The sequence below is a fragment of the Massilia sp. BSC265 genome, from assembly GCF_000740675.1.
Taxonomy (GTDB): domain Bacteria; phylum Pseudomonadota; class Gammaproteobacteria; order Burkholderiales; family Burkholderiaceae_D; genus Telluria.
Genome location: NZ_JPXI01000031.1, coordinates 1 through 55,793 on the forward strand (window position 1 = coordinate 1; position 55,793 = coordinate 55,793).

A 55,793-nucleotide genomic window follows, 5' to 3' on the forward strand; every position below is an offset into this window, starting at 1 on the left:
CCCCCGACGCTATCTCGCCAACCCGGCGCAACCTGCTCAAAGGCCTGGCCGGCTCCACCGCGCTGCCCGCATTGCCCTTCCTCGGCGCATTCGCCGCACTGCAGGCCCAGCAGGCCCTTGCCGCCAACGGCGCCACCACCCTGGTCGACAGCCCCTACGGCCCGATCGCCCCGGTCAAGGACCTGGCGACCGGCCTGCCGCTGCTGCAGCTGCCGGCCGGCTTCACCTATAAAAGCTTCGGCTGGCGCGGCGACCTGATGACCGACGGGAAGACCTGCCCGGGCGGCCATGACGGCATGGGCGTGGTCCTGTCGCGCAAGGTGGGGCGCAGCACCGAGCTGGTGCTGGTGCGTAACCACGAAATCGGCGGCACTTCCCCAAGCAACTTCCTGGATGCGCCCGCCGTCTACGACGGCGGCACGGTCAGCACCACCACGACCAACAGGTTCGGCGGCGGCACCACCAACCTGCTGTTCCGCGACGGCAACTGGGTCAGCATGACCCCGAGCCTGGGCGGCACCGCAACCAACTGCGCGGGCGGCATTACCCCCTGGGGCACCTGGCTCACCTGCGAGGAAGTCGGTTCGGACGCCGTCAGCACCGCGGGCAAGAAGCACGGCTACGTGTTCGAAGTCCATTCGGATCCGGCGCTTACCACCGGCCAGCCGATCAAGGGCATGGGCCGTTTCGCGCACGAAGCCGCCGCCGTCGACCCGGCCACCGGCATCGTCTACCAGACCGAGGATTCGTCGGGCAAGTCGGGTTTCTACCGCTACATTCCCGACGTCAAGAACGGCGCTCCCGGCACGCTGGCCATGGGCGGGGTGTTGCAGATGGCCAAGGTCAAGGGCATCAACAACGTCAACCTGGCCACCATGCCGGTCGACGCGAAATACGAGCTGGAGTGGGTGACCATCGCCGCCCCGGACGCCAACCGCGGCGACGCCGTCGGGCTGAGCGGCGTGCGCATCACCAATGCCGCCGGCCCCTTCGTGCAAGGCTGGGTGCAGGGCGCCGCGCGCATGAACCGCGGCGAAGGCATCTGGTATGCCGAGGGCAAGATGTACGTGATGGACACCGCCGGCGGCGCGGTGCAGCGCGGCACCATCTGGGAGCTCGACCTGGCTTCCCAGGTTCTCAAGTGCATCTACTCCAGCCCGAGTGCGCTGGTGGGCAACATGGGCGACAACCTGACCGTCAGCCCGCGCAACGCCATCCTGATCTGCGAAGACGCATCGACCGCGGCCACCGACGCCTTTGGCTTCGGCCAGCGCCTGATGGGCCTGACCGGTCTGGGCGACGCCTATATCTTCGCCAAGAACAACATCAACCTGACCGCCGCCCAGCTCGTCGGCGCGGGGAAACTGGCCTCGCTCGCAGGTGATGGCCGCGGCAACGAGTTCTGCGGCGCCTGCTTCGACCCGACCGGCCGCTACCTGTTCGTCAACATCCAGACCCCCGGCGTGACTTTCGCGATCACCGGTCCTTGGGCCAAGGGCCCGCTGTAAGCCGCCGTAGACCATAGGAGAATTTATGAAACTGAGCAAACTGTTTGGCTTTGTTGCCGCATTGTCGCTGTCCTGCGCCGCCAAGGCCGTCGTCCTGACCGACAGCACCGGTTCGAACACCGTGACCGATTACAGCGAAACGGGCAAGCTGTCGTTCGACCTCGGACTGCAGAACCTTAACCCCACCACCATGCATTTCGCGCTGGAGGCGGGTGACCTGCAGGGACCGCTGAACTTCAGTGCGCTGGTGCTGAACTTCACCGGGCTCGACGTGCATCGCTTCACCTTCAGCCTGCAGGGCATCCGTTTCGCCGCGACCGGTTCCGTGACCCCGGTGTTCACCACCGTGCGCGCGCTCACCGCAAGCGACACGGCCGCCGTCATCGACTTCAGCACTCCCCTGCATACCGAGTTCCAGTTCGGCGACGCACTGGGCTACGCTGGCCAAACCGACTGGTTGCTGGACACGTCCGGCCTGCAGGCAGGCGACAGCTTCAGCATCACCGCCACCGTGCCGGAACCGTCGTCGGCAGCACTGGTGCTGCCGATGCTGTGCATGGGCCTGCTGGCGGCCGCCCGCCGCCGCAAGAAGGACTGAGCATGCAGGGGGCTTGCCGGTACAATCGGTCCGGTTACCGTCAAGCCTTCCATTCATCATGCACATCTGGGTCGATGCCGACGCCTGTCCTGCCGTCGTCAAGGACATCCTCTTCCGCGTGGCCGAGCGCCTGCAGCTGGAGGTCACGCTCGTGGCCAACCAGCTGATCCGGGTGCCGGGCTCGCGCTTCATCCGCGCCCTGCAAGTGCCGGCCGGCCCGGACGTGGCCGACGCCGAGATCGTTGCCCGCGTGAGGAGCGGCGACATCGTCGTGACCGGCGACATCCCGCTGGCAGCGCAGGTACTGGAGAAGGGCGGGCTGCCGCTCAATCCGCGCGGCGAGTGGTACACCAAGGATACGATCGCCCAGCAGCTGACCATGCGCGCCTTCATGGAGGAACTGCGCGGCAGCGGCGTCGATACCGGCGGCCCGGCCGCCTTCAGCCAGGCGGATAGCCGGAATTTTGCGAATGCGCTGGACCGTCAGCTGGCGCGCTCGAACACCCGCAGGGTGGGCGGCGCCACCGGAGAGCCTGGATAATCCGCGTCGTTCATGCCGCCCACCCGACGAACATCAAGCCGCGGCTTCGAGCGCCACCATGTCCACGCCGGGCAGCTTGCACTCGCCGACCGCCTGCGCCACCGCATCGATCGCGGCGCGGCGCGTAAAACTCTTGCGCCAGACCAGCACCACGCGGCGCGACGGCGCCGGTGAAGCGAAGGGCACGTAGGTCAGCATGCCGTTCTGGTCGTGCATGTCGGCCACCGAGGCGCGCGGCAGCACGGTCAGGCCGATGCCGCTCGCCACCATGTGGCGGATGGTCTCCAGCGAGGAACCCTCGAAGGTGCGCTGCATGCCCCCATGTCCCATCGCGGGCGCCGAGTAGCGCGCCATCTCCGGGCACACTTCCAGCACCTGGTCGCGGAAGCAGTGGCCCGCGCCCAGCAGCAGCATGGTTTCCAGCTTCAGGTCGTCGGCCGGGATTTCCTTGCGCCTGGCCCAGGGATGCGAGCGCGGCATCGCCACCACGAAGGGCTCGTCGTACAGGGTCTGCATCGACATGCCGTGCTCGGGCAGGGGCAAGGCCACGATGGCGGCGTCGAGCTCGCCCTGGCGCAGCAGTTCGAGCAGCTTGTGGGTGTAGTTCTCCTGCAGGATCAGCGGCATCTGCGGCACGGTGTCGATCAGGCGCTTCACCAGGGGAGGCAGGAGATAGGGTCCGATGGTGTAGATCACGCCCAGGCGCAGCGGCCCGGCCAGCGGATCCTTGTTCTGTTTCGCCAGTTCCTTGATGGCGGCGGTCTGTTCCAGCACGCGTTCGGCCTGGGCCACGATCTGCGCGCCCAGCGGCGTCACGGAGACTTCGGAGCCGCCGCGCTCGAACAGCGTCACCCCGAGCTCGTCTTCGAGCTTCTTGATGGCGACGGAGAGGGTGGGCTGGGCGACGAAGCAGGCTTCGGCGGCATGGCCGAAGTGTTTGGCGCGCGCGACGGCGACGATGTATTTCAGCTCGGTCAGTGTCATAGGCTTTCCATCCCAGGATGTCACGGAGGTCACCCCGTTAAACCTGCTGCGCGTTGCACTGGCGGTCTGCGATGCTCGCTGTACTGCTCGTACAGCTGCGTTTCTCGACCGCCATTGCCGCCGCTCGCGACGGTTTTCCGGCGTGACCGGTTTTTGCTGTCCATCCTGACATAATGTTGGCATTTAGTCAGCCAAGATTTCATATTCTCTCGAATCATAGTCGATATAATTGCCTTGCAGGATTTTCGCCTGCGTTCACGCGAGGTACCCATGTCGTCGACTTTCGGCCCGGCGGAAGCCCAGGCCTATATCCACAAGCTGCTGACGGTGATGCACCACCAGGGCGGCTCCGACCTGTTCATTTCCAGCGATTTCCCGCCCAGCATGAAGCACCAGGGCGCGATGAAGCCCCTGAGCCAGCAGCGCCTGTCCGGCGAGGTCACGCGGGCGCTGGCGATGTCCTTGATGAACGAGCGCCAGCGCACCGAGTTCGAGGCCGAGATGGAGTGCAATTTCGCGATCTCGCTCCCTGGCGTGTGCCGCTTCCGCGTCAACGTCTTCGTGCAGCAGCAGAGCGTGGGCATGGTGGTGCGCACGATCGCTTCCGAGATTCCGAACTTCGAGAAGCTCGACCTGCCGGAGGTACTGAAGGATGTCGTCATGACCAAGCGCGGCCTGGTGCTGGTGGTCGGCGGCACCGGCTCCGGCAAGTCCACCACGCTGGCGGCGATGATCGACTACCGCAACAGCAATTCGGCCGGCCACATCATCACGGTCGAAGACCCGGTCGAGTACGTCCACAAGAACAAGAACTGCCTGGTCACCCACCGCGAGGTGGGCGTCGACACGCATTCCTGGCACAACGCGCTGAAGAACACGCTGCGCCAGGCGCCGGACGTGATCCTGATCGGCGAGATCCGCGACACCGAGACCATGGAGCACGCGATCGCCTTTGCCGAGACCGGCCACCTGTGCCTGGGCACACTGCATGCGAACAATGCCAACCAGACCCTGGACCGCATCATCAACTTCTTCCCCGAAGAGCGGCGCAATCAACTGCTGATGGACCTGTCCTCGAACCTGCGCGCGGTGGTCTCGCAGCGCCTGATCCGCACGGAAGATGGAAAAGGCCGCAAGGCGGCCATCGAGATCCTGCTGAACACGCCGACCATCGGCGAGATGATCCTGAAGGGGAACTTCCAGAACATCAAGGAGATCATGCACAAGTCGCGCGAGCTCGGCATGTGCACCTTCGACCAGGCCTTGTACGAGCTCTATAACAAGGGTTATATCGGCTACGACGAAGCGATCCGCAACGCCGACTCGGCCAACGGCCTGCGCCTGCAGATCAAGCTCTCGGGCGAACGCAAGGGGCCGGACGGCGGAGCTGCCCGCGCCACCGAGCTGTCGATGGCGATCGAGGAAGAACCGGAAGACGACGCACCTACCCCCACCACCTGATTTCACCACCACCCATGCCTGCATTCGAAAACAAGATCTGCACGCGCGCCGAGCTGGCGCAGCGTATCGCCCAACTCCCCAAGCCGGTGGTGCTGACCAACGGCGTGTTCGACATCCTTCACCGCGGCCACGTGACCTACCTGGCGCAGGCGCGCGAACTGGGCGGCTCGCTGGTGGTGGCGGCCAACACCGACGCCTCGGTCAAGCGCCTCGGCAAGGGCGACGACCGCCCGCACAACACCCTGGCCGACCGCATGGCGGTGCTGGCGGCGCTGGAGTCGGTGAGCCTGGTGGTGGACTTCGACGAGGACACCGCGCTCGAGGTGGTGCTGGAAGCTCGCCCCGACATCTATGCCAAGGGCGGCGACTACGACATGACGAAGATCCCGGAAGGGCAGGCGGTGCTGGCCTATGGCGGGCGCGCGGTGGCGATCGACTTCGAGCATGACCGCTCGACGACCAGGCTGGTGGCCAAGATTCGGGGATAGATGGCCGTGCCGCCCGCTTGCGGGCGGGCCGTGGACACGGCAAGCCAGCGCCAGGCCGGCCGCCTTCACAACAGGGCACGCCCCGGCGTGCCCTGGTCCTTATGCCTTGCGCTTGCGACGACGCAGCGCTGCGATGCCTGCGGCGCCCAGTCCGAGCAGCGCGACACTGCCCGGCTCGGGCACGTCGTTGCCGGGACCTTCGCCTTCCAGGACGATGCCGAAGAAGTTATCGGGGCTGCCTTGCGCACCCAGGAGGGAAGCTGACAGGCCGATGCGGTTATCGGCACTGTAAACCCCATTGACGCCTGCGATACCAGCGAGGTCCAGGACGAAACCATAGCCGGCATTGCCGTTGCCAGTCTGGGTCGACGGGAACATGATCGACTCAAGGAGACTGGTGGAATACAGCACGCCACCGGTAACCGAATAGACCGACAAGGTCAGCGCGCTGAGAGTAATGCCATTGGTGGCGGTATTGCCCGGCTCATTTGCATTGAAAATCAGCAGCAGATTGCTTGCATCCGTAAGGCCGAGCTGGCTGAACGAATAAGTTGCATTCTTATTCCCTCCATCCGCGGAAACATTGCCGCTAGTAAGGTCTTCCGTCCCCGACCAGGCGACGCCGCCTGTGGCGCTTGTGTTATTCCCCTGAGGGGTCAAGGACAGGAAGGAATTGACGTTGCCATATCCTGTACCCGAAAGGTCCACGACGTTGTTCGGCACAGAAGCAGGAATGATTCCAGCCTGGCTGGAAATGCATACCCCGGATAAGGCGATGGTGGCAATAAGTTTGCTTAATTTATTTCGGTTCATCAATATTCCTTTCAGTGCCAGGAAATTCCCAGCTGAAACCAGTTTTAAAACTGATGAAAAATTTTCCATCCGTAAGCTAGTTGATCTGATAAGTAGTTGATTAATCAAAACTTTTTTCAGAATCATAATTGATATAGGCAGGATTCATACCATGCTTAATATTCATAGTAAATTCAATTGCCTAGAATAATAGAGCCAAAGACGATCACTGGAAGTGTCAATTATTCCGACAATATTTATATAAATGTAAATTCTTCATATAAACAGATAAGTGTTTATTTAAATGAATTGAATATTACTTTTAGACAACATATTTAGTTTGTTGTCAATCGTCTTGTTGTTTAGATAAATCTCTAAAGGATTTCTCTAAATCAAAAAAACAACATTTGTATGTTGCCTTAAGGAATTAAAGCGACTAATATTTACGACTGAAAAAGGCAAACCGTGCGAAAGCACGGGACGCAAAGTCACGGTCTACCGGGTTGATGCCCCATGACGGCGGGACTGCCAGACGCAAGTACGCTTCCCGGACTCCGCCGTGCAGTCCGTGTGGAGGCGTGTGTTCATGCGGCAGTCCTGTTGAGAACACTTAACAGGAAAATGTAATGAACCTCATTCACACCCCATCCGCACTGCGCACCCTGGCGCTGGCCGTGCTCGGCGCCAGCGCCGTCATCCCTGCCGCAGCCGCACAGCAAAACGATGAACTGCTGGTCAAGGGCCGCATGCTGGTTGAAGTCCGCGACGGCGTGACAACCGATGCGCTCGGCAAGATGATCGAGACACCGGGGCACAAACGCTACAAGCTCGGCCAGAGCGGTATCTACATCGTCGACCTGCCGGCCAACGCTTCCGAGCGTGCGGTGCTGGCGCGCCTGAAGAACAACCGGCACGTGAAATCGGCAGAACAGGATCGCCTGGTGCCGAGCACGCTCGCGGTGAACGACCCCTACATCGGCAGCGCCTGGCACGTCGGCAAGATCGGCGCCAACGCGGCCTGGGACCTGGCCCAGGGCAGCGGCGTAACGATCGCGATCCTCGATTCGGGCATCGACGCCACCCATCCGGACCTGGCGCCGAACCTCGTCGGCGGCTACAACGTCTACGATGCGAACACCAACCTGGAGGACGTCTGCGGCCACGGCACCTCGGTCGCAGGCGCCGCCGCGGCGGTCAACAACAACGCCATCGGCGTGGCCGGGATCGCAGGGCGCGCGCGTATCATGCCGGTGCGCGTCGCCTACAAGAAGGCGACCGACGGCGGCTGCTATGCTGCCTACAGCACCGTCGCCAGTGGCCTGATCCATGCCGCCGACAACGGCGCCCGCATCGCCAACGTCAGCTACGGCGGCGTGACCACCAGCTCCTCGGTGACCAGCGCGGCGAACTACATGAAGTCGAAGGGCGGCCTGGTGTTCGTTTCGTCCGGTAACACCGGTACCGACCAGGGCTATGCCCCCAACAGCGCCATGATCGTGGTCGGCGCCACTGACAGCAACGACAACCGCGCCAGCTGGTCGAGCCACGGCAGCTTCGTGACGCTGACGGCACCCGGCAGCGGCATCTGGACCACCCGCATGGGCAACGGCTATGCCGCCGTGAACGGCACCTCGTATGCGAGCCCGGTGGCTGCGGGCGTGGCCGCGCTGATGATGGCCGCCGCGCCGACCCTGACCAACACCCGCATCGAAAGCTTGCTGACCTCGACGGCGGTGGACCTCGGCGCCGTCGGCCGCGACAATTACTTCGGCCATGGCCGGGTCAATGCCGCCGCCGCGGTGCAGGCCGCGCTCGCCGCCGCCCCGACCGTGGACACCAGCGCGCCGAGCGTCGCCATCCAAGCCCCGCTCGGCAGCAGCACGGTCTCCGGCCTGGTCGCCGTCGACGCCGGCGCCAGCGACAATGTCGGCGTGACACGGGTGGACCTGCAGGTCAACGGCACCACGGTGGCCAGCGACACGACTGCGCCGTACGGCTTCAGCTGGAATTCGGCCGGCGTGCCGAACGGGATGGCAAACCTGGTCGCCGTCGCCTACGACGCCGCCGGCAACGTGGGCCGCTCGGCCACCGTGGCCGTCAACGTCGCCAACGCCGCTACGGTCCCGGCCAAGACGCCGGATACCACTGCCCCGCTGGTCAGCATCGTCAATCCGGTGGGCGGCGCAGTCTCGGGCAACGTCAAGGTCAGCGTGAGCGCGAGCGACAACCTGGGCGCCGCGGCACTGTCGCAACAGCTTCTGGTAAATAATGTCGTGGTAGCGCAGGGCAGCGGCGGCAGCCTGGCCTACACCTGGAATACGCGCAAGCTCGCGGCCGGGACCCATACGATCAAGGCGGTGGTGCGTGACGCCGCCGGCAACATCGGCAGCGCGAGCGTAAGCGTGACGATCCGCTGAGCTTCTTCCGCCGTTCGACCTGCCAGCGCCCGGTACATCGTACCGGGCGTTGTGCATCTCGCCTGCGCTGCGCTTCGTGGCAAGCTGGCGGGGGCAGCAAGTGGCGACCTGCCTGTCCTCGGACCTGCGCCTGTGCTTCGCACCCATGCAGGCTGGGCAGGCGGACGGCAGTCCGCTGGTGGAGCAGGGGAAGCCGGCCTTCGCCCTGCACCGCTGGAACGACGGCGGCCGGGCGATGCTCTTCGGCCGCTGTCCGCAGCGGGTGCTGGCGCGCTGGGATGCTGCGACCCAGCCGATGGTGGCCGAGATGCTGGGCGAAGGGGCCAAGCCTCAGTTGAGCAATTCCTAGATCGGCCGTGCCGCGCGGCTGTCGGCGAATGACCGCGGCAGGGCGCTGATCTGCTGCAGCACGCCCAGGCGGTCCACCTGCAGCCATGCGCGCACGATCAGGCCGTCCGCACTTGGTAGATGGCATTGCCCTTCTAGTCACGAGCGCATGTGTCGGCGGCAGCCCGGCGAAGCGGCCTTCGTGCAACGCGCGGAAGGTCCAGCGCACCGCCACCCGGTCGCCTTCGCCAAACACTACATCCAGTTCGGGGCGCAGGCCGGGGAAATCCTTCAGCACGGTCGCGATCTCGGCGCTGAACTCGGCCGGCCCGTGTTCGCCGCCCGGGCCGATGAAATCGGGCGCCACGAGCGCCTGCATCTCGTCCAGATCCTCGTGTTGATACAGTCTTACAAGGTGCCGACCGGTTACTTTGTGCTTCACGGCCGCCTTTGCCATACTCATCGTTCTATCCAAGGGCTCGTCAATCGATACGGCGCAGTGTAAAAACGATCGAAACTCCGCCATCGAAGGCTGGCCCCTGAAACAGCATCGACTTGTCGAAAAACTTTACAGCGGACCGCATGGCCCGTGAGGAAAGACGAGAGGATATGATGTTTCGGCGAGGTAACAACCATGGTTAAAGGTAAATTGATGCGAGTTTTTCTACAATGAACCATGAATTGTCAAATGGAAAAGTTAGTTATTAACTTTTCGTGTCGAAATTCTTTACAGAAAAATTTATTTTCTGAAATAAACTAAATAAGTATTTGATTTTTATGAAATTTTTTACATGGCACGGAACCTGCTTATTGCAATTCGTCTCCATCATCCAAGGGCTGTCCTATGAAAACTTTAAAGAACTTCGTTGCCGCATTGACCTGCACCTTCGCGTTCGCTGCGTCGGCACATGCCGGCTTGATTCCCGTTGATAGCGGTGTAACGAACTACCAGCTCGACGCAAATGTTGCCGGCAAGAAATCAATTACCCTTAATTTCGATGTGAATGCCCAGTTGGCTGCTGCACATCAATCGCTGCAAGACATCTTTTCCGCGACGTTGAAAGTCGTGTTCAGCGACCCGAACGATGGCCAGGAAAAGTACACGGTGCTGATTGGTATGAGTGGTGCAGATCCTGTCGGCGGCAGTGGCAATAATCAGATCAATAATGGCAATAGCCCGAACGTATTTTTCGAACTGAACATGGCTTCCCTCGATTACCTGAAGCTCGACGGCAAGATCAATGCACTGGTGACCGCCACTGCCGGCGAATTCTTTATCGATAGCGCTGTCCTCAATGTGAGCACGAATAAAGACGCTCCAGCGGCAGGCGTCCCCGAACCAGCCAGCCTGGCCCTGCTGGGCATGGGCTTGCTGGGCTTCGGCGCAGTCCGCCGCCGTCGCTCGTAATACAGGCCTGCAATCAGAGAAGCTCGGTCTACGACCGAGCTTTTTTTTCGCCGTCGCTTTTAGCTATGAATGAGGCTGGAACCGATTTGCCGCTAGGCCTCTGCTTTCTGCGCTCCTTCGAAGCAGGGTGTACCGGCCGGTCGTCAGTTCGCGCTGTTATCCGTCTGGCCGCTAGCGTCGCATGCTTCCGCGCGTGAAAATAATCGCCAGGAAGCTCCTCTTGCTTGCTACACGTACGTCAGCACACTAGACATTCGTCACGAACGCCCTGGGCCAAACGCGAACAGTTCTTCCAAATATAGCGAGTGCTTAACTTAACGGACGTATTGATCGAAGATGCTGGAAGTCGACCAGATGAGGAGGGTCCGCAAGTAAGCCGGCTGCTCAGGCCTGCGCCGCGTCGCCCGCCCCCGGCTTGGCCCGCAGCAGCCGGATCTCCGGATTGGCGAGGTGCAGGGTCTGGGTCGGGTAGGCGAAGCCGATGCCTTCCTGCTCGAAGCGTTCGAACAGGGCGATGTTGATGGCCTGCTGGATGTCCATGTAGACGCCGTAGTCCGCGGTCTGCACGATGTAGACCACCTCGAAGTCGAGCGATGAGGCGCCATAGGCCTTGAAGTGGGCACGGTCGAACTTCGCCTGCGGCTGGGCTTCTACAACATCGCGCAGGATGTCCGGGATCGTCCGCAGCTGTTCCTTCGTGATCTCGTAGACCACGCCGATGCCGAACACAATGCGGCGGGTCTGCATGCGCTTGAAGTTGCGGATCCGGCTTCCCAGCATGTCGCTGTTGGAGAACACGATCTGTTCGCCGCCGAGGCCGCGGATGCGGGTGGTCTTCAGGCCGACGTATTCCACCGTGCCGACCAGGTCGTCTACGCCGATGAAATCGCCGACCTCGAAGGGCTTGTCGAGCACGATCGACAGCGACGAGAACAGGTCGCCCAGGACGTTCTGCAAGGCCAGGGCGACGGCCACGCCGCCGATGCCGAGACTTGCCACCAGGGTCGTGATGTTGACCCCGAAGTTGTCCAGGATCATCAGGATGATCACGGCCCAGATGAAGGTGCGTGCCACGAAGCCGAGCGCCGCGGTCGACGTGGTGGCGGCCGCATCCTGCCCGGTGCGGCGGGCGCGGTAGATCTGCAGCCAGCCGTGCACGCCGACGTCGCCCCAGCGCGCCATCTGCAACAGCAGGGCCGTCACCACCAGGTGCGACATCAGGGTGACGGTCTTGGGCGGCAACGTGAGCCATTGCGAGCCGGCGTACAGGGCGACTGCGAGCATGAACAGTGGATGGGTGGCGGCGAGAACGCGCGCGGCCAGGTCGTCCACCCAGGTGCTGGTATGGGCGGCAAACGCCTCGATGCGCCGTACCAGCAAGACGCGGGCTCCGTGCAGCACGAGGTAGGTGGTAACGGCAATGCCGAGGGCAATCGACCAGATGAGTAGAGAATTGTTCCAGATTGAGTAATCCATCGTCTTCCTTCTTTTGCGTCTTACACCTCATCAGGCTGCCACGAGCGTTGGCAGCGTGACGCACGGCTTGGTTTCGAATTCATTGTTACAAATGTAGATTCCTTCCTATAAATCAAGGAATGAATTCGCCCAAATGCATTTTTTTGGTGGAAACACGCTGGTATGATCCCGGCTTGCCGGGCGCAGGTCGCGCCCACCGGGAACACATCCATGAGCGAAACCGAAAAATTCTTTGCACCCCAGAGCGAGGGGCCCATCGCCAACCGTTTCAGTCTGCTGCTCGACAAGGCCGACGACGACGTGATCGATTCGAGCCTGCGTTCCGGCATCGAGCTGCGCGGGGCCACGCCCTGGATCCTGATGTTCGCGATCCTGGTGGCGTCGATCGGACTGAACATCAATTCTCCCGCCGTCATCATCGGCGCGATGCTGATTTCGCCGCTGATGGGGCCGATCGTGGGAATCGGCTACGGGATCGGCATCTACGACTTCACGCTGATCCGCCGTTCGCTCGCCAACCTGCGCATCGCGGCCGCGATCAGTTTGGCGACCTCGAACCTGTACTTCCTCGTCACCCCGCACGACGAGGCCCAGTCGGAACTGCTGGCGCGCACCACGCCGACCCTGTGGGACGTCCTGATCGCGCTGGCCGGCGGCCTGGCCGGCATCATCGGCATGACCCGGCGCGAGAAATCGAACGTGATCCCCGGCGTGGCGATCGCCACCGCCCTGATGCCGCCGCTGTGCACGGCCGGCTACGGCCTGGCCAACGCCAACTGGGCGGTGTTTGGCGGGGCGTTCTACCTGTTTTCGATCAATTGCGTGTTCATCGCCGTCTCGACCGTGATCGTGATCGAATACCTGCGCCTGCCGCACCGCAAGTTCGTCGACGGCCGCGTCGAGCGGCGCGTCAAGCGCACCCTGCTCACGGTGGTGCTCCTGACCGCACTGCCCAGCATCTACCTGGCGATCCAGCTGGTGGACAACGAGGTGTTCGGCCACCGTGCGCGCGCCTTCGTGCGCGCGGAATTCAGCGGCGGCACCGCGCACGTGGTCGATACCCAGCTCAATCCCCTGCAGCGCCGCATCGAGCTGACCCTGATCGGCGCGCGGATGCCGGCGGCGGCGATCGCCGCGATCGAGAAGAAGCTGCCCCAGGCGGGACTCGAGGGAGCGACCCTGGTGGTCAACCAGGCCGAGGACAGCCGCGTCGACGTGGGCGTGCTGAAGGCCGACATCCTGGCCGAGATCTACCGCGACACCCAGCAGGGACTGCGCGAACGCGACGCCATCATCGCCCAGTTGCGCGAAGAGCTGGCCAAGCGCAACGCGCAACGCGACGCCTGGCGCGAGACCTCGGTCGATATCCGCGCCGAATTCGTGGCCCAGTATCCGGACTGCGCCGACCTGCTGATGGGCGTTGCCCTGGTTCCCGCCGCCGGCGACAGGCCCGCCAGCGAGGTCCCGACCCTCACCGCCCGCTGCAAGCGCGCGCTGGCGCCGGCCGATGTCCAGCGCGTCCAGGCCTGGCTGGTGGCGCGTACCAAGTCGGCCGATGCGCGCCTGTTGCTGCTCACGCCGGAGCGCCGGCGCTGATCAGCGCTTCTTCTTCTCGCCGGCCGCGAACAGCTCGATCTTCTTGGTGGGGCCGGAGACGATCAGGAGGTCGGCCGGCAGGATGCGGGTCTCGGGCAGGGCATGCTGGAAGTCTTCGTTGGCGCGCTTGACGCCGACGATGGTGACGCCATAGCGCGAGCGCACATGCGATTCGGCCAGGGTCTGGTGGTGGGTGCCGGGCGGGGCGTGGATCTTGGCGATGGCGAAGCCGTCCTCGAACTCGATGAAGTCCATCATGCGCCCGGTGATCAGGTGCGCCACGCGCGCGCCCATGTCGGCTTCCGGGAAGATTACGTGGTGGGCGCCGATGCGCTGGGCGATCTGGCCGTGCTCGGGCGTCTGGGCCTTGATCCAGATGTCCTTGATGCCGAGCTCGGTCAGCACCATCAGTGTCATCAGGCTGGCGGAGAGGTTCGAGCCGATCGCGACGATGGCATGCGAAAAATCGGCCACGCCCAGCTGCAGCATGATGTTCTCGTTGGTGGAGTCGGCCTGCACCGCATGGGTGAGGCGGTCGCCCCAGAACTGGACCAGGTCTTCCTTCTGGTCGATGCCCATCACGTCGTGCCCAAGGCGCATCAGGGACTGGGCGACGGCGCCGCCGAAGCGCCCCAAACCGATGACGACCACGCTGTCGCTCGCCGAAAAGGCGAACTGCTCTGTAAAAATCCTACCCAACAATTGGATGTTCCTCCGGATAACGATAAGGCATGCGCCGCTCTCCCAGCACGAGCGAGGTGGCGAGCGTGATGGTGCCGACCCGGCCGATGAACATCAAGAGGGCGAGCAAGAGCTGGCCGCTCGGGGGCAGGTCGGCGGTGATGCCGGTCGACAGTCCCGTGCTGCCGAAGGCGGCGATCACCTCGAAGATGATCTGGTCGGTCGGAAGGTGCGTGATGCGCAGCAGGATCACCGTGCCGACCGCGACGATGATGCTGCCGAGGACCAGCACCGTGATGGCCTGGCGCTGGGCCGAGGCGCCGACCCGGCGTCCAAAGGCTTCGGTATCGGTATGCCCCTTGGCTTCGGCAATCACCAGCAGGGCAAGGATGGCGATGGTGCCGACCTTGACGCCGCCCGCGGTGCCGCCGCTGCCGCCGCCGATGAACATCAAGAAGTAGTGCACGGCCCAGGTTTCCGGCGTCAATGCACCGATGTCCACCGCATTGAAGCCGGCAGTGCGGGATGCAACCGACATGAACATACCGTTCAATAGTTTATCGAACAGGGAAAATTGCCCGATGGTGCGCGCATTATTCCATTCGAGCACAACAATGGCCAGGAAGCCGCCGAGCAGCAGGATGAGCGAGCCGGTCAGGGTCAGCTTGGTATGCAGGGACCAGTGGCGCGGGTCGCGCCAGCGGTAGCGCAGGTCGTGCAGCACGGGGAAACCGATGCCGCCGATGACGATGGCAACCATGATCGGCGCCAATACCAGGGCATCGCCGGCGTAGCGCACCAGGCTGTCCGCATGGGTCGAGAAGCCGGCATTGTTGAACGCGGAGGCGGCATGGAACAGCCCGCTCCAGACGGCATCGCTCCAGCCGAGGCCGTGGCCGAGGTGCAGCCGCAGCGTGAGGACGACGAACAGGATCAGCTGGCACAGCACGGCGACCTTGAACACGATCTTCGCCACGCTCGAGATATCCCCGAGGCCGAGCAGGCGGGTTTCGGTCTGGGTGATCATGCGGGTGCGCAGCCTGGGGGAACGGTTGACCATCAGCCCGAGCAGCGTGGCGGCAGTCATCAGGCCGAAGCCGCCGAGCTGGAACAGGAACATGATGATGGCCTGGCCGGCACCGGACCAGTAGGTGCCGGTATCCACGACGGCCATGCCGGTCACGCACACGGCCGACACGGACGTGAACAGCGCAACGATGAAGGGCGCCGCCAGGCCTTCGCTGCGTGCCGCGGGCAGCATGAGCAGCAGCGTGCCGACCACGATGGCCAGCAGGAAGCCCAGGGCGACCGCCCGTGCGGGATGGATGAGTGTCTTCATGCGCGCGTCCGTTTCGGCGCGCGCGGTGCCGCGGTAGTGGTTCGAAAGTCCATGTGTTGGGGGGCTCGGCCGGCTGCGGCCGGCACGCATTGCCTTGAATCACCCGAACCCTAACACATGGAGCGGGGCCGATGCTGCAAAAACGCTATAGCGGCATCGGCATCGGCATCGGCACGGTGGCGTTGCGCTAGCGCCGGCGCCGTGCGCGCCAGGTCAGGCCGGCCAGGCCGGCGCCCAGCATCGCCCAGGTCGACGGTTCCGGCGCCTGCGACATCATGGTCAGCCGGGTGTCGCTGGTCCAGTACAGGTGGCGCTCGCTGGTCATGCCGGGGTTGAACTCGTAGGCGTAGTGTTGGTCGCCGGTGGTGATCAGGCGGCCGCCGCCGACCCAGCCTTCGGGATCCTGGCCGTAGCTGCCGACGCTGAAGTGCAGGCCGGCGTCCTGGGAGAACGAAAAGCTGGTCGCCCCGCACTGGTAATACGCGTTGCTGGTGGGAGCGCAGGCGATGTAGTCGAGTTCGCCAACGACCAGGGTCAGCAGCTCGTCCTTTTCCAGCAGGCCGTTGCTGTTCAGGTCATTGCCCTTGAACGAGCCGGTGATGACTTCCTCGGGCAGGAAGCTGTTCGACACGCTGTCGTAGAAACCGTTGAAGGAAAAACCCCAGGAAATGGTGCTGGCGGGGTCGGCGCGGGCGACGTCCGCGTGGGCGGCGCAGCACAGGAGCAGGGCGCCGGTGGAAAGAAACTTCTTCATGTGTTACCTCAAGCAAAAACAGGGGGCGCCGATCAACAACGTCACGTGATCAGCGTACTCCTGTTCGCCAGATACTGTCGCGCTTCCTTGTAGATATTTCCACATTGTGTCGTCACTTTGCGACAACAAAGTAACATTGCTGTCAGGAATGCTTGATGGGCGGTACGAAGACAAGGGCGGCTCAAGCGCCGCCGGCGAAACCGTTCTGGCGCCAGGCCTCGTAGACGACCACCGCCACCGTGTTGGACAGGTTGAGGCTGCGGTTGTCCGGCCGCATCGGCAGGCGGATGCGCTGGGCCGGCGGGAAGGTTTCGCGCAGGGCCGGGTCGAGGCCGCGCGATTCGGCGCCGAACACGAACACGTCGCCCGGCTGGAAGCTGGCATCGGCGAAGGGCGAGGAGCCGTGGGTCGTCAGCGCGAACATGCGCGAAGGAGTCGGTTTTGCATCCAGCAGGAAGGCGTCCCAGTTCTTGTGCACCTTCATGGTCGCGTAGTCGTGGTAGTCCAGGCCCGCGCGGCGCATCTTGGCATCGTCGAGCGGAAAGCCGAGCGGCTCGACCAGGTGCAGCTGGACGCCGGTATTGGCGCACAGGCGGATGACGTTGCCGGTATTCGGCGGGATTTCTGGTTCGACCAGGACGACGTGGAACAAAATGTTCTCCTTCAATTTCTATAGGTGGGGCGGCGTGCGCGCGAACACGAGATTCGTCACGCGCGCCACGCCGGCGCGCTTGAGCACGCCGGCCAGTTCATCGAGTGTATGGCCGCTGGTCATGACATCGTCGACAACGCCGACGTGCCGACCCTGCAGCATGGCCGAGTCGTCGGCCAGGGCGAAGGCGTCCTGTACGTTGCGGCGGCGCTGGCCCGGCGCCACGCCCGATTGCGCGGCCGTCTCCACCCGCCGCTCGAGCAGCCGCGGGGCCAACGGGATCCCGAGTGCGGCGGACAGCGGCCGGGCCATCTCGAGCGCCTGGTTGTAGCCGCGCTCGACCAGGCGGCGCGGCCCGAGCGGCACCGGGCACAGCAGGTCCGGCAAGTCCCGCGGGTCCGGACTGCGTGCCAGGACGGCCTCGCGCAGCCGGCCTGCCATCCATGGCGCCAGGGCCAGCCGGCTGCCGAACTTCAGCCCCAGTACCAGCCGGTCGACCGGCGCGCCATAGTCGCAGGCAGCCACGGTGGCGTCAAAAGCCGGCGGATCGGCGAGGCAGGCCCCGCAGCGACGGCCGCCGTCCTCGCTGCCGACCGGGTTGGCGCAGCAGGGGCAGCGTGGGTGAACGTCAAGCGCATAGTCCCGCGAACAGGCCGCGCACACCGCTTGCTGGCCCAAGGCGCCACACAGCACGCAGCTGGATGGCAACAAGACACTCAGCAGCTTGCCGGGCCAGCGCAAGAGAGGGGAAAGCGAGGGCATCTACGCGAAACCACGCAAGCATGTACACTCCGCCATTATCTCACCAAGTTATCGCACTGAGCGCTTCACCACCATGGCTTCATCGCAACCTTCCCGCATGAGCGCGCCGATCGACATCGAGCGCGTCCGCACCCTGTTCGCCCAGCCCGGCCGCATCGGGGGCTCCGACTTCCTGCGCCGCGAGATCGCCCAGCGCATGCACGAGCGCCTGCAGCTCGTGAAGATGGTGCCGAAACAGGTGCTCGATGCCGGCTGCGGCGCAGGCAGCGACCTGGCCCTGCTGCAGAAGACCTATCCGGCCGCCCAAATCCTCGGCATCGACGCCGCGCCCGCCATGGCCAGCGCCGCCAGGGCACCGGCGCCGGCCACCCGCACGCTGAACCAGATGCTCAGCCGTTTGCTGCCGGCCAAGGCCGGCGTCGACATCGTTTGCGGTGACTTCGGGAACCTGCCTTTCGGGACGAACTCGCTCGATCTCCTGTGGTCGAACCTGGCGCTGCACTGGCATCCGCAGCCGGACCGCGTGTTCGCGGAATGGCGGCGCGTGCTGCGGGTGGATGGCCTGCTGATGTTCTCGAACTTCGGTCCGGACACCTTCACCGAGCTGCGCACAGCCTTTGCCGCCATGGACGAGACGCCGCATACGCTGCCTTTCGTCGACATGCACGATTTCGGCGACCAGCTGGTGGAGGCGGGGTTTTCGACCCCGGTCATGGACATGGAGCGCATCACCGTTACTTACGACAGCGCGGAGGGCCTGCTGCTCGACGTGCGCGCATTCGGCGGCAACCCGCTGGATACGCGCCGGCGCGGGCTCATCGGGCGAGCGGCGTGGCGGCGCATGCTCGATGCCTTCGAGGCTCAGCGCCGCCCCGACGGCAAGCTTGGGCTGACGTTCGAGGTCATCTATGGACACGCCTTCCGTCCTGCCCCGAGGACCACCGCTGCAGGAGAGGCGATCGTGCGTTTCCAGCCACGCAAGCCTTAATTTCCTATAGCAAAACAGCGCCCCGATTTTCCTTGAATAAAAATTACTGATTTGTTTATAATCAGTAGCTATTTTTGTCGTCTGTACGAGGAAAAATGCTGAAAAAAGCAGCAGTCCGGGCGCAAGAATAGAAAAATCGAGAATGAATTGCAGCATCAGCAGAGCCGTTGAAGGCGGGTAGCGCGAAGCGACCGGCCCCAGCGTGTAGGTTCCCCACCGTTTCCGCAGCGCAATTTCGCGGTACTGGTATGAACCGTTCTGCGAAACACGTTTCGGAGCGGCGGCAGTTCGTTCATGGAGCTGCCGACCGTTAAAAATATTTTATTTTGGGTGGTTGGGGACAACATGACATACGCATCGCGACTTGGGGCCTGGATGTTCGGCCTCGCAGCAACGGCCGGCATCCCAGCGTGGGCGGCTCCGGAAATCACGGGCCGGCCGGTGGAACACCAGTTGAACATGCAGCCCCCCGTGACCGGCATCGGCGCCGACATCTACAGCCTGCACAACTGGATGATGATCGTCTGCCTGGTGATCTTCGTCGGCGTGTTCGGTGTCATGTTCTATTCGGTGTTCAAGCACCGCAAGTCGCTCGGCCACAAGCCCGCCACCTTCCACGAATCGACCGCCGTCGAGATCGCCTGGACCATCGTTCCCTTCCTGATCGTCATCGGCATGGCCCTGCCGGCCACCAAGACCGTGGTCGCCCTGAAGGACACCTCGAACGCCGACATCACCATCAAGGCCACCGGCATGCAGTGGAAATGGGGCTATGACTACCTGAACGGCGAAGGCGCGGGCATTTCCTTCCTGTCCAACCTGGCGACCCCGCGTGCCCAGATCGGCCTGCCGGGCGAAGCCGCCACCGAGAAGAAGGGCGAAAACTACCTGCTGGAAGTGGACAACGAGATGGTCGTCCCGGTCGGCAAGAAGATCCGCATGGTGTTCACCGCCAACGACGTGATCCACGCCTGGACCATCCCGGCCTTCGCCATCAAGCAGGACGCCATCCCGGGCTTCGTGCGCGACGGCTGGTTCAAGGCCGACAAGATCGGCGTCTACCGCGGCAACTGCGTCGAACTGTGCGGCAAGGACCACGCTTTCATGCCGATCGTGGTGCGCGTGGTCTCGGCCGAGGATTACACTGCCTGGGTCGCCGGCGAGAAGAAGAAAATGGCCGCCCTGGCCGACGACCCGAACAAGGTCTGGACCATCGACGAACTGAAGACCCGCGGCGAGCAGGTCTACGCCGCCAACTGCGTGGCATGCCACCAGGCCAACGGCAAGGGCGTGCCGAACGCCTTCGCCCCGCTGGACGGCTCGCAGGTCGTGAACGGTGCCAAGGTCCACAACATCGAGGTGCTGCTCAACGGCCAGGACACCCCGGCCTACCCGGCGGCCATGCCGGCCTGGAAGCAGCTGTCGGACACGGAGATCGCCGCCGTGATCACCTATACCCGCAACACCTGGTCGAACAAGGCTGCGGAAAACATCGTGCAACCGGCGGAAGTGCTGGCTGCCCGCAGCAAATAACGTAGCAACGAGCTAGCTATCCAGCTTCAGGGAATCGACATGACTACCAGCACCATCGATCACGCACACGACCACGATCACGACCACGCGCACGACCACCCACACGGCTGGCGCCGCTGGCTGTTCGCCACCAACCACAAGGACATCGGTACCCTGTACCTGTGGTTCTCCTTCATCATGCTGCTCTCGGGCGGCGTGCTGGCGCTGATGATCCGTACCGAACTGTTCGAGCCGGGCCTACAGTTCTTCCGTCCCGAGTTCTTCAACCAGTTGACCACCATGCACGGCCTGGTGATGGTGTTCGGCGCGATCATGCCGGCCTTCGTGGGCTTCGCCAACTGGATGCTGCCGCTGCAGGTGGGCGCTTCCGACATGGCCTTCGCGCGCATGAACAACTTCTCGTTCTGGCTGCTGCCGCCGGCGGCGATCCTGCTGGCCGGGTCCTTCTTCTCGCCGGGCGGGGCGACCGCGGCGGGTTGGACTCTTTATGCGCCGCTGTCGACCCAGATGGGCCCGGGCATGGACATGGCGATCTTCGCCATGCACATCATGGGCGCCTCGTCGATCATGGGCTCGATCAACATCATCGTCACCATCCTGAACATGCGCGCTCCGGGCATGACGCTGATGAAGATGCCGATGTTCGCCTGGACCTGGCTGATCACCGCCTACCTGCTCATCGCCGTGATGCCGGTGCTGGCGGGGGCGATTACCATGACCCTGACCGACCGCCACTTCGGCACCTCGTTCTTCAACGCGGCCGGCGGCGGCGACCCGGTGATGTACCAGCACATCTTCTGGTTCTTCGGCCATCCCGAGGTCTACATCATGATCCTGCCGGCCTTCGGCATCGTTTCGCAGATCATTCCGGCTTTTGCCCGCAAGCCGCTGTTCGGCTACGCCTCGATGGTGTACGCGACCGCCTCGATCGCGATCCTGTCCTTCATCGTGTGGGCCCACCACATGTTCACCACCGGCATGCCGGTGACCTCGCAGCTGTTCTTCATGTACGCCACCATGCTGATCGCGGTGCCGACCGGCGTGAAAGTGTTCAACTGGGTCGCCACCATGTGGAAGGGCTCGATGACTTTTGAGACCCCGATGCTGTTCGCGGTGGGCTTCATCTTCGTGTTCACCATGGGCGGCTTCACCGGCCTGATCCTGGCCGTGACCCCGATCGACATCCAGGTGCACGACACCTACTACGTGGTGGCCCACTTCCACTACGTGCTGGTGGCGGGCTCGCTGTTCGCGCTGTTCGCCGGCTTCTATTACTGGGCGCCGAAGTGGACCGGCCACATGTATCCGGAAGCGCGCGGCAAGTGGCACTTCTGGCTTTCCTTGATTACGTTCAACATCACCTTCTTCCCGATGCACTTCCTGGGCCTGGCCGGCATGCCGCGCCGCTATGCGGACTACGCCACCCAGTTCACCGACTTCAACATGATCGTGTCGATCGGTGCCTTCGGCTTCGGCCTGTCGCAGGTGTACTTCCTGTTCGCCGTCGTGCTGCCGACCATCCGCGGCGGCCAGAAAGCCCCGGCCAAGCCGTGGGAAGGCGCGGAAGGCCTGGAGTGGACCGTGCCGAGTCCGGCGCCGTTCCACACCTTCGAAACCCCGCCGCTGGTGAAGTAAATGGCTCCCGACCATCATTCAGAAGTGACCCGGCCCAGCAACCTGCGTACCGCCCTGATCCTGGGCGGGATCGCGCTGTTCTTCTTCGCCAGCGTGTTCGTCAAGTTCACCTGGTTGAGCTGAAGGCGGGACTGAGATGAGCGCGAACAAGCGACTCTTGCTGCTGAACCGCACCACGCTGATGAAACTGGTGGTGGTGGCGGTGGTGATGTTCGGCTTCGGTTACGCGCTGGTGCCGGTGTACCGCCAGATCTGCGAGGTACTCGGCATCAACGTGCTGACCCAGGGCGAATTCGTGGAAGCGCCCAAGAATACCCAGATCGACAAGAGCCGCAAGGTCATCGTCGAGCTGGACGGCAATTCGCAGGGACCGTGGCGCTTCCGCCCGGTCCAGCGCAGCATCGAGGTGCATCCGGGCGAGCTGGCCACCGTCACCTACGAGGTGGTCAACACGCAGGCGAGGGCGGTGAAGGCGCAGGCGATCCCGAGCTACGCGCCCCAGGTCGTCACGCCGCACTTCAAGAAAGTGGAGTGTTTCTGCTTCCAGGAGCAGACGCTGCAGGCCAACGAGGCGCGCCAGATGCCGGTGGTCTTCTTCATCGACCCGGCGCTGCCGCGCGACGTGAAGAACATCACGCTGTCGTACACCTTCTTCGAGATCGGCGGCGCGGTGCAGACCGCGTCGGCCGCCACGGGAGCAGTGAAATAAATGGAGAATCAGCCGCATCGACGCAGGGCCAGCTTCCTGGCCACGATGAAGGCGGTGTTCTGGTCGTTCTTCGGCGTGCGCAAGCGCCGCGACTACGAACACGACGCCGCCAACCTGAATCCAGTCCACGTGATCATCGCGGGGCTGATCGGGGTGGCGATCTTCATCGGGTTGTTGATGCTGGCGGTGCGGTTCGCAGTCTCATCGTGAATAAGCGCAGTAAGCAAGCACAAGCCACAAGAATCAGCGACACAAAGAATCACCCGAACAACAAAGAGTAGATTGAGGAGATGAAAATGAGTTCGCCACACACCGCGCCCTACTATTTCGTGCCAGGCCCGTCGCGCTGGCCGATGCTCGCCGGCATTTCGCTGCTGGTGACCATGATCGGCGCCTCCGGCTGGGTCAACAGCGCCTCCTGGGCCCCTGCAGTCTGTCTGGCCGGCATCGCCGCGACGCTGGTGGTGCTGTACTTCTGGTTCGGCGACGCGATCAAGGAATCCGAATCGGGCATGTACGGCAAGCGCATCGACCTGTCCTACCGCTGGTCGATGAGCTGGTTCATCTTCTCGGAAGTGATGTTCTTCGGCGCCTTCTTCGGCGCGCTGTTCTACGCCCGCGCGGTCACCATGCCCTGGCTGTCCGACCTGGACCACAAGATCATCTGGCCGGACTTCGCGCCGACCTGGGGCAACACCGGCCCGGCCGGCGTGGTCGACCAGTTCCAGACCATGGGTCCGTTCCCGATTCCGACCATCAACACCGCACTGCTGCTGCTGTCGGGCGTCACGCTGACGATTTCGCACCACGCGCTGCGCGCCGGCCACCGCGCCAAGACCGCCTTCTGGCTCGCGGCCACCATCCTGCTGGGCGCGATCTTCATGGGCTTCCAGGTCTATGAATACATGCACGCTTACCAGGACCTGAACCTGAAGCTGACCTCGGGCATCTACGGCTCGACCTTCTTCATGCTGACCGGCTTCCACGGCTTCCACGTGACCATGGGCGCGATCATGCTGTCGGTGATCCTGTATCGCGTGCTCAAGGGCCACTTCACGGCGGACAACCACTTCGGTTTCGAAGGCGCGGCCTGGTATTGGCACTTCGTCGACGTGGTGTGGCTGGGGTTGTACGTGGTGGTGTACTGGCTGTAATCGTACGTTCAAGCGACAGGTAGGGTGGGCGGGTCTCCCGCCCACGCGGTCAAATAACGTTGGCGGGCCGGCGTTGCAATTATTCCCCGTCGGTTGACCGCGTGGGCGGTTTGTCATTTTTGCCACTGGCAAAAATGACCCCGCCCACCCTACGTTTATGTGGTGTGCAAGCTGTTCAGCGAATACCGGTCGGGGCGATCCACCCCATCTCGTAGGCGCCGAGCAGGCACAGGAACAAAGTGATCGACAGCCCGACCCGCAGCGCCAGCGCATGCACCGTCCGGTTGCTCTGGCCTTTGTCGCGCATCAGGAAGAAAAGGGCCGAAGCAAGGCTGGCTAGGATTAGGATGAAGGCAATCGCAACAAGCAGTTTCATGGTTGGCCCAATCAAGGTTTAGGCATCATTGTAATGCGCTTCCCCTTCCATTTTCGTCCTGTTCCCTTCATTGCCGCACTGATCGTTGCCCTGGTAGGTATTGCACTAGGCAACTGGCAGCAGGGCAGGGCCGCCTACAAACTGGCCGTGCAGGAAAAGCTTGCCGGCCTCGCCACCGAAGCACCGGTGGCGCTCGGCGGCGCCCTCACTCCCGCCGCCGGGATCGAATACCGCCACGTGAGCGTCACCGGCGAATTCGTCGCCACCTGGCCGCTGTTCCTGGCCAACCGGCCGATGGCCGGCCGTCCTGGCTACTACCTCGTCATGCCGTTTAAAATCGCGGGTTCGAACACACATGTGCTCGTGATGCGGGGCTGGTTGCCGCGCGAAGCGGAATACGGCAAGCTGCCGGCCTTCGATACGCCCTCGGGCACCGTCACCGTCGAAGGCATCGTCGTTGCTTCGGCCGGGCATGTGATGGACCTGGGCGAAGCGGCGCCGCTGGCGCCGAAGGCCATTGTCCAGAACATCGATCCGCAAAGCGTGGCCAGGGCGACCGGACTGGTGCTGCAACCTTTCTTCGTGCAGCAGACCGGGCCGGACGAGCCGAGCGAGATCGACGGCATGCTGCTGCGGGTCTGGCCTTCGCCGTCGAGCGGGATCGACAAGCACCGCGGCTACGCCTTCCAGTGGTATGCGCTGGCGGCCATGGCCATCCTATTCTTTGTGATAACAGGATTTCGAAGTGGAGCAAGAAGTGGAGCAAAACAAGCTGATGCAGGAGAACCTGAAGCAGAAACAAGTGATGCAGGCAACTGAACCCGCCAGGGATCCCGCCAAAGCCCGACGCTCCGGACGCTGGAAACTGTTCGCCGTGCTGCTGGTCTGCGCGGCGCCGATGATCCTGTCCTATCTCACCTATTACGTCATCAAGCCGACCGGCCGCACCAATTACGGCACCCTGATCGACCCGCGCGAGCGTCCAATCCCGGCCATGGCCAGCACCACGCTCGACGGCCGCACCGAAACGCTGGAGCAGTATGCGGGCAAGTGGATCATGCTGAAGGTCGGCGGCGGCGAATGCCTTGAAGCCTGCCAAAAGCAACTGTTCTCGATGCGCCAGTGGCGCCTGATGCAGGGCAAGAACATGGACCGCGTCGAGCGCGTCTGGCTCGTCACGGACAATCAGCCGCTCGATACGATGACGATCCGCCAGTACGACGGCATGCACCTGCTGCGCGCGCCGAAAGAGGTCGTCGACAAGTGGCTGCCGGCAGACAAGGGCACGCAGCCTTCGGATCACATCTACCTGATCGACCCGCTCGGCAATCTGATGATGCGTTTCCCGGCCAGCCCAGACCCTGGCAAGGTGCATAAAGATATTGCCAAGCTGCTCAAGGCCTCGGCGATCGGATGAAGCCCGGAAAAAGCCTGGATAACACGATCAGACAGGGCCATGCGCATGGCCCGCAACACCCTTATACACAATGCAAGCTACTTCCCTGCTGCAACTAGCCCTGATAGGCCTGCTCGTGGCCATCCTGCCACTGTCGATGGTCTGGATGTCTTCGGATCCCAACAAGTTCCGCAAGCTGGTCTGGGTCGCCGTCTTCCTGACCTTCGACCTGATCGTCTTCGGCGGCTTCACGCGCCTGACCGACTCGGGCCTCGGCTGCCCGGACTGGCCGGGCTGCTACGGCATGGCCAACCCCTTCCTGGCGCATGAACAGATCGCCGCCGCCGAAGCGGCGATGCCGACCGGGCCGGTCACCGTGGCCAAGGCCTGGATCGAGATGATCCACCGCTACCTGGCGATGGGCATCGGCGTCATTATCATGGCCCTGCTCATCACCGCGACCGTGCAGTGGCGCAAAACGAAGATGCAGGCCTTCAAGCCGGGCATCCCGCTGGCGCTGTTCATTTTCGTGTGCATCCAGGGCGCCTTCGGCGCCTGGACCGTCACCCTCAAGCTGCAGCCGGTGATCGTGACCATCCACCTGCTGCTGGGCATGGGCCTGCTGGCGCTGTTGACCTGGCTCGGGGGGCGCGAGGATTACCTGATGCACAAGCCGCCTGCATCTAGCAACGGCGCGGGCGACAATGCCGCGCTGCGCGGCATCCGCACGCTGGCGATCCTCGCCGCCGTCATCATCACCGTGCAGATCGCGCTGGGCGGGTGGGTAAGTACCAACTACGCCACCCTGGCCTGCGATGAATTCCCCCTGTGCGACGGCCGGGTGGTGCCGGACATGGATTTCGAGCACGGCTTCCACCTGTGGCGCGAGCTGGGCAAGACGGCGGCCGGCCACTACCTGCCGTTCTCGGCCCTGGTGGCGATCCACTGGGTGCACCGCAACTTCGCCATCCTCGTGGTCGCGGTCGTCGGCCTGCTGGTGTGGCGCGCCAGGCGCCATGCTTATCTGGCAAAACACGCCAGATGGCTGGCCCTGGTGCTGTTCGTCCAGCTGCTGACGGGGGTTGCCACGGTTTACTTCGACTTCCCGCTCGCCATTGCCGTAATGCATAACGCAGGGGCGGCCCTGCTGGTCCTGCTGGTGACCATGTTAAACTACCGGGTGAAACAGCAACTTGAAGTGAACCGCGCCGGATGAGCAGCGAATTGAGCCTCGACGAAAGCCGCGACCTGGCCGGCGCGTCCGCGATCTCGGCCTCGCCGCGGTTCGAGCCCCCACGCACCCCATCGATGACGACCCAGACAGCCCTCCACAAACCTCCGAGCCGCGTTGCCCAGTACTGGGCCCTGACCAAACCACGGGTCACGCAGCTGGCCGTGTTCTGCGCGGTGATCGGGATGTTCCTTGCCACCGACGGCTTCCCGGGCTGGCAGGTGCTGGTTGCCGGCACCGCCGGCATCTGGCTGCTCGCGGGTGCCGCCTTTGCCGTGAATTGCCTGGTGGAGGCGGAGATCGACGCGCGCATGGCGCGCACGGCGCGGCGCGCCACTGCGATGGGCGAGCTCACCAGCACCCAGACGATCATCTTCTCGACGATCATCGGCGGCCTGGGCATGGCTATCCTGTATGTCCTCGTCAATCCGCTCACCATGTGGCTGACCTTCGTGACTTTCGTCGGTTACGCCTTCATTTACACCATGCTGCTCAAACCGGCCACGCCGCAGAACATCGTCATCGGCGGCCTGTCGGGCGCGATGCCGCCGGCCCTGGGCTGGGCCGCCGTCGCCAACGACGTGCCGATGGAAGCCTGGCTGCTGGTGCTCATCATCTTCGTCTGGACCCCGCCGCACTTCTGGGTGCTGGCCATGTACCGCCGCGAGGACTACGCCCGTTCCGGCCTGCCGATGCTGCCGATCACCCACGGCATGCAGTACACCGGCCTGCAGGTATGGCTGTACACCATCGCGCTGGCCGCGACCACCTTGCTGCCTTTCGCCGTCGGCATGAGCGGCCTGATCTACCTGGCCGCGGCCGTCGTGCTCAACGCGGTCTTCCTGCGCCACTCGTGGCGCGTGCACAAGCATTACAGCGACATGGCTGCGCGTAATGCCTTTACCTGGTCCATCGTCTACCTGTCGCTGCTGTTCGCAGCGCTGCTGGTCGACCATTACTTCAAGTTCTGACCATGAAAAAACTCCTGACCGCGCTGATGCTGTCCGCGGCGGTGCTGGCCGCCGGCTGCGACAAGCTGCCGAACAAGACCCCGGCCTTCGTCAACACCGACATCACCGGCCTCGATTACGCCAAGGGCTTCACGCTGACCGACCACACCGGCAAGCCGCGCACGCTGCAGGACTTCCGCGGCAAGCTGGTGGTGCTGTTCTTCGGCTATACCCAGTGCCCGGACGTATGCCCCACCACGATGGCAAAGATGGCCACCGTGATGAAGGAACTCGGCCCGGCAAGCAAGGACGTGCAGGTGCTGTTCGTCACGCTCGACCCGGAGCGCGACACCCAGGAACTGCTGAATGCCTATGTGCCGGCCTTCCACCCGAGCTTTATCGGCCTGCGCGGCGATGCGGAAGCCACCGCACGCACGGCCAAGGAATTCAAGGTGTTCTACTCCAAGACCCCATCGGGTGACGACCCGAAGAACTACACGGTAGACCACATGGCCGGCAGCTACGTGTTCGACCACGAGGGCCGCGTGCGCCTGCTGGTGCGCCACGAGGCCGAGCCGGGCGCGATTGCGTCCGACCTGCGCCAGCTCCTGTAAGCGATTGCGGGACCTGGCTTCCTAAGTCATCGTTAACAAGTCTGCTGTTATGATGGTATAAACACCACCAAACAGGGACGGCATGGAACAACGCCAGGGCAGGAACTACACCCGCATCGCCATTGTCGTCCTGCTGACGCTGGGCTGCCTCTACGTCCTCAAGCCTTTCCTGGCCGCGATCCTGTTCGCGGCCTGCGTCGTGATCTCCTCCTGGCCGCTCTACCTGCGGCTGCAATACGCCATGCGCGGCCACCGCACCCTGGCCGCGCTGACCATGACGCTGACGCTCACCCTGCTCGTCATCATCCCGCTGTCGATGGTCGCCTACAACCTGGTCGACGACGTCGCCCAGGGCTTCACCGAACTGCGCAGCGCCATCGAACACCGCGAGCTGATGCCGCCGCCCTGGGTGCGTGACATCCCGTTGGTGGGCGAATCGATCGACAACTACCTGCGCCAACTGGTCGCCAGCCGCGAGCAGATGATCGCCCTGGCCCAGCGCATGCTGGAGCCGGCGCGGCGCTACCTGATCGCGGGCGGCCTGATGCTCGGCACCGGTGTGGTCCAGCTCAGCCTGGCCGCTTTCGTCAGCTTCTTTTTTTATCGAGACGGCGAGGCCCTGCTGGAAGTGGTCGCAGTGACCATGCGCCGCGTGATGGGCGAGGGCGCCGAATCGGTCGCGAACACGGTGAGCCAGACGGTGCGCGGCGTCATGTACGGCCTGCTCGGCACCGCGCTGGCGCAGGCGGTGGTGGCCGCGATCGGTTTCACCATCGCGGGCGTGCCGGCGGTGCCGCTGCTGTCGGTGATGATCTTCATCTCGTCCCTGATCCCGGTCGGCCCGCCCATCATCTGGGGCGGCGCGGCCTTCTGGCTGTTCCTGCAGCACGAGACCGGGTGGGCGATCTTCATGGTGATCTGGGGCACGGTCCTGATCAGCGGCGTCGACAACATCGTGCGCCCCATGCTGATCAGCCGCGGCAGCAGCCTGCCTTTCCTGCTGACCCTGCTGGGCGTGCTGGGCGGCGTGATCGCCTTCGGCTTCGTCGGCATGTTCATCGGGCCGACCCTGCTGGCGGTTGGCTATTCCCTGATGACCGACTGGACCGGCACGCCGGACCGGGTCATTCGTCAGGACACCGGCGCCTGAATCGTCGCGCCGTCCGTTCGCGTCTTACCCGAACCGCCCGGTCTTGTTGACCAGCATCACTTGCGCCAGTTTATGGTGTATCCACCGGAAGCCGTGAAGGCCTCGGCGGCATGATCAAGCGGCCGGAAGAAATCGCGCTGATGGCCGAGTCGGGCCGGCTGCTGGCTGGCGTGTTCGCCCACCTCGACAGCCTGAACCTGCTCGGCATGTCGACCATGAAGGTGAACGCCACCTTCACCATCGAACCGATGCTCAACCAGGAGCGGCATGCCGTGCGTACCGAGGACGACGGCTGGACGGTGGTCACCTGCGACGGGCAGCTGTCGGCGCAGTTCGAGCATCCCGTCGCCGTGACCCGCCAGGGCGGGCGGGTGCTGACCCTGCGCCCGGCGAAGCGGCGCCCGCCTGCTAGATCCTCGGCGGCAGAGCCTTGCGCCTGGCGCGGGCACGGATGTTGAGCCCCTCCACCACCAGCGACAAGGCCATGGCGGCGGGCACATCCGTACTCGCGCCGGCCCGGCGCAGGCATGGCTTGCGATCAGGCGGGCAGGGCGGCGACGATGCGGGCGGCGATCTCGCGCAGCTGTTCGATATCGGCCTGGGCCGCGGCATGCGGCCTGAGCGCCGCCGCCTGCTCGCGCGGCACGATATGGAAGTGCACATGCGGGACGGTCTGGCCCGCCGCGCTGCCGTTGAACTGGGCGACCATGATGCCCGGCACGCCCATGGCCGCCTTGACCGCCGTCGCCACCCTTTTCGTGGTGCGGATGCAGGCCGCGGCGCTGTCGTCGGAAAGGCCGAACAGCTCGACGGCCGGCTCCTTCGGCAGCACCAGCATGTGGCCGGGGGCCTGGGGCATGATGTCCATGATGGCGAGCGTGGCCTCGTCTTCGTAGACCTTCACGCACGGAAGTTCGCCGCGCAGGATGCGTGCAAAAGGGTTGTTGGCATCGTATTCCATTGCTTGCTCCATCGAAGTTGATTGGTGCTTTATGGACAAAGCCCTGGGCAGGCGTTGGTTATGTCAGCGCACGGTCCCAGGCCATGACGTTCCACATGAACACGAAGAAAATCCAGAAGACGACGATGCTGACGACAGCGCCAAGGACGTAGAAGCCGCCCTGGACGGGGATGCCGCTCACCAGGGAAAAGCTCCAGATCGCCGCCGTCGGCAATGTCAGGGCGAAGGCGTAGAAAGCCAGTTGCACGCGCAAGGGGAGAACGAAGATATTCAAGGGACGCACCGACAACCATGACGAAAAGGGAGGCACCAGCATAGCATGTGCAGGCATCCCAACATTAGCACATTGTCACAGGCTGCCATCAGCGCTCAGGCATGCGCACCCGGTGGCCCCAGCATCCCGCGCAGCCGCTCGAAATCGATCGGCTTGGTGAGGTGATGGTCGAATCCGGCATCGAAGGCGCGCTGGCGGTCCTTCTCCTGTCCCCAGCCGGTGGCGGCGATCAGGCGCATGTGCCGGCCCGCCTCCGTTGCCCGTAGCCGCCGCGCCAGCTCGTAGCCGTTCAGGTCGGGCAGGCCGATGTCGAGCAGGGCGACTTCCGGCGCGAACTCCTGCGCCATCGCCAGCGCCGCGCTGGCGCTGTGGGCCGCCCGCACTTCGCAGCCGAACAGTTCCAGCGCCATCAGGAGGGTGTCGGCGGCGTCGGCATTGTCGTCCACCACCAGGATGCGCGCCGGTGCCGGCAGGGGCGCCGGCATCGGCTCGGCCGCCACGGCGGCCTGGGCCAGCGGCAGGCGTACCGTGAAGCAGCTGCCCTTGCCTTCGCCTTCGCTGTCGGCGGCGATGCTGCCGCCATGCAGTTCCACGATGCCGCGCACCAGCGACAGCCCGATTCCCAAGCCGCCGCGCGAACGCTCGAGTGCCGGCTCCAGCTGCGAGAACATGTCGAACACGGTCGCCAGTGCCTGCGGGGGCAGGCCGATGCCGTTGTCGCGTACCGCCAGCACGGCCACGCCGTCGTCGACGCCAAGCGAGAGGGTGATGCGCCCGCCGTCCGGCGTGTATTTGGCCGAGTTGGTGAGCAGGTTGACGATCACCTGATTGATGCGCGTGGGGTCGGCATCGACCGTGACCGGGTGCGGCGGCAGCGTGAGCTCCAGGCGGTGGCGCGCCTGCTCCATCAGGCCGGCGGTGTCGCACACGGCCGCGCGCGAAAGCAGGGTCAGGTCCACGCTCTCGCGCCGCAGTTCCATCTTGTCCTGGGTGATGCGCGAGACCTCCATCAGGTCGTCGACCAGGTGGGTCAGGTGGTGCAGCTGGCGGTCGAACACCGACAGCAGGCGCCCCCCGGCGCTCTCGGCCAGCGGGGTATGGCGCATCACCTCGAGCGCGCTGCGCAGCGGCGCCAGCGGATTGCGCAGCTCGTGCGACAGCGTGGCCAGGAACTCGTCCTTGCGCCGGTCCGCCTCCGACAGCGCGGCGTTCACGGCCTGCAGCTGCAGTTCGGCGCCGCGGCGCGCCTCCAGCGCCTCCTCGGCGGCGCGGCGCGCGTTGCGCAGCTCGCGCTCGTAGGACTGGCGCTCGGTGGCCATGAACAGGGCCCACTGGTCGTGGATGCCGTCGCTTCCTGCATCCCCGTCGCGCCGCCGCACGACGTTGACCAGCATCGGCAGGCGGGTGCCGTCACGGTGGCGCAGGTCGATCTGCAGTTCCGCCACCGAGCCGCGCACCTGCAGCACCGGCACGCAATGGGTGTGGTGGAACAGGCGCGCCCCGACGGTCATCAGGTCCTGGATGCGCACGATGCCGGCCAGTTCGGGCAAGGTGAAGCCCAGCCAGGCGCAGGCAGTCGCGTTGGCATGCAGCAGCAGGCCGTCGGCGTCGGACAGCAGCAGGCCGCAGGGCGCGTCGTCGTACAGCGCGTCAAGCGAGGTCGGGGCGCCGGGCATGGCTTCAGTCCAGGGCGGGGGCCAACTTATCGGCCGACATCGCAGCCAGGAACGCATCGATCGCGCGCGAGCTGGCGGTGGGAGCGCTCATGTGCGGGCAATGCCCGATGTTGTCGATCACATGGAGCTCGGCGCGGGGCAGGTGGCGGACCAGGTAGTCGCCGGCGCTGCGCGGGGCGATCAGGTCGTCGCTGCATTGCAGGACCATGGCCGGCGTGGAGGAGTGCGGGAGGTCGGCGCGGTGGTCGGACAGGAAGGTCACGCGCGCGAAGTGCTTGGCGATGTCGGGATCGTTGCGGCAGAAGCTGTCGGTGAGTTCATCGCGCAGGGTGGGGCGGTTGGGCGCCCCCATGATGGCGGGCGCCAGGCTGCTCGACCAGCCCAGGTAGTTCGCTTCCATCGTCTCCAGCAGTTCGTCGATGTCCTCCTGCTCGAAGCCGCCGACGTAACCCGGGTGGTTGATGTAGCAGGCCGAGGGTGCCACCATCACCTGGGCCGCGAAGCGCTGCGGCGCCGCGATGGTGGCGAGCATGCCGATCATGGCGCTCACCGAATGGCCGACCAGGATCACCGGCCCGGTCGCGAATTCGTCGACGATCTGCAGCAGGTCGTCGGCATAGCCGTGCAGGCTGGCGTAGCGCCCGCGGTCGTAGGCGGAGAGGTCGGAGCGGCCGCTGCCGACCAGATCGTAGGTGATGACGCGATAGCGGTCTTCGTAGGCGGGCGCCAGGTAGCGCCACATGGTCTGGTCGCAGCCGAAGCCGTGGGAAAACAGCATGGTGGCCTCGCCCCGGCCGGAAACATGGACGTTGTTGCGGACTTGCACGGACATCGTCGCTCCTCGTGGTGGCAACCGCCGGGAATTCCTTCGCCCACGAGTATGCGTCATGAGTATTGCAAACGCAACAACTTTGTATAGTTCGTTGCTGGAAACGATTCAGCTGCACTGTCGCGCTTCAGTCGCGTTCGTCGTGCCCGTCCTCGCGCTCTCCCTTCGGATAGACCTTCACCAGGAGGATGCGCGGCCCGTTCATCTTCTTGACCACCACGTCGAACTGGGGGAAGCCGATGCGCTGTCCCTGCTTGGGAATGTCGCCCAGCTTGGCCATGAGCAGGCCGCCTACCGATTCGACGTCGTCCAGGCCCATCTCCTCGTTGTCGATGTCGATCCCGAGCAGGCGCTCGAGCGAGAAGATCGGCAGGCTGGCCTTGCCGATGTACGTGCCGTCGGGCTGGGACATCCAGTCGTTCTCGTTCATCCGGAACTCGTCGCGGATCTCGCCCACCATCGCCCCGAGCAGGTTGTCGAGCGTGATGAAGCCGACCGGGCGCTTGCCCTTTTCGCCGATCAGGGCGAAGTGCGGCGCGCCGCTCTTGAAGCGCCGGAAGATGTCCTGCGCCTTGGTGCGCGCCGAGATGGTCTCGACGGGGCGCAGGTGCTGGGTCAGGTCGCTGATGGTGCGGCCGGCCTGCTGGGCGAAGAACAGGTCCTTCAGGTGGATCACGCCCAGCACCTCTTCGCCTTCCTCGTCGAAGTAGGGATAGCGCGAGAAGCGGTTGCGGCGCACCGTCTCCATGTTTTCCTCGAGCGAGCGGCTGGCGTACAGCGCGCTGACCTCATTGATGGGCCGCATCAGGTCGGACACCGCGAGCTGGCTGAAATCGAGCGACTGCGCCAGGATGTTGCGCTCGTCGTTGGTGAATTTCTCGCCCGGTGCGCTGGTATTGGAGCGCAGGATCATCTTCAGCTCGTCGGTGGAGTAGTGGGTGTCGTGGCTGCCGCTGCCTGCCAGGCCGGCGACGCGCAGCACCATGTTGGCGCTGGCGTTGAGCAGGGCGATCGCCGGGTACATCGCCCAGTAGAAGGCATACAGCGGGATGGCGCACCACAGCGCCACCGCTTCCGGCAGGCGGATCGCGAGCGACTTGGGCGCCAGCTCGCCGACCACGATGTGCAGGAAGGAGATGACCGAGAAGGCCACCACGAAGGAGACGGCGTGGATCAGCTCGGGCGAGGTGACGCCCAGGATGGCGAACACCGGTTCCAGCAGGCTGGCGAAAGCCGGCTCGCCGACCCAGCCCAGGCCGAGCGAGGCCAGGGTGATGCCGAGCTGGCAGGCGGAAAGGTAGGCGTCGAGCTGGCCATGGACCTTGCCCAGGATGCGTCCGCGCAGGCCGGTGGTCTTGGCGATGGCGTGGACGCGGGTCTTGCGTAACGTGACGATACTGAATTCAGCCGCCACGTAGAAGCCGTTCAGCGCCACCAGGAACAGGGCGAGAACGACAAATAAAAAGTTTTCCATTGAAGAGATTTAATTAAAAAATGGCAATAGCCGACGCCATTGTACCGCTCTGCTTCCTTATGTACCTGCCAGTATTCCCTGGTGGACGGCAGAGAGGATGGCTTCGACGGCCGGATGCTTGATCTTGCGCTCGTTCGAGATCGCATAGAAATGCTCGCGCACCTGCGGCACCCGTCCGACCAGCAGGGCATTGAACTGTTCCTCGAGGTCGTGGACCAGGGCCGCCGGGGCGAAGAACAGGCCCAGTCCGCGCCGGCCGAAGGTGTTGAGCAGGGCATTGTCCTCGAACTCGCCGACCACGTCCGGGCGCACGCCCTGCAGCTCGAACCATTCGTCGATCTTGCCGCGCAAGGCATTATTGCGGGTCGGCAGCAGGAAGGGCGCCCCATTCAGCGATTGCGGGAAGTCCGCGCCCCAGTCCTTCACCAGGGAGGGGGCGCCCACCACGACGGTCTCGCTGTCGCTCAGCAAATGGCTGAACACGCGCAGCGTCGTGCCCGAGCGCACCGCGCGGTCGGTCAGCACCACGTCGAGCTTGTGCAGGGCCAGGTCGGCCAGCAGTTCGTCGAATTCCCCTTCGTAGCAGACCAGGCGCACCGGGCGCGGCAGCTGGGTGGCGATTTCCAGCAGCCGGTAGGCGGTCAGCTTGGGCAGGGAATCGGAGATGCCGACCGTCAGGCGGGTGCGCGCGCTATCGGCCTCGGCCAGCGCTTCCTGCATCTGTTCCCCGAGCAGAAAGATCTGGTCGGCGTAGGATAGGGCCAGGCGGCCCGCTTCGGTCAGGTTCAGGCGCCGTCCCTGCTGGGTGAACAGCGATTTGCCCAGGGAAAGCTCCAGCTGCGCAAGCTGGGTACTGACGGTCTGGATGGCAAGACCCAGGCGCTCGGCGGCGCGCGTGATGCTGCCTTCCTTGGCCACTACCCAAAAGTAATAGAGGTGGCGAAAATTTGGGGGCGTATGGTTCATATCTTCTATTTTTTCGAAGTAACTCTTCGATTATCTTCGCTTTTTCTGGATGAGTGCAAGCCCCATACTGCGTCTGTTGATTGAACAAATCTATAACTCAACGCACACTCTCATCGCACACGCAATAAATAACCTAACTCAACAACAAGGGGAAATCAAAACATGAAGCACTTTACGTGGTCATTCATCGTGACCGCCGTCTGCCTGGCATTGGCAGGCTGGTGGGGTTACGACCATGGTGGCGTCGCCGGCATGGTTACGGCGCTCGGGGTCTGCGCGATCCTGTCGGTCATGGAAGTCTCACTGTCTTTCGACAACGCGGTGGTCAATGCCTCGGTGCTGAAAGGCTGGGACGAATTCTGGCTCAAGCTGTTCCTGGGCCTGGGCATGATCATCGCCGTGTTCGGCATGCGCCTGGTGTTCCCGCTGGTGATCGTCGCCGTCGCAGCCGACCTGGGCATGATGGACGTGTGGAACCTGGCGCTGACCAATCCCAAGGAGTTCTCCGGTCACCTGACCGAGCACCATGCGGAAGTGGCGGCCTTCGGCGGCATGTTCCTGCTGCTGGTGTTCCTGAACTTCCTGCTGGATGACGAGAAGGAAGTGCACTGGCTCGGCAACATCGAGCGCAAGCTCGGCTCGCTCGGCAAGGTGTCCTCGATCTCGGTGCTGGTGGCCCTGGGCGCGCTGCTGTACTCGACCAGCTGGATCGCGGAAGGGCAGAAGATGATCGTGCTGGTCGCCGGCCTGTGGGGCATCCTGGTCTACATCGGTGTCGACATGATTTCCAGCCTGCTCGAGAAGAGCGAGTCGGACGCGAGCAGCGACGTGGGCGAGATGGTCAAGCGCGGCGGTATCGGCGGCTTCCTGTACCTCGAAGTGCTCGATGCATCGTTCAGCTTCGACGGCGTGATCGGCGCCTTCGCGATCACCAGCGATGTCGTGATCATCATGCTGGGCCTGGCGATCGGTGCGATGTTCGTGCGTTCGATGACGGTCTACCTGGTGCGCCAGGGCACGCTCGACGAGTTCGTCTACCTGGAGCACGGCGCGCACTACGCGATCGGTATCCTGGCCGTGATCATGCTGGTCAGCATGCACATGCACGTGCCCGAGCTGATCACCGGCGGCGTGGGCCTGGCCTTCATCCTGGCCTCGCTGTGGAGCTCGATCCAGTACAAGAAGAAGCACGCCGCAGTCGCAGCATAAGGTTTTCGTAGGGGTGGGCGGCTATGCCGCCCACGCGGTGATGGTTAGCAGTTGCAATAGCGCGAACGTTGTTTGAGCGCGTGGGCAGGAAACCTGCCCACGCTACGAGCAGCGATTGCAAGGACCGCGCGGCGAGCGGCAGAACACCAGCTCGCCACGCGTCATACCCCCGGTGTTCAAGCAGTACTTTTTAGGAGAGTCACAATCATGGCAATCAGTCTGCAAAAAGGCGGCAACGTCAACCTGTCGAAAGAAGCTCCTGGCCTGACCAATCTGAAGGTCGGCCTCGGTTGGGACACCCGCGCCACCGACGGCGCAGCGTTCGACCTCGACGGCGCGGTGTTCCTGCTGAATTCGCAGGGCAAGGTGCGTTCGGATGGCGACTTCATCTTTTACAACAACCTGAAGTCCTCGGACGGCTCGGTGGTCCACTCGGGCGACAACACGACCGGCGCAGGCGAGGGCGACGACGAAACCGTCTCGATCGACCTGAGCAAGGTCCCGGCCGACGTCGACAAGGTCGTGCTGGCCGTGACCATCCACGACGCCGAAGCGCGCCGCCAGAACTTCGGCATGGTCGGCAAGGCCTTCATCCGCTGCGTCAACGCGGCCAACAGCAGCGAGATCGCGCGCTACGACCTGTCGGAAGACAGCTCCACCGAAGCGGCGATGATCTTCGGCGAGGTGTATCGTAACGGCGCCGACTGGAAGTTCCGCGCCATCGGCCAGGGCTTCAACGGCGGCCTCGGCCCACTGGCCCGCAACTACGGCGTCAACGTTTGATAACAAGCTCACGGCCCGCGGGCGCGGGCCGTTTTGGAAAGGAAGTCCACATGCCAGTATTTACCGTGACCGGGGATGTCGATCCCTTCCTGCATGTCTCGATGCGGCGCGGCGAAACCATCTATTGCGAATCGGATGCGATGGTGATGATGGAATCGACGCTCGACCTGAAAGGGAAGATGAAGGGCGGCCTGGGCAGCGCGCTGATGCGCACCTTCGCCAACGGCGAGTCCTTCTTCCAGCAGCACATCGAGGCGACCCGCGGCGACGGCGACTGCCTGCTGTCGCCGACCCTGCCGGGCGCGATGCAGGTCATCGACTGCGGTCCGAACCAGTACATCATCAGCGACGGCGCCTTCGTTGCCGCCACCTCGGGCGTGGACCTGAAGGTGCGCACCCAGAGCCTCGGCAACGCCCTGTTCGCGCAGAGCGGCGGCTTCTTCGTCACCGAGACGACCGGCAGCGGCCAGGTGGTGGTGTCGGGTTTCGGCTCGATGTCGATGCTGGAGGTCGAGCCGGGCAAGGACGCAATCATCGACAACTCGCACGTGGTGTGCTGGGACAGCGGGCTGCGCTACGAGATCTCGGTCACGACCGGCGGCAACAGCGGCTTCCTGGGCAACCTGATCAACAGCCAGACCAGCGGCGAAGGCATGGTATTGCGCTTCTCGGGCAAAGGTCGGGTCTACGTATGCTCGCGCAACCGGATGGCATTCAAAGCCTGGATGCAGACCCCGGCGCGCTGAATAAAAACCTAGGAGAATGACATGTCAGTAAATCTGAGCAAGGGCCAGAAGATCTCGCTGGACAAGGAAGCCGGCGGTGCACTGAGCCGCGTGACGATGGGCCTGGGCTGGGACGTGGCCAAGTCGAAGGGTTTCTTCGGCTTCGGCGGCGGCGCCGGCCAGCCGGTCGACCTGGACGCATCGGTCGTGATGTTCGACGAATCGAACCGCCCGATCGACGTGGTCTGGTTCCGCCAGCTCAAGAGCAAGGACGGCAGCATCACCCACACCGGTGACAACCGCACCGGCGCCGGCGACGGCGACGACGAGCAGATCCAGGTCGATCTGTCGCGCGTGCCGGCCAGCGTGAAGTCGCTGGTGTTCACCGTGAACAGCTTCACGGGCCAGAACTTCTCGACCGTGGAAAACGCCTACTGCCGCCTGCTCAATGCCGGCAACAACCAGGAAGTGGCGCGCTTCAACCTGTCGGTGCAGGGCTCGCACACGGCCCAGATCATGGCCAAGCTGTACCGCCACAACGGCGAGTGGAAGATGCATGCGATCGGCGAGAACGGCTCGGGCCGTACCTTCGACGACCTGATGCCGCTGATCACGCCGCACCTGTGATCCATCCCTGATGGGAACGGAGAGCCGGGCTGGTCCCGGCTCTTTTTTTGTAGGGTGGTCGGCTCTGCCGACCACCCTACGCGAGTGGAAGCCAGACGGTGAAGGTGGAGCCTTCGCCCGGTCCTGCGCTGTGCGCCTGTACTTCGCCGCCATGCAGCGCCACCATGGTCCGCACCAGCGCCAGGCCGATGCCCAGGCCGCCCTGCGAACGGTCCGGGGTGCGCTCGGCCTGGGTGAACAGATCGAAGACCTGCGGCAGCAACTGGCGGTCGATCCCGATCCCGTTGTCGGCCACGCAGATCCGCACGCGCGACGCCTCGCGTGTCACCCGCAGCACGATGGTGCCGCCGCGCGGCGTGTATTTCGCCGCATTGTTGAGCAGGTTGGTGATCACCTGGATCAGCCGGGTCGGGTCGCCGTCCACGCGCGCGCCCGGGGCTTCCATCTCGATCGAGAAGGCATGCTCGCGCAGGGCGATCAGGGGACGCGACTGCTCGACGGCGCTGGCGACGATCGGCTCGATCGCGATGATGTCGCGGTCGAGCTTGATCAGTCCGCGCGTCACGCGCGAGACGTCGAGCAGGTCGTTCACGAGCGAAGTCATGTGCCGTACCTGGCGCCCGATCACTTCGCTCGACGCCCGGATCCGCTCGGGCGCCGTGGCAATCTTGAGCACCTCGGCGGCGGCGGCGATCGGCGCCAGCGGGTTGCGCAGTTCATGCGCCAGCATGGCCAGGAACTCGTCCTTGCGCCGGTCCTGCTCGCGCAGGGAGCCGTACAGCCGGGCGTTCTCGAAGCCGTTGGCAGCGATCGAGGCCAGTTGCACGAGGATGGCTTCGTCCTGCTCGGTGAAATCGCCCTCGGCCTTGTCCGAAACCTGGATCAGCCCGATGTTCCTGCCCTTGCGGTCGATGAGCGGCACCGCTAGCCAGCCGCGCATGGCAGGGTGGCTGGCGGCGTGCTCGCCGAAACCTCTCCAGGCCGGGTGCGCTTCCAGTTCCGCCTGGGTCAGGCGCATCGGCGTATTGGTGCGGCAGACCTCGGCATAGATGCCGCTGCCGTCGGTCTTGGCATCGTACGCGGCATAGGATGCGTATTTCTCCGACAGCGACACGGCATTGATCGCCTGCGCCCAGTTCTCGCCTTCGGTCAGCGACACGACCGCCTGGTGGACGTCGAGGATGGCGCGCACTTCCTGCACCAGGGCCTCGGCGATGTCGGGCATCGACAGCACCGTGTGCAGCGACCGCGAGGCGCTGGCGACCTTGGCCAGCAGCGCCGACTGGCGCTGCTCGCGGTCGAGCCGCATGGCCAGGCCTTCCTGTGCCATGACACTGTCGTGGATGTCGCGGTTGGCGCCGACCCATTCACGCACCTCGCCTTCGGGGCCGAGGATGGGGATGCCCTTGACGGCGGTCCAGCGGTACGCGCCGTCGGCGCGGCGCAGACGGTACTCGGTTTCGAAGACCGACCGGTTCGCGACGCACTGCAGCCATATCTGGCGGGTGCGTTCGCGGTCGTCCGGGTGGACCGCGTCGAGCCAGCCGAACTCCTTCCATTCCTCGTAGGTCTGTCCGGTGAATGCACGCCACGAGGGCGAGTCTTCGAGCACGCGGCCGTCGGACGTATTGGTCCAGACGATCTGGGAACTCGCCATCGCCAGGGTACGAAAGCGTTCTTCGCGTTCGCGCAGGGCAGTCTCCGCCTCGACACGTTCGGTGATGTCCTCGTGCATCAGCATGACTTCGACAACCGTGCCCTGCTTGTCCTTGATGGGATGGGCGCGTGCGGTGACCCAGCGCGCCCTGCCAGGCTGGCCGATGGCAGCGGTGTCGTAGTGGATCGCGGGGATCGTGACCGATTCGCCACCCAGGGCGCGCTCGAGATAAGGAGCGAGACCAGCGGCGACGACCTGGGGGTCATGCAGGACGTTGTATTCCCTGCTCAGCACATAGCGCTTGGCCTCGCTGCCTTCATAGATATGCCACAGCGTTTCCCAGGCCTTGTTGACGCGTACCGTGTAGCCGGCAGGATCCAGGATCTGAATACTGCCGGGACCTTGTTCGAACAGTTCCTGGAACCGTACTTCGAGGTTGGCGTGAAGGTCCGTATCGGGATGTCCGAGCGGGTCTGAACTGAGCGGCATGGAAGGTCTGAATTGTCTGGATAAGGAGCCGGTCGAGCCGAGTGACTGCGAATGATGTCACACATTCGTATCTGCCGTGCATTTCTTTGTTTTCCGTGCAAGGCCGCGCGGCGGCAGGCTTAGTTACCACGCATTAAATAGACTGGAAAGCTTGACAAGGAGAATCGCCCCGTCTACTGTATTAATCACCTAATACACCTATACACAATGACGATCCATACCGCCCAGCTGTTTTCGATCACGCCCGGTTCGACCGAACCGATCTACCGGCAGCTCGTGGAGCAGGTACGGCGCCTGGTGGCCGGCGGCCAGATGGCGTCCGGCGACGAGCTGCCCTCGGTGCGCGAGGTGGCCCAGGCGCTCGCCGTCAATCCCATGACCGTCTCCAAGGCCTACGGCCTGCTCGAGACCGAGGGCCTGCTGGCGCGCCGGCGCGGCCTCGGCATGCTGGTGGCCGAGCGCCCGCGCGCCGCGCGCAGCAACGCGGAACGGGCCGCGCTGCTGCGCCCGACCCTGGAGCGGGCCGCGCGCGAGGCCCGCGAGCTCGAGCTCGACCCCGACACCGTCCTTACCCTTTTCACCCACATCCTGAAGGAAGAATCGTGACTGCACCCATCATCCAGCTGCACGGCGTCGCCAAGTACTTTGGCAGCAACATCGTGTTGAGTGGCCTCGACTGGCAAGTCCGGCAGGGTCAGGTCATCGGCCTGCTGGGCCGCAACGGCGCCGGCAAGTCGACGCTGATGGAATGCCTGCTTGGCCTGCGCGAACTCGACGCCGGCAGCGCGCGCCTGTTCGGCGAGGAGGTCGGCGCGCTGTCGGACGCCACCCGCGCCCGCATCGGCTACGTGCCGCAGAAACCCGGCCTGTTCGAATGGATGACCCCCAGGCAGATGCTGGACTACTTCAAGGCCATGTACCCGCGCTGGAACGGGGTGAAGGTCGATGCGCTGCTCGAGCGCTGGGGCTTCGGCCCGCTGGAGTTGGGCAAGCCGATCGGCCGCATGTCGGGCGGCGAGCAGCAGCGCCTGTCGATCATCCGCGCGCTGGCGCACGATCCGGAATTGCTGGTGCTGGACGAGCCGGTGTCGGCGCTGGATCCGGCCGGGCGGCGCGCTTTTCTCTCCGAACTGGTCGACGGCGTGATCGAACGCGGCACCACGGTCGTGTTTTCGACCCACATCCTGACCGACCTGGAGCGGGTGGCGCTCGATGTCGCCTTCCTCAAGGATGGCCGCATCGCGCTGCAGGGGCAGCTGGACGACTTGCTGGAAGGGGCGCGCAACACGGCCGAGGGCCGGCGCGCCGAGCCGGTGAGCCTGGAAGACCTGTTCATCGAGGTGACCCAATGAACAGCGTGATGCATGCGCGCCTGCGCGACTACCGGATGCTGTGGCATGCCGCGGTCACCCATCCCAACCCGCATCTGTCCGGCATCATCCGCTGGGGCGCGATGATCGCCGTGATCGTGTTCGGCGCCGCGCTGACGGCGAAGGACGGGCCACGCGCCGGCCTCGCCGTGCTGTGGTGTGGGGCTTCCATCTTGCTCCTGCTGAACTGGGCCTGGCGCTTCATGCCGGGCGCGGCCAAGCTCAACACGCCCGCCAATGCGCAGCTGGTCCCGCAGATGCGCGGCCGCCTGGTCGAGCTGTCCAGCCTCGTGTGCTTTGTGGGCATTATCGGCATCGCCAGCGCGCCGTATGGCGATGCGAGCCAGCTCGCGGGCCGGCTGTTCTGGATCGTGTTCCTGACAGTCGGGATTGGTCTTGCCGCGGCAGGCCACCAGGCTGGTAGTGCGATTATCTCGGCCAGCTTGTTCAGCTCGGTGTTCCTTGACAAGTTGCCGACGGCGTTGCCCGCCATGCTGTCCCATCCGCTGGCCGTCGTGCTGTCCTTGCCCGTGTACGCCGTCGTGATCGTCGTGGCGGCGCGCGCCATGTTTCCGCAAGCGGGCGAGCGCCACTGGAACATGCTGGCCCGGCGTTCACGCTGGACAGCCGCAGCCGGGAAGGGCGAGCCGCTGGTCGAGCAGGTGGCCGGCAAGCAGGCCAGAAGCTGGTATGCCGCGTCGCTGCGCCGCCACTGTGCCCGGCGCGACGGTTCGCGGCTGGTCCTCGATGCGCTGGGGCCCGCCCGTCACCTGGGCGAGATCGTGGCGGCCCTCGGTCTGATGACCCTGGTCCTGCTGGCGACCGGCATCTTCGCCAGCTGGCGCGCCGGTCCCGGCTTCATGCCGGACCTCGGCTGGCTGTTCGCATGCATACTGCTGTTCATCCCGGTGTCGCACGGCCTGCGGCTGGGCGAGCTGTCCGGCAGCCACGCCGCCGAACAGGCGCTGGTGCGCCTGGCACCGGCGGCACCGAGCCAGGCCGGCGCATTCAACGTCCGGCTTGGGCGGTCCCTGATGCTGCAGGTGCTGACGGGATGGATGCTGACCACCGGCGCGGTCCTGATGCTGGCGGTGCTCGGTGGAGCAGGGCCCACCGCGCTGCTGCGCGCCGCCAGCCTGTGCTGCATGGTCCTGCCGATCGTGGCGGTTCCGCTGCGTAATCACGCCAGCCGGAGGGGAAGCGCCGCCGGCGGGGCGGCGACACTGTTCTTGATCTCGCTCGTGGAAAGCCTGCCTCTCGGGATGGCGGTGAATGCCTTCACGGGCATGCCTGTGCTGCCGGTGGCGGCGCTGGTCAGCATCGGCTTCACCATCGTGGTGGTGATGCGCAGGCTGCGCGCCATGCGGAGCGCGCCCTGCGCCTTCCCGGCAGGGCGCATGGATTGACGCTACTTCAGCTGGACGCCGGCGCCGCCGCGCCGGCAGCCGTTTTGCGACCCAGGATGAGGAAACCGAAGGCGGTGGCGAACACGTACATGCTGACCGAGTAGATTGCCGCCGGCAGCATCAGCTGGAAGTCGCCCAGCACCGACACCGCGACGAAGATCGCCAGCGTCGAGTTGTGGATGCCGATCTCGTAGCCGATGGCGATGGCGTTCGGCTTGTCCAGGCCCAGCATGCGCGGCACGTAGTAGCCCAGGCCCAGGCTGAGGATGTTGAAGAGGATGACGGCCAGGCCGATCGAGGCGAAGGAGGTGGTGATCGCCGTCCACTCCTTGGCGATGGCGATGACGGCAAGCAGGGCCAGCACGGCCATCGAGAAACGCTTCATCGGCTTGTCCATGCGAGCGGCGAAGGCCGGCGAGCGGCTCTTCACGAACATGCCGATCGCCACCGGGATCAGCACGATGACGATCACCTCGATCACCTTGGCGGTCTGCATCGGCACCACCTGGCCGCTTTTCGCAAACGTGTCGATCGCGAAGTTGGCGATCAGGGGCAGGCTGACGATCGACAGCACGGTGTTGATCGCGGTGAGCGAGATGTTCATGGCCACGTTGCCGCCGAACAGGTGGCTGAACAGGTTGGCGGACACGCCGCCCGGCGAGGCCGCCAGCAGCATCAGGCCGACCGCATAGACCGGCGCCACGCCCAGGCCGACGATCAGGCCGTAGCAGATTGCCGGCAGCACCATGGCCTGCAGCACGAGGGCCAGCACCACGGCTTTCGGGTGGCCGAGCAGGCGGCGGAAGTCGGCGAGGGTGAGGGACAGGCCCAGTCCGAACATGATCAGCGCCAGTGCGCCGATCAGCAGGGTGGGCAACAGGGTGATGAAGTTGCTCATGCGTGTCTCCGTTATTGTCGTTTGTGTGGTCGTGCATCTGCCGCACGCCGTCATGACAGTGTAGTGCCTGGATGAGCTGTATGGACGAAAAAAAGCGGCGCCGCCTGGCGGGCGCCGCATGGGGCACCAAACCGGGATGGAAAACGGACGCAGGTGGCGGCGCTTCAGCGCACCGCGTTCGCTTCGTGCAGCACGGCCTGCCAGTCGGTGTTGTACAGGGTGCCGATCAGGCGCCCCGTGTTGCTGGTCGGCTCGATGCGCTTGTGCGTCAGCTCACCCATGACATGCGAGCCGTCTCCCACGTAGACCGTCATGAACTGGATGTCGGAACGCGGACGCGACTTGTCGACCAGGTCGGGGTTGACGATCATGCGGCCGCCGTCGTCGACGTACAGCGGCCGGTCGGTATTCGACAGCACGAACATATAGCCCTTGCGCAGGACCGTCATGCCTTTCCAGCTCCCGTTCGGCTGGCGTGTGCCGATCTCGTCCGGATCGTTGACGGTAATCTCGAGGACCGGGCCTTCGCCCGGGGTGTGATGGGTGCCGTCGGGGTAGCGTTTCGTTGCCGGGTCGCCGAGGCGGATCGGATAGGCGATCAGCCTGAGCCTGCCCGGTAGGGCATGCCCGAGCGGCCCCCGGTTGTCGTGCTTGAAATCGGCGAACCAGACCAGGCTCGCGCCGCGGATGCCGTCCAGCGCGGGATGCTGCAGCACGCGCGTGGCAACCGTCTCGAGCTTGCGCTGCAGCTGTGCAAACTCCGGTTTCTTCTGGTTGCCGCTGAAATGCGCAGGCTTGGCCACGATGTTGCCGAGGGCATCGGTATCGGGCGTGCTGCCCCGCGTTGCGGCATCCGGCCGGCTCCAGTAGTCCGCGATGTAGTCGCCGTAGAAGACGGTGCCGTCCCCGAGGCGCATGCGTGGAGGCTGGGCGCCCGCGCGGACGTAGGCGGGCCTGGCGGCTGGAGCGGCCGGGCTTGTCGTCGTGCCCGCAATGTGATTCTGCGCGGGCCTGGCGGCCCCGTCGGAGATCGCCTGCACGGCGCCGCCCACGACTTGCCTGGCCAGGCTGTTGAGGAAGTCCTTGGCCACGGCCGGTTGGGCCGCGGCCAGGGTGGCGCAAAGCGTTGCAAGCAGGGCAGGGAAATAGGGTCGCTGTGTCATACCGGTCCGTGGTGTGGGCAGTCCGGCATGCACTCTAGCCCTGGCGCCTGCTAGAAAACAGCCCCCGTCGTGGGGGAGCCGCCCGACATCGCGGGTGCGGCATGCCCCGTGCTGCCGTGCACGGAACGAGAGGGGCACACTTCGGCGCACGCGAAGGACAGCATGCCGCGGCCGCCATGCTTGGACGCGTAGAGCGCGTTGTCGGCGGCCTGCATCACTCCCTCCAGGCCGGCGCCGTTCAGGGGAAAGCTTGCCGCGCCGATGCTGGCGCCGACCACGTTGTCCGCCAGGCGCGGATGCAGGGAAGGGTACAGGCAGTCGATCAGGCGCCGGCCGACGCTGGTGACTTCGTTGCGCGAGAACTCGCCTTCCATCAGCACCACGAATTCGTCGCCGCCGATGCGCGCCAGGAATTCGCCGCCGCGCAGGACCGACTGGAAGCGGCGCGCCACTTCCGTCAGCACCTCGTCCCCGTCCGCGTGGCCATGGGTGTCGTTGACGGCCTTGAAGCGGTCCAGGTCGATGGCCAGCAAGGTGAAGGGTTTGCCGCTGCGCTGGCTCCTGGCTACCACGCTGCGCGCCCAGCAGTCGAAGAAGCGCCGGTTCGGCAGGCCGGTGAGGGCGTCGTGAGAGGCTTCCATGGCGAGGCGCCTGGCCAGCTCGTTGTTGCGGCGCGCAGCCGCCGACAGCGAGCGCCAGGCGTAGACGGTCATGGCCACCACGGTCGAGAGCATCAGGACCAGGATCACGGCCGCGCGCAGCAGGCGGTCGTTGAAGTCGTCCATGAGCGCGTCCCGGGTCACGCGCAGCCGGGCCACCTCTTCCTGGATCAGCTGGCGGGCTTCGCGCATCTTGGCGCGGCCGAAGCCTTCGCGCACGATGGCCAGGGCAGCGGCATCGTCGCCGCGCTTCTTGAGCTGCACGGTGCGCTCGAGCTCGTCCAGCTTGCTCTCCGTGATCAGGGCCAGCTTGCGCACGCTGGCGAGGAACGCCGCGTCGTGGTAGCCGGACTGTTCGGCCTGCGCCAGGTCGGCCCTGACGCTGCTGCGTCCCAGCTGGTAGGGTTCGAGGTAGGCCGGGTCGCCGGTGAGCACGAAGCCGCGCTGCCCGGTCTCGGCATTGAGCAGGTTCATCAGGACGTTGCGGACCTGGATGCGCGCCGTGTCGTTCTGCCTGAGCTGGCCCATCGCATGGCGCAGGTCGATGACTTCGCGCACGAAAAAGATGCTCATCGCCGTGATGATGACGAGCGCGAGGACCAGGGTGATGACACTCCGGCGGATCGGCAAGGCCGGCACGACGTAGGAGGTGGGCATAACAATATGGATAGTGCGGATGCCCGTATGTTATCCCAACGTAAGATCATTCCTACATAGACTTGTTATTTTGGCTAGGAAAGATTTTGAACACGTGTGAAATGCCCAACAGCGGTATCAATGCGCGCGTCGCTGGACCAAAGCAGTGCCGACACCATGGCGCTTGCCTTCGCTGACGGCGGTGACGGTGCCGTCCGGGTTGAACACCAGGGCATTGGCCGCACCGATTTCTTCCGGCGCCGCCTCCCATCGGTGGCCCAGGCGCTCGAGCGCGCGCGCCCCTTCGCTGCCGGGAAAGCCCGGCTCGATCGAGGTGGCGTCCCCGTTGCGCTCGGAGATGCGCGGCGCGTTCACGGCCTGGTCCATCGGCATGCCGAGGTCGATGTGGTTGAAGATCGTCTGCAGGACCGTCGTGATGATGGTCGAGCCGCCGGGGCTGCCGATGGTGAAGGCCGGCTTGCCGTCCTTGAGGGCGATGGTCGGCGCCATGCTCGAGCGCGGGCGCTTGCCGGCTTCGGGCACGTTCGGGTGCGGGCCGCTGAAGTCGAAGTCGGTCAGCTCGTTATTCAGCAGGAAGCCGTAGCCCGGCACGACGATGCCGCTGCCGCCCCAGGATTCGATGGTGAAGGTATAGGACACCACGTTGCCCTCCATGTCCGAGACCGTCAGGTGGGTGGTGTGGGCGTTTTCCAGTTGGAGCCTGGCCGACTGGGGGCGCAGCGGCACGCTCTGGTCGCGCTGGTAGCCGTAGGGGTCGCCGGCCGCCACCTTGCGCGCCGCCTGCGGGCCGATCAGCTTGCGCCGCGTCGCCGCGTAGTCCTTCGACAGGATGCCGGCCACCGGCGCGTCGATGTATTCAGGGTCGGCCAGGTAGGCGTTGCGGTCGGCGAAGGCCAGGCGGCTGGCCTCGATGTACAGGTGCTCGGCCTGGGCGCGCGGCAGCGTCTTCAGGTCGTAGCCTTCCAGGATATTGAGCGCTTCCGCGACGGTCGCGCCGCCGCTGCTGGGCAGCGGCATGCCGTAGATGTCGTAGCCGCGGTAGCTCGTGCGCAGCGGCGGGCGGATACGCGCCTCGTAGTTGGCCAGGTCGGCCATCGTCATGCGGCCCGGGCGCGCGCGCTTGCCCGGAGCGAGGGGCGGCTTGTTGACGGCGTCGACGATGGCGCGCGCGAGCGGCCCCTCGTAGAAGGCCTTGACGCCGCCTGCGGCGATTTCGCGGTAGGCCTTGGCCATGCCGGGATTGCGGATCAGGGTGCCTGGCTGCACGGCCTTGCCGTTGCGCAGGTAGAGCGCGCTGGTGGGCGCATAAAGCTGAAATTTTCTTTCATTTTGGGCTGTTAAATGACTAAATATTTCAGTCACCCGGTAGCCTTTTTCGGCGACCTCGATGGCCGGCGCCAGCACTTGCTGGAAGCGCATGGTGCCGTAGCGCTCCAGCGCCTCGTGCCAGCCGCGCACGGTGCCGGGCACGCCCACCGCGGCGCCGCTGGCGATGGCCGTTTCGTAGTCGACCGGCTTGCCGTTCTCGAGGAAGGCCTGGGGCGTGAAGCTGGCCGGCGCCGTCTCGCGGTGGTCGATGGTGATGACGCGCTTGTCCTTGGCCAGGTAGATCACCATGAAGCCGCCGCCGCCGATGCCGCAGCTGAACGGATCGGTGACGCCCAGCGTGGCCGCCGCAGCGACCGCCGCGTCGATGGCATTGCCGCCCCCGTTCAGGATGGCGAGTGCCGATTGCGATGCCTGTTCGCTGATGGTGGCGACCGCGCCGCCGGTGCCTGTCGCTACCGGCGTCTTCGCCGCTGCGAGCGGTGCGTTCAGGACGATGGACAAGGTCAGCCCGCAAGCGAGCAGGGTCGCCTTCATGTGGTCTTCCTCTTTCGGCGCTTACTGTGTGCGCATCATTGCGCGTACATGTTGAAAGTCACCGGATAGGATACTGGTGCAGCCCCGGCCACGCCGCGCGGCGGCAGCGGCGTCAGGTGGTCGAGCTGGATCAGCGATCCGCGCAGCGCCGGCGACATGTAGCCGGGCCGGCCCGGCACCAGGTAGAAGCCCTGGGCCACGTTACCGATGCGCATCGTGAAGCGGTAGGCCAGCTGGCCCGGCCAGACGCAGCGCGCATTGTCCGGGCAGCGGCTGTCTTCCGCGCCTTCATACGTGATCGTGAGGCGCTCGCCCAGCGGCAGCACCTGGCGCTCGGTCATCGTGTAGCGGGCCTCGGGCAGGCGGTCCTGGGTGGTGGAGCAGCCGGCCAGGGAACCGGCAATGGCGGTGGCGGCGCAGCCGAAGGAGAGAACACGGAGCAGGGTGTGCATGCGATGTCCATCGGGTTGTTTTTTTGGAACGTCCATCATAGCAAACCTGCCCGCGGTGGTCGCGCACATACGCCCTGGCGGGGTCGATGCATGTCACGGCGATGTTATTCACGAGGTCACATTGCGGTCATATTCGCGGACTAGACTTCGTCGCGTGGTCCAAAACACACCTCCATCAACCAGGAATAGGAATAAGACGCCAATGTTCAAGAAGATCCTCGCCGCTGCAGCCACCACTGCCGCCGTGCTCGCGATGTCGACCGCTTTCGCCGCTGACATGACCGGCGCCGGCGCGACCTTCCCGTACCCGATCTACGCCAAGTGGGCCGAGTCGTACAAGGCTGCCACCGGCAACGGCCTGAACTACCAGTCGGTCGGTTCGGGCGCCGGCATCAAACAGATCAAGGCCAAGACTGTGGACTTTGGCGCCTCGGACATGCCGCTGAAAGCCGAAGAGCTGGAAGAAGCAGGCCTGATGCAGTTCCCGGCCATCATGGGCGGCGTGGTCGCCGTGGTCAACGTCGAGGGCGTCCAGCCGGGCCAGCTGAAGCTGACCGGCCCGGTGCTGGCCGACATCTACATGGGCAAGATCACCAAGTGGAACGCCCAGCCGATCGCCGCGCTGAACCCAGGCGTGAAACTGCCGGACGCCGACATCACCGTCGTGCACCGCGCCGACAGCTCGGGCACCTCCTTCCTGTTCACCGACTACCTGTCGAAGACCAGCCCTGACTGGAAGAACAGCATCGGCGCCGGCACCACCGTGAAGTGGGCCGTGGGCGTGGGCGGCAAGGGCAACGAAGGCGTCGCCGCCAACGTGCAGCGTATCAAGGGCGCGATCGGCTACGTCGAGTGGGCCTACGCCAAGAAGAACAAGCTGTCGCACACCCAGCTGAAGAACAAGGACGGCACTTTCCTGCAGCCTGACGACGAGGCCTTCAAGGCCGCCGCCGCCGGCGCCGAGTGGACCAAGGCACCGGGCTTCGGCGTGGTGCTGACCGACCAGCCAGGCAAGCAGAGCTGGCCGATCACCGGCGTCTCGTACATCCTGATGCACAAGACCCAGGCCAACGCCGAGAAGGGCACCGAAGTCCTGAAGTTCTTCGACTGGGCCTTCAAGAACGGCGCCCCGGCTGCCGCCGAGCTGGACTACGTGCCGATGCCGGCATCGGTCGTCAAGCTGGTCCAGGCCAACTGGAAAGCCAGCCTGAAGGATGCATCGGGCAAGGCGATCTACTGATCTCCTGAATCGACGCGGCGCTGACGTAGGGTGGGCGGCCATGCCGCCCACGCGTTCAACTCACGTAAGCAGGCCGCACATCCATTCTTGCTCTGTCTGAACGCGTGCTCGGCAAAGCCGAGCACCCTACATTATGACTACCGCCAATACGATCGTTCTCGTGGTCGACGACAAGCCGGCCATCGCCGAGCTGCTCAAGTATTCGCTGCACGAAGACGAGTGGATCTGGCATAGCGTGCCGAGCCTGGCGCAGGCCTGGGATTTCATCGGGCGCGAACGCCCCGAACTGCTGCTGCAGGAATCGATGCTGCGCCAGGAGGGCGGCATGCGTTTGCTGGCACGCCTGCGTGGCACCAGGGCCCTGCGCGAAAAACCGGTGATCCTGCTCGCCGCCGACTGCACGGACGGCGAACGCACCGCGCCGCCGCCGCCACCGGTCTCCGACTTCATCCCCCAGCCGCCGCCGGAAGAAGCCCCGGACGAGCGCCTGCTGCGCCTTGGGCGCCTGGTGCTCGATCCGCTCAGCTGCAGCGTCCGCGTGGGCAACCACAAGGTCGAGGTGCGCCATGCCGAATACCGGCTGCTGCGCTTCCTGCTGTGCCATCCGGGCCAGGTGTTCTCGCGCGCCCAGCTGCTCGAGCACCTGTGGGAATCGCACGACACGCTCGACCAGCGCACCGTGGACGTCCACGTGCTGCGCCTGCGCAAGGCGCTGGGACGCGCCAAGTCCCTGATCAAGACCGTGCGCGGCGCGGGTTACATGCTGTCGGCCTAGGAGCCGGCACGCAGGGCCTTGATGCGCGCGATCGCATTCGTCTGGTTCTTGTCCACGGCGACCGCCTTCTCGTAGGCCGCGATCGCCTGCGCCTTGTCTCCCAGCGCCTCCCAGGCTTCGCCTTCGCTGTCCCAGGCGTTGCCGTATCTCGGCTCGATATGGGTCGCCAGCTTGAACAGTTCGACCGCACCACGTGCATTCTTGCCGTGCAAGAGCTGGTAACCCAGGGTGTTGAGGTTGAGGGGGCTCAGCTCGAAGTCGGCGGAGCCGGCCCGCATCCGCGCATAGATCGCCTGCGCATCCCGGTAGCCGGCGCCGGCGAACGCACGCAAGAAAGCGGCTTCGCTCGGCACCGCGGCAGCCGCCGGCTGGAAGCGCAGCGCCATTACCTGCGGCGCGATGCCATGTTTTGCCGGCGACTGCCGGATGAAGGCCATCGCCTTGTCATCCTGCTTCAGGTAGGCGTCGAGGAAGCGGTGGACATACAGCGCCATGGTGCGGTAGGCCTGCACCACGTCGGCGCGCCGGTAATCGCCGAAGCCGTCCTCGCCACGAAAACGCATTTCCCACGAGCTGAAGTGCCCGTGTTGCATCGGGTGCATGGTGCCGAAGTAGACGTCCGAGTACTTCATGCCGTTGAGATAGCTGGCGACCAGCCTGTCTTTCAGCGCGAGTTCCTCGAAGGGCAGCGCCGCAGCGCCCAGGGACAGCATCGGCACCGCAGTGCGCGCCGGCCGCACATAGCTGGCAGCGCTCCAGATCTTCTGGTGGAAGCGGATGGAGCCGTCCAGGCTGACCAGCGCCTTGATGCGGCCGGAGCGCGCGGCGGCGAACACGTTGGCCAGGCCGCCCCAGCTGAAGCCCACCACCGCGACCTTGTCCAGGTCGGCCTGCGGCAGGCTGCGCGCATGGTTGACCAGGAAGGCGATGTCCGCCGCCTGCGCTTCCACGCCCTCGACGTCCTCGGTCATGACGACCGAGCGTGCGCCCAGGCTGCGGCTGGCGATGACCACATAGCCCTGGCTGGCCAGGTACTCGCACAGGTCCACGTTCTCATCCGCCTGGGCGGCGAAACTGGGCGCGTAGATCAGCACGGGGTACTTGCCGGCGGCAGGGGCGGCATCGCGCACGGCCATGGTCGCGGTCTCGTAGACGGACTTCTGAGGACCCGTCATCCAGGCGGTCCGCTGCTTCGCGGCTTCGCTCGCAGGCAAGCCGAAGTCCACGTCGGACAGGACAACCTGGCTATAGTCCGCGATCCGCATCGGCGCGGCTTCCGTGCGCCCGGCCGGATACCAGACCAGGGCCTGGATCGGCCGGGCCGGGGGCGTGGCGACTGGCTTGCCGAAGGCGTCGGCCTGCTCGTCCATCGCACGGCTGTAGTCGTAGTGCTGGACCACGCGCAGGCCGACGGCGTGCGGGCCGGCGTCGGGCGTCAGGGGCGCCGGGGCGGCAAGCACGTGGGCATGGGCGCTGAAGCCCAGGATCAGGATGGCGGTTTTTTTCATCGGGTCTGCTGTATTGATGGAAACGACGCTCATCCTACGTTGCGTTCGCCGCTGAAAATGCGCGGTTTGTCACCTTGGCGATGTCATCGGGATGACATCATTGCTAAGTAGACTGGCGGCAACTTTGCGTTTTTGACCCTGTCTGCATGAGCATCCACGCTGCCGTCCGCACCGCCTCCCGCACCTATTCCCACCACAGCGGCTACCTCGTCTTCATCTGGCCGGCCCTGGCCGTGCTCCTGTGCGCAGCACTGTGGATCGCCACCGTGGTGCGCTCCGACGCCGAGCACGAGCGCGCCGAGACCCAGGCGCGCAAGGATGCCAGCGCGTATGCCGAGGCCTACGAGCAGTACATCACCCGCTCGGTCGGCCAGATGGACCAGGTCACCATGCAGCTGAAGTTCAGCTGGGAAAAGAGCCGCAACCTTGGCCTGCTCGACGAGCTGCGCCGCGACGGCATGTTCACCGATGCCGCCTTCAGCGTGGTCGCGATCGTCGACCGGAACGGCCTGGTCCAGGCTTCGACCCGGCCGGCGCTGATCGGCAGCGACCTGTCCGCGGGCCCTTACTTCGTCCAGCACCGCAACCACATCTCGACCGCGCTGCGCATCGGCACGGCGCCGCCGCGCTTCACCAGAGAGGGCGACGAGGGCGACCTGGTGCTGTTCACGCGTCGCCTCGATACCCGCGACGACGAGTTCGACGGCATCGTGCTGATGGCCATGGATGCGCGTTATTTCACCTCCTTCGTCAGCCCGGCCACGCTGGGCGTGGGCGGCGTGGTGGCGCTGGCCGGCAGCGAAGGGCGCCTGCGCGCGGAGCAGCGCAGCGACGGAGCAGCCTTCCTCGACAGCAGCGACAAGCTGCTGCCGGCACACGAGGACCTGTGGGCGAGCGAGCGTGGCGTGCGCCTCGTGCAGGGACAACATGGTTTCGCCGACGGCCAGGCGCGCGTGCTCGGCTGGCGCCACTCGAGCGCCTATCCGCTGGTGGCACTGGTCGGCCTGTCGCACGCCGCCGCGCTGGAAGCCGCGCAGGCGTCCTGGATCGACAGCCGCGACCGCGCCATCGTCATCAGCGCCTGCCTGCTGCTGCTTGGCGCCGCCGGCGCGGTGCTGGCGCGGCGCGCGGTGCTGCGCGAGCGCGAGCAGGAAGAAGTCCAGCGCGCCTACCGCACCGCGACCGAAAGCGGCAACGACGGCTTCTACATGGCGGCCGCCGTGCGCGACCGCGAGGGCGAGATCACGGACTTCCGCATCGTCGACTGCAACGAGCGCGGCGCCTTCTTCTACGGCCTGACGCGCGCCACGCTGATCGGCAGCAGCCTGTCGCAAATCGACAGCGCCCTGTTCGGCGAAGCCCTGCTCGACACCTACCGCAAGGCGATGGAGGCCGGCTTCCACGAAGACGACCGCAGGATGCCCCTGGACAACCGCCTGAACATCAGCTGGGGACGGCGGCGCCTGGTGCGGGTCGGGAACGGGCTGGCGGTGACGCTGCAGGACATCAGCGAGCGCAAGGCCCACGAGACCCAGCTGGAGCGCCTGGCCAACGAAGACGTGCTGACGGGCCTGGCGACGCGCCACGCTTTTCTCGCCGCGATGCCGGCGATCCTGGCGCAGGCCGGCAGCACCGGCTCCGGCCTGGCGCTGCTGTTCATCGACCTCGACGAGTTCAAGCACGTCAATGACACCCACGGCCACGCCACCGGCGACCAGCTCCTGAGGTCGGCGGCAGCGCGCCTGCTGTCGCTGCTGCGCCCGACCGACCAGGTAGCGCGCTTCGGCGGCGACGAATTCCTGGTGCTGCTGCACCCCTGCGAAGGCGAGCGCCAGGCAGCCTCGGTGGCGGCCCGCATCGTCGAGGCCTTCAGCGTGCCCTTCCTGATCGGCGACGAGCTGCACGCGGTGGGCGCATCGATCGGCATCAGCATGTTCCCGCGCGACGGCGAGGATGCCGAGACCCTGGTGCGCCACAGCGACATCGCCATGTACGCCGGCAAGAACGAGGGCAAGGGGCAGTACCGCTTCTTCGACCCGGCCCTGTCGAACAGCCTGAACTCGCGGGCGCGCCTGAAGCAGCGCATGCTGGAAGCGATCGAACACGACCAGTTCGCCCTGGTCTACCAGCCGCGCGTGCACGCCCGCAGCGGCGAGCTGCTGAGCATGGAGGCGCTGATCCGCTGGCAGCACCCGGAACTGGGCGTGGTATCGCCCGCCGAGTTCATCCCGCTGGCGGAGAGCACCGGCCTGATCGTGCGTATCGGCGAAGTCGTGATCGACAAGGCCTGCGCCCAGCTGGCCGCCTGGCGCGAGGCGGGCGTGGAACTGGTGCCGGTCTCGATCAACGTCTCTCCCAAGCAGTTCCTGCGCGGCGGCGTGCAGCGCCACCTGAGCTGCGCCATGGCGCGGCACCGCATACCGCCCAGCCTGATCGAGGTCGAGATCACCGAGTCGGCCATGATGGGCGACCACGACGATATCCTGGCCGAACTCGCTTCCTTGCGCGCGTTGGGCGTGAAACTGCACGTGGACGACTTCGGCACCGGTTACTCCTCGCTGTCGCAGCTGCAGCGCCTCAAGATGGACGTGCTGAAGGTGGACCGCGCCTTC

General features: G+C 64.9%; 54 protein-coding genes, 2 pseudogenes and 1 riboswitch (1 of these 57 running past the window's edge). Of the genes and pseudogenes, 33 read left to right on the forward strand and 23 right to left on the reverse strand.

The annotated features are described in order from the left end of the window. The first annotated feature begins 11 nt into the window (after positions 1 to 11). Genes MA09_RS10695 through MA09_RS10705 form a run of 3 tightly spaced genes read left to right on the forward strand, consistent with a single transcriptional unit; the run spans position 12 to position 2,647 of the window. Positions 12 to 1,508 (forward strand): PhoX family phosphatase, encoded by a 1,497-nt coding sequence (locus MA09_RS10695; protein WP_036248533.1) that lies wholly within the window; start codon positions 12 to 14, stop codon positions 1,506 to 1,508. A gap of 25 nt (positions 1,509 to 1,533) precedes the next feature. Beyond that, positions 1,534 to 2,106, forward strand: a complete 573-nt coding sequence (locus MA09_RS10700) for a PEP-CTERM sorting domain-containing protein (protein WP_036248043.1) — start codon at positions 1,534 to 1,536, stop codon at positions 2,104 to 2,106. 58 nt (positions 2,107 to 2,164) lie between these two features. After that, the gene (locus tag MA09_RS10705; RefSeq protein WP_036248044.1) at positions 2,165 to 2,647 is read left to right on the forward strand and encodes a YaiI/YqxD family protein; all 483 of its coding nucleotides are present in this window, start codon (positions 2,165 to 2,167) and stop codon (positions 2,645 to 2,647) included. Between the two features lie 33 nt (positions 2,648 to 2,680). Here the strand turns inward: MA09_RS10705 and MA09_RS10710 are convergent, their stop codons facing one another. Beyond that, complete coding sequence (locus tag MA09_RS10710; RefSeq protein WP_036248047.1) at positions 2,681 to 3,631, reverse strand: hydrogen peroxide-inducible genes activator; 951 nt, start codon at positions 3,629 to 3,631, stop codon at positions 2,681 to 2,683. A gap of 270 nt (positions 3,632 to 3,901) precedes the next feature. On the opposite strand from MA09_RS10710, the gene MA09_RS10715 reads away from it, so the two are divergent. Then, complete coding sequence (locus MA09_RS10715) at positions 3,902 to 5,092, forward strand: PilT/PilU family type 4a pilus ATPase (protein ID WP_036248049.1); 1,191 nt, start codon at positions 3,902 to 3,904, stop codon at positions 5,090 to 5,092. A gap of 14 nt (positions 5,093 to 5,106) precedes the next feature. Then, entirely contained in the window at positions 5,107 to 5,580 is a 474-nt protein-coding gene (locus MA09_RS10720; protein WP_036248052.1) for an adenylyltransferase/cytidyltransferase family protein, read from the forward strand. A 99-nt stretch (positions 5,581 to 5,679) separates the two neighbouring features. Here the strand turns inward: MA09_RS10720 and MA09_RS25280 are convergent, their stop codons facing one another. Then, complete coding sequence (locus MA09_RS25280) at positions 5,680 to 6,519, reverse strand: PEP-CTERM sorting domain-containing protein (RefSeq protein ID WP_081897548.1); 840 nt, start codon at positions 6,517 to 6,519, stop codon at positions 5,680 to 5,682. A 300-nt stretch (positions 6,520 to 6,819) separates the two neighbouring features. After that, positions 6,820 to 6,905: riboswitch (cyclic di-GMP riboswitch) on the forward strand. Positions 6,906 to 6,998: 93 nt separating this feature from the next. Between MA09_RS25280 and MA09_RS10730 the strand changes: the two genes are divergently transcribed. Continuing rightward, positions 6,999 to 8,789, forward strand: a complete 1,791-nt coding sequence (locus tag MA09_RS10730; protein ID WP_036248057.1) for a S8 family serine peptidase — start codon at positions 6,999 to 7,001, stop codon at positions 8,787 to 8,789. 49 nt (positions 8,790 to 8,838) lie between these two features. Continuing rightward, complete coding sequence (locus tag MA09_RS25285; protein ID WP_036248059.1) at positions 8,839 to 9,138, forward strand: hypothetical protein; 300 nt, start codon at positions 8,839 to 8,841, stop codon at positions 9,136 to 9,138. Positions 9,139 to 9,324: 186 nt separating this feature from the next. Here the strand turns inward: MA09_RS25285 and MA09_RS25590 are convergent. Beyond that, a pseudogene (locus MA09_RS25590) lies at positions 9,325 to 9,642 on the reverse strand (ester cyclase); the annotation flags it as partial. Positions 9,643 to 9,960: 318 nt separating this feature from the next. On the opposite strand from MA09_RS25590, the gene MA09_RS24115 reads away from it, so the two are divergent. Beyond that, entirely contained in the window at positions 9,961 to 10,524 is a 564-nt protein-coding gene (locus MA09_RS24115) for a PEP-CTERM sorting domain-containing protein (RefSeq protein WP_081897550.1), read from the forward strand. 384 nt (positions 10,525 to 10,908) lie between these two features. Here the strand turns inward: MA09_RS24115 and MA09_RS10750 are convergent, their stop codons facing one another. Next, positions 10,909 to 12,000, reverse strand: coding sequence for a mechanosensitive ion channel family protein (locus MA09_RS10750; protein ID WP_036248068.1), 1,092 nt, complete (start codon positions 11,998 to 12,000; stop codon positions 10,909 to 10,911). A gap of 210 nt (positions 12,001 to 12,210) precedes the next feature. Between MA09_RS10750 and MA09_RS10755 the strand changes: the two genes are divergently transcribed. Beyond that, positions 12,211 to 13,596, forward strand: a complete 1,386-nt coding sequence (locus MA09_RS10755) for a DUF389 domain-containing protein (RefSeq protein ID WP_051933366.1) — start codon at positions 12,211 to 12,213, stop codon at positions 13,594 to 13,596. Here the strand turns inward: MA09_RS10755 and MA09_RS10760 are convergent, their stop codons facing one another. The 5 genes from MA09_RS10760 to MA09_RS24565 form a co-directional block, all read right to left on the reverse strand. Then, entirely contained in the window at positions 13,597 to 14,298 is a 702-nt protein-coding gene (locus tag MA09_RS10760) for a TrkA family potassium uptake protein (protein WP_229440658.1), read from the reverse strand. Further along, positions 14,288 to 15,616 carry a TrkH family potassium uptake protein gene (locus MA09_RS10765; RefSeq protein WP_036248537.1) on the reverse strand — a complete coding sequence of 443 codons (1,329 nt, stop codon included), beginning with the start codon at positions 15,614 to 15,616 and terminating at the stop codon, positions 14,288 to 14,290. The genes MA09_RS10760 and MA09_RS10765 overlap by 11 nt, the downstream gene beginning before the upstream one ends. A 187-nt stretch (positions 15,617 to 15,803) precedes the next feature. Further along, the gene (locus MA09_RS10770; protein WP_036248074.1) at positions 15,804 to 16,370 is read right to left on the reverse strand and encodes a PEP-CTERM sorting domain-containing protein; all 567 of its coding nucleotides are present in this window, start codon (positions 16,368 to 16,370) and stop codon (positions 15,804 to 15,806) included. Positions 16,371 to 16,551: 181 nt separating this feature from the next. Next, a complete protein-coding gene (locus MA09_RS24560; RefSeq protein WP_036248077.1) occupies positions 16,552 to 17,022 on the reverse strand; it encodes a tRNA (cytidine(34)-2'-O)-methyltransferase in 471 nt (156 codons plus the stop codon). 18 nt (positions 17,023 to 17,040) lie between these two features. Next, the gene (locus MA09_RS24565) at positions 17,041 to 17,784 is read right to left on the reverse strand and encodes a ComF family protein (RefSeq protein WP_036248079.1); all 744 of its coding nucleotides are present in this window, start codon (positions 17,782 to 17,784) and stop codon (positions 17,041 to 17,043) included. A 97-nt stretch (positions 17,785 to 17,881) separates the two neighbouring features. Between MA09_RS24565 and MA09_RS10785 the strand changes: the two genes are divergently transcribed. The 7 genes from MA09_RS10785 to MA09_RS10810 all read left to right on the forward strand — a co-directional run bounded on the left by MA09_RS10785 (position 17,882) and on the right by MA09_RS10810 (position 23,803). Then, a complete protein-coding gene (locus tag MA09_RS10785) occupies positions 17,882 to 18,772 on the forward strand; it encodes a methyltransferase domain-containing protein (RefSeq protein ID WP_036248081.1) in 891 nt (296 codons plus the stop codon). A 345-nt stretch (positions 18,773 to 19,117) separates the two neighbouring features. After that, positions 19,118 to 20,305 (forward strand): cytochrome c oxidase subunit II, encoded by a 1,188-nt coding sequence (gene coxB, locus MA09_RS10790; RefSeq protein ID WP_036248540.1) that lies wholly within the window; start codon positions 19,118 to 19,120, stop codon positions 20,303 to 20,305. A gap of 39 nt (positions 20,306 to 20,344) precedes the next feature. Then, a complete protein-coding gene (gene ctaD / locus MA09_RS10795; protein WP_036248084.1) occupies positions 20,345 to 21,940 on the forward strand; it encodes a cytochrome c oxidase subunit I in 1,596 nt (531 codons plus the stop codon). After that, positions 21,941 to 22,063: a cytochrome oxidase small assembly protein gene (locus MA09_RS25295; RefSeq protein WP_229440660.1), complete on the forward strand. Its 123-nt coding sequence runs from the start codon at positions 21,941 to 21,943 to the stop codon at positions 22,061 to 22,063. It abuts the gene before it with no gap. A 13-nt stretch (positions 22,064 to 22,076) separates the two neighbouring features. Beyond that, on the forward strand, positions 22,077 to 22,649 hold the full coding sequence (locus tag MA09_RS10800; RefSeq protein WP_036248086.1) for a cytochrome c oxidase assembly protein: 573 nt from the start codon (positions 22,077 to 22,079) through the stop codon (positions 22,647 to 22,649). Further along, on the forward strand, positions 22,650 to 22,859 hold the full coding sequence (locus MA09_RS10805) for a DUF2970 domain-containing protein (RefSeq protein ID WP_036248089.1): 210 nt from the start codon (positions 22,650 to 22,652) through the stop codon (positions 22,857 to 22,859). Positions 22,860 to 22,945: 86 nt separating this feature from the next. Further along, the gene (locus tag MA09_RS10810; protein ID WP_036248542.1) at positions 22,946 to 23,803 is read left to right on the forward strand and encodes a cytochrome c oxidase subunit 3; all 858 of its coding nucleotides are present in this window, start codon (positions 22,946 to 22,948) and stop codon (positions 23,801 to 23,803) included. Between the two features lie 175 nt (positions 23,804 to 23,978). On the opposite strand, the gene MA09_RS10815 is transcribed toward MA09_RS10810, so the two are convergent. After that, positions 23,979 to 24,179: a twin transmembrane helix small protein gene (locus MA09_RS10815; RefSeq protein WP_036248092.1), complete on the reverse strand. Its 201-nt coding sequence runs from the start codon at positions 24,177 to 24,179 to the stop codon at positions 23,979 to 23,981. Positions 24,180 to 24,212: 33 nt separating this feature from the next. On the opposite strand from MA09_RS10815, the gene MA09_RS10820 reads away from it, so the two are divergent. The 7 genes and pseudogenes from MA09_RS10820 to MA09_RS10850 all read left to right on the forward strand — a co-directional run. Continuing rightward, a complete protein-coding gene (locus tag MA09_RS10820; protein WP_051933367.1) occupies positions 24,213 to 24,998 on the forward strand; it encodes an SURF1 family protein in 786 nt (261 codons plus the stop codon). Then, the gene (locus MA09_RS10825; RefSeq protein WP_152594621.1) at positions 24,985 to 25,596 is read left to right on the forward strand and encodes a cytochrome C oxidase subunit I; all 612 of its coding nucleotides are present in this window, start codon (positions 24,985 to 24,987) and stop codon (positions 25,594 to 25,596) included. The genes MA09_RS10820 and MA09_RS10825 overlap by 14 nt, the downstream gene beginning before the upstream one ends. A 70-nt stretch (positions 25,597 to 25,666) precedes the next feature. Further along, entirely contained in the window at positions 25,667 to 26,791 is a 1,125-nt protein-coding gene (locus tag MA09_RS10830) for a heme A synthase (RefSeq protein ID WP_036248095.1), read from the forward strand. A 92-nt stretch (positions 26,792 to 26,883) separates the two neighbouring features. Beyond that, positions 26,884 to 27,777 (forward strand): heme o synthase, encoded by an 894-nt coding sequence (gene cyoE / locus MA09_RS10835; RefSeq protein WP_036248551.1) that lies wholly within the window; start codon positions 26,884 to 26,886, stop codon positions 27,775 to 27,777. A 2-nt stretch (positions 27,778 to 27,779) separates the two neighbouring features. Then, positions 27,780 to 28,370 carry an SCO family protein gene (locus tag MA09_RS10840; RefSeq protein ID WP_036248097.1) on the forward strand — a complete coding sequence of 197 codons (591 nt, stop codon included), beginning with the start codon at positions 27,780 to 27,782 and terminating at the stop codon, positions 28,368 to 28,370. Between the two features lie 82 nt (positions 28,371 to 28,452). Continuing rightward, positions 28,453 to 29,520, forward strand: a complete 1,068-nt coding sequence (locus tag MA09_RS10845) for an AI-2E family transporter (protein ID WP_036248099.1) — start codon at positions 28,453 to 28,455, stop codon at positions 29,518 to 29,520. A gap of 230 nt (positions 29,521 to 29,750) precedes the next feature. Next, positions 29,751 to 29,978 (forward strand): annotated as a pseudogene (locus tag MA09_RS10850) (hypothetical protein); the annotation flags it as partial. Between the two features lie 80 nt (positions 29,979 to 30,058). Here the strand turns inward: MA09_RS10850 and MA09_RS10855 are convergent. From MA09_RS10855 to nhaR, 6 genes are all read right to left on the reverse strand, one after another. Further along, positions 30,059 to 30,481 carry an HIT family protein gene (locus tag MA09_RS10855; protein ID WP_036248105.1) on the reverse strand — a complete coding sequence of 141 codons (423 nt, stop codon included), beginning with the start codon at positions 30,479 to 30,481 and terminating at the stop codon, positions 30,059 to 30,061. Between the two features lie 58 nt (positions 30,482 to 30,539). Further along, positions 30,540 to 30,755 carry a hypothetical protein gene (locus tag MA09_RS10860; RefSeq protein ID WP_152594622.1) on the reverse strand — a complete coding sequence of 72 codons (216 nt, stop codon included), beginning with the start codon at positions 30,753 to 30,755 and terminating at the stop codon, positions 30,540 to 30,542. A 95-nt stretch (positions 30,756 to 30,850) separates the two neighbouring features. After that, positions 30,851 to 32,431, reverse strand: a complete 1,581-nt coding sequence (locus MA09_RS10865) for an ATP-binding protein (protein WP_036248109.1) — start codon at positions 32,429 to 32,431, stop codon at positions 30,851 to 30,853. Positions 32,432 to 32,435: 4 nt separating this feature from the next. Next, entirely contained in the window at positions 32,436 to 33,263 is an 828-nt protein-coding gene (locus tag MA09_RS10870; RefSeq protein ID WP_036248112.1) for an alpha/beta fold hydrolase, read from the reverse strand. A 124-nt stretch (positions 33,264 to 33,387) separates the two neighbouring features. Then, positions 33,388 to 34,734 (reverse strand): hemolysin family protein, encoded by a 1,347-nt coding sequence (locus MA09_RS10875; protein WP_036248114.1) that lies wholly within the window; start codon positions 34,732 to 34,734, stop codon positions 33,388 to 33,390. Positions 34,735 to 34,791: 57 nt separating this feature from the next. After that, entirely contained in the window at positions 34,792 to 35,700 is a 909-nt protein-coding gene (nhaR, locus tag MA09_RS10880; RefSeq protein ID WP_036248117.1) for a transcriptional activator NhaR, read from the reverse strand. Between the two features lie 162 nt (positions 35,701 to 35,862). On the opposite strand from nhaR, the gene MA09_RS10885 reads away from it, so the two are divergent. From MA09_RS10885 to MA09_RS10900, 4 genes are all read left to right on the forward strand, one after another. Next, the gene (locus MA09_RS10885; RefSeq protein WP_036248120.1) at positions 35,863 to 36,909 is read left to right on the forward strand and encodes a DUF475 domain-containing protein; all 1,047 of its coding nucleotides are present in this window, start codon (positions 35,863 to 35,865) and stop codon (positions 36,907 to 36,909) included. A gap of 207 nt (positions 36,910 to 37,116) precedes the next feature. Beyond that, positions 37,117 to 37,692, forward strand: a complete 576-nt coding sequence (locus MA09_RS10890) for a TerD family protein (RefSeq protein ID WP_036248122.1) — start codon at positions 37,117 to 37,119, stop codon at positions 37,690 to 37,692. Between the two features lie 50 nt (positions 37,693 to 37,742). Then, positions 37,743 to 38,438 (forward strand): TIGR00266 family protein, encoded by a 696-nt coding sequence (locus MA09_RS10895; RefSeq protein WP_036248124.1) that lies wholly within the window; start codon positions 37,743 to 37,745, stop codon positions 38,436 to 38,438. Positions 38,439 to 38,459: 21 nt separating this feature from the next. Beyond that, complete coding sequence (locus tag MA09_RS10900; RefSeq protein WP_036210757.1) at positions 38,460 to 39,044, forward strand: TerD family protein; 585 nt, start codon at positions 38,460 to 38,462, stop codon at positions 39,042 to 39,044. Between the two features lie 76 nt (positions 39,045 to 39,120). Here MA09_RS10900 and MA09_RS10905 read toward each other — a convergent pair whose 3' ends face one another. Then, entirely contained in the window at positions 39,121 to 41,190 is a 2,070-nt protein-coding gene (locus MA09_RS10905; RefSeq protein ID WP_051933368.1) for an ATP-binding protein, read from the reverse strand. Between the two features lie 207 nt (positions 41,191 to 41,397). On the opposite strand from MA09_RS10905, the gene MA09_RS10910 reads away from it, so the two are divergent. Genes MA09_RS10910 through MA09_RS10920 form a run of 3 tightly spaced genes read left to right on the forward strand, consistent with a single transcriptional unit; the run spans position 41,398 to position 43,966 of the window. Next, positions 41,398 to 41,796, forward strand: coding sequence for a GntR family transcriptional regulator (locus MA09_RS10910; protein WP_036248127.1), 399 nt, complete (start codon positions 41,398 to 41,400; stop codon positions 41,794 to 41,796). Continuing rightward, on the forward strand, positions 41,793 to 42,542 hold the full coding sequence (locus tag MA09_RS10915; RefSeq protein ID WP_036248130.1) for an ABC transporter ATP-binding protein: 750 nt from the start codon (positions 41,793 to 41,795) through the stop codon (positions 42,540 to 42,542). Before MA09_RS10910 ends, MA09_RS10915 begins: the two co-directional genes overlap by 4 nt. Then, a complete protein-coding gene (locus tag MA09_RS10920) occupies positions 42,539 to 43,966 on the forward strand; it encodes a hypothetical protein (RefSeq protein WP_036248133.1) in 1,428 nt (475 codons plus the stop codon). Before MA09_RS10915 ends, MA09_RS10920 begins: the two co-directional genes overlap by 4 nt. A gap of 7 nt (positions 43,967 to 43,973) precedes the next feature. Here the strand turns inward: MA09_RS10920 and MA09_RS10925 are convergent, their stop codons facing one another. From MA09_RS10925 to MA09_RS10945, 5 genes are all read right to left on the reverse strand, one after another. Continuing rightward, the gene (locus MA09_RS10925; protein ID WP_036248136.1) at positions 43,974 to 44,864 is read right to left on the reverse strand and encodes a bile acid:sodium symporter family protein; all 891 of its coding nucleotides are present in this window, start codon (positions 44,862 to 44,864) and stop codon (positions 43,974 to 43,976) included. A 164-nt stretch (positions 44,865 to 45,028) separates the two neighbouring features. Then, positions 45,029 to 46,027, reverse strand: coding sequence for a hypothetical protein (locus MA09_RS10930; protein ID WP_036248138.1), 999 nt, complete (start codon positions 46,025 to 46,027; stop codon positions 45,029 to 45,031). 50 nt (positions 46,028 to 46,077) lie between these two features. Further along, positions 46,078 to 47,343: a diguanylate cyclase domain-containing protein gene (locus tag MA09_RS23680; RefSeq protein ID WP_051933369.1), complete on the reverse strand. Its 1,266-nt coding sequence runs from the start codon at positions 47,341 to 47,343 to the stop codon at positions 46,078 to 46,080. 117 nt (positions 47,344 to 47,460) lie between these two features. Beyond that, on the reverse strand, positions 47,461 to 49,206 hold the full coding sequence (gene ggt, locus MA09_RS10940; RefSeq protein ID WP_036248140.1) for a gamma-glutamyltransferase: 1,746 nt from the start codon (positions 49,204 to 49,206) through the stop codon (positions 47,461 to 47,463). Positions 49,207 to 49,241: 35 nt separating this feature from the next. Continuing rightward, positions 49,242 to 49,658: a hypothetical protein gene (locus MA09_RS10945; RefSeq protein ID WP_229440661.1), complete on the reverse strand. Its 417-nt coding sequence runs from the start codon at positions 49,656 to 49,658 to the stop codon at positions 49,242 to 49,244. Positions 49,659 to 49,860: 202 nt separating this feature from the next. Between MA09_RS10945 and pstS the strand changes: the two genes are divergently transcribed. Together pstS and MA09_RS10955 are read left to right on the forward strand one after the other, a co-directional pair. After that, positions 49,861 to 50,898 (forward strand): phosphate ABC transporter substrate-binding protein PstS, encoded by a 1,038-nt coding sequence (gene pstS, locus MA09_RS10950; protein ID WP_036248142.1) that lies wholly within the window; start codon positions 49,861 to 49,863, stop codon positions 50,896 to 50,898. Between the two features lie 133 nt (positions 50,899 to 51,031). After that, positions 51,032 to 51,673, forward strand: a complete 642-nt coding sequence (locus tag MA09_RS10955) for a response regulator transcription factor (protein ID WP_036248144.1) — start codon at positions 51,032 to 51,034, stop codon at positions 51,671 to 51,673. Here MA09_RS10955 and MA09_RS10960 read toward each other — a convergent pair. Continuing rightward, positions 51,670 to 53,181, reverse strand: coding sequence for a dienelactone hydrolase family protein (locus tag MA09_RS10960; RefSeq protein ID WP_036248147.1), 1,512 nt, complete (start codon positions 53,179 to 53,181; stop codon positions 51,670 to 51,672). The two genes, MA09_RS10955 and MA09_RS10960, sit on opposite strands and share 4 nt — an antisense overlap. A gap of 146 nt (positions 53,182 to 53,327) precedes the next feature. Between MA09_RS10960 and MA09_RS10965 the strand changes: the two genes are divergently transcribed. Next, positions 53,328 to 55,793, forward strand: partial view of an EAL domain-containing protein gene (locus MA09_RS10965; protein ID WP_051933370.1) — the 5' portion only. Its footprint extends 276 nt past the window's final position; only the first 2,466 of its 2,742 coding nucleotides appear in the window; its start codon is at positions 53,328 to 53,330; the stop codon falls past the right edge of the window.

Excerpts from the sequence above, each read along its gene's own strand:
- MA09_RS10820 (WP_051933367.1), top strand. The coding sequence starts at position 24,213 with ATGCGCTTCCCCTTCCATTTTCGTCCTGTTCCCTTCATTGCCGCACTG.
- MA09_RS10830 (WP_036248095.1), top strand. The coding sequence starts at position 25,667 with ATGCAAGCTACTTCCCTGCTGCAACTAGCCCTGATAGGCCTGCTCGTG.
- MA09_RS10905 (WP_051933368.1), bottom strand. The coding sequence starts at position 41,190 with ATGCCGCTCAGTTCAGACCCGCTCGGACATCCCGATACGGACCTTCAC.
- pstS (WP_036248142.1), top strand. The coding sequence starts at position 49,861 with ATGTTCAAGAAGATCCTCGCCGCTGCAGCCACCACTGCCGCCGTGCTC.
- MA09_RS10955 (WP_036248144.1), top strand. The coding sequence starts at position 51,032 with ATGACTACCGCCAATACGATCGTTCTCGTGGTCGACGACAAGCCGGCC.
- MA09_RS10800 (WP_036248086.1), top strand. The coding sequence starts at position 22,077 with ATGAGCGCGAACAAGCGACTCTTGCTGCTGAACCGCACCACGCTGATG.
- MA09_RS10865 (WP_036248109.1), bottom strand. The coding sequence starts at position 32,431 with ATGCCCGGCGCCCCGACCTCGCTTGACGCGCTGTACGACGACGCGCCC.
- MA09_RS10960 (WP_036248147.1), bottom strand. The coding sequence starts at position 53,181 with ATGAAAAAAACCGCCATCCTGATCCTGGGCTTCAGCGCCCATGCCCAC.
- MA09_RS10925 (WP_036248136.1), bottom strand. The coding sequence starts at position 44,864 with ATGAGCAACTTCATCACCCTGTTGCCCACCCTGCTGATCGGCGCACTG.
- MA09_RS24115 (WP_081897550.1), top strand. The coding sequence starts at position 9,961 with ATGAAAACTTTAAAGAACTTCGTTGCCGCATTGACCTGCACCTTCGCG.
- MA09_RS10895 (WP_036248124.1), top strand. The coding sequence starts at position 37,743 with ATGCCAGTATTTACCGTGACCGGGGATGTCGATCCCTTCCTGCATGTC.
- MA09_RS10785 (WP_036248081.1), top strand. The coding sequence starts at position 17,882 with ATGAGCGCGCCGATCGACATCGAGCGCGTCCGCACCCTGTTCGCCCAG.
- MA09_RS10730 (WP_036248057.1), top strand. The coding sequence starts at position 6,999 with ATGAACCTCATTCACACCCCATCCGCACTGCGCACCCTGGCGCTGGCC.
- MA09_RS10755 (WP_051933366.1), top strand. The coding sequence starts at position 12,211 with ATGAGCGAAACCGAAAAATTCTTTGCACCCCAGAGCGAGGGGCCCATC.
- MA09_RS10845 (WP_036248099.1), top strand. The coding sequence starts at position 28,453 with ATGGAACAACGCCAGGGCAGGAACTACACCCGCATCGCCATTGTCGTC.
- MA09_RS10705 (WP_036248044.1), top strand. The coding sequence starts at position 2,165 with ATGCACATCTGGGTCGATGCCGACGCCTGTCCTGCCGTCGTCAAGGAC.
- MA09_RS25280 (WP_081897548.1), bottom strand. The coding sequence starts at position 6,519 with ATGATTCTGAAAAAAGTTTTGATTAATCAACTACTTATCAGATCAACT.
- MA09_RS23680 (WP_051933369.1), bottom strand. The coding sequence starts at position 47,343 with ATGCCCACCTCCTACGTCGTGCCGGCCTTGCCGATCCGCCGGAGTGTC.
- MA09_RS10765 (WP_036248537.1), bottom strand. The coding sequence starts at position 15,616 with ATGAAGACACTCATCCATCCCGCACGGGCGGTCGCCCTGGGCTTCCTG.
- cyoE (WP_036248551.1), top strand. The coding sequence starts at position 26,884 with ATGACGACCCAGACAGCCCTCCACAAACCTCCGAGCCGCGTTGCCCAG.
- MA09_RS10750 (WP_036248068.1), bottom strand. The coding sequence starts at position 12,000 with ATGGATTACTCAATCTGGAACAATTCTCTACTCATCTGGTCGATTGCC.
- MA09_RS10900 (WP_036210757.1), top strand. The coding sequence starts at position 38,460 with ATGTCAGTAAATCTGAGCAAGGGCCAGAAGATCTCGCTGGACAAGGAA.
- MA09_RS10945 (WP_229440661.1), bottom strand. The coding sequence starts at position 49,658 with ATGCACACCCTGCTCCGTGTTCTCTCCTTCGGCTGCGCCGCCACCGCC.
- MA09_RS10805 (WP_036248089.1), top strand. The coding sequence starts at position 22,650 with ATGGAGAATCAGCCGCATCGACGCAGGGCCAGCTTCCTGGCCACGATG.
- ctaD (WP_036248084.1), top strand. The coding sequence starts at position 20,345 with ATGACTACCAGCACCATCGATCACGCACACGACCACGATCACGACCAC.
- MA09_RS10720 (WP_036248052.1), top strand. The coding sequence starts at position 5,107 with ATGCCTGCATTCGAAAACAAGATCTGCACGCGCGCCGAGCTGGCGCAG.
- MA09_RS10885 (WP_036248120.1), top strand. The coding sequence starts at position 35,863 with ATGAAGCACTTTACGTGGTCATTCATCGTGACCGCCGTCTGCCTGGCA.
- MA09_RS10910 (WP_036248127.1), top strand. The coding sequence starts at position 41,398 with ATGACGATCCATACCGCCCAGCTGTTTTCGATCACGCCCGGTTCGACC.
- MA09_RS25295 (WP_229440660.1), top strand. The coding sequence starts at position 21,941 with ATGGCTCCCGACCATCATTCAGAAGTGACCCGGCCCAGCAACCTGCGT.
- nhaR (WP_036248117.1), bottom strand. The coding sequence starts at position 35,700 with ATGAACCATACGCCCCCAAATTTTCGCCACCTCTATTACTTTTGGGTA.
- MA09_RS10855 (WP_036248105.1), bottom strand. The coding sequence starts at position 30,481 with ATGGAATACGATGCCAACAACCCTTTTGCACGCATCCTGCGCGGCGAA.
- coxB (WP_036248540.1), top strand. The coding sequence starts at position 19,118 with ATGACATACGCATCGCGACTTGGGGCCTGGATGTTCGGCCTCGCAGCA.
- MA09_RS10840 (WP_036248097.1), top strand. The coding sequence starts at position 27,780 with ATGAAAAAACTCCTGACCGCGCTGATGCTGTCCGCGGCGGTGCTGGCC.
- MA09_RS10715 (WP_036248049.1), top strand. The coding sequence starts at position 3,902 with ATGTCGTCGACTTTCGGCCCGGCGGAAGCCCAGGCCTATATCCACAAG.
- MA09_RS10710 (WP_036248047.1), bottom strand. The coding sequence starts at position 3,631 with ATGACACTGACCGAGCTGAAATACATCGTCGCCGTCGCGCGCGCCAAA.
- MA09_RS10870 (WP_036248112.1), bottom strand. The coding sequence starts at position 33,263 with ATGTCCGTGCAAGTCCGCAACAACGTCCATGTTTCCGGCCGGGGCGAG.
- MA09_RS10875 (WP_036248114.1), bottom strand. The coding sequence starts at position 34,734 with ATGGAAAACTTTTTATTTGTCGTTCTCGCCCTGTTCCTGGTGGCGCTG.
- MA09_RS10920 (WP_036248133.1), top strand. The coding sequence starts at position 42,539 with ATGAACAGCGTGATGCATGCGCGCCTGCGCGACTACCGGATGCTGTGG.
- MA09_RS10700 (WP_036248043.1), top strand. The coding sequence starts at position 1,534 with ATGAAACTGAGCAAACTGTTTGGCTTTGTTGCCGCATTGTCGCTGTCC.
- MA09_RS24565 (WP_036248079.1), bottom strand. The coding sequence starts at position 17,784 with ATGCCCTCGCTTTCCCCTCTCTTGCGCTGGCCCGGCAAGCTGCTGAGT.
- MA09_RS10815 (WP_036248092.1), bottom strand. The coding sequence starts at position 24,179 with ATGAAACTGCTTGTTGCGATTGCCTTCATCCTAATCCTAGCCAGCCTT.
- ggt (WP_036248140.1), bottom strand. The coding sequence starts at position 49,206 with ATGAAGGCGACCCTGCTCGCTTGCGGGCTGACCTTGTCCATCGTCCTG.
- MA09_RS10930 (WP_036248138.1), bottom strand. The coding sequence starts at position 46,027 with ATGACACAGCGACCCTATTTCCCTGCCCTGCTTGCAACGCTTTGCGCC.
- MA09_RS10890 (WP_036248122.1), top strand. The coding sequence starts at position 37,117 with ATGGCAATCAGTCTGCAAAAAGGCGGCAACGTCAACCTGTCGAAAGAA.
- MA09_RS10825 (WP_152594621.1), top strand. The coding sequence starts at position 24,985 with ATGCAGGCAACTGAACCCGCCAGGGATCCCGCCAAAGCCCGACGCTCC.
- MA09_RS10770 (WP_036248074.1), bottom strand. The coding sequence starts at position 16,370 with ATGAAGAAGTTTCTTTCCACCGGCGCCCTGCTCCTGTGCTGCGCCGCC.
- MA09_RS10810 (WP_036248542.1), top strand. The coding sequence starts at position 22,946 with ATGAGTTCGCCACACACCGCGCCCTACTATTTCGTGCCAGGCCCGTCG.